Annotated in this window: 45 protein-coding genes and 1 pseudogene (1 of these 46 running past the window's edge); 21 read left to right on the plus strand and 25 right to left on the minus strand. The window is 63.8% G+C overall.

All coding sequences use genetic code 11. The features are described 5' to 3' along the window. On the minus strand, positions 1-1,435 hold a 1,435-nt coding region (locus NFX52_RS06220; RefSeq protein WP_238385564.1), incomplete at its 3' end, for a PAS domain-containing protein. A gap of 165 nt (positions 1,436-1,600) precedes the next feature. On the opposite strand from NFX52_RS06220, the gene NFX52_RS06225 reads away from it, so the two are divergent. Both NFX52_RS06225 and NFX52_RS06230 read left to right on the plus strand, forming a co-directional pair. Continuing rightward, positions 1,601-1,765 carry a hypothetical protein gene (locus NFX52_RS06225; RefSeq protein ID WP_156358693.1) on the plus strand — a complete coding sequence of 55 codons (165 nt, stop codon included), beginning with the start codon at positions 1,601-1,603 and terminating at the stop codon, positions 1,763-1,765. Positions 1,766-1,915: 150 nt separating this feature from the next. Beyond that, positions 1,916-2,359 carry a hypothetical protein gene (locus tag NFX52_RS06230; RefSeq protein ID WP_055397322.1) on the plus strand — a complete coding sequence of 148 codons (444 nt, stop codon included), beginning with the start codon at positions 1,916-1,918 and terminating at the stop codon, positions 2,357-2,359. Here the strand turns inward: NFX52_RS06230 and NFX52_RS06235 are convergent. The 4 genes from NFX52_RS06235 to mobQ form a co-directional block, all read right to left on the minus strand. Beyond that, positions 2,356-3,498, minus strand: a complete 1,143-nt coding sequence (locus NFX52_RS06235; protein ID WP_162239762.1) for an ArdC family protein — start codon at positions 3,496-3,498, stop codon at positions 2,356-2,358. The two genes, NFX52_RS06230 and NFX52_RS06235, sit on opposite strands and share 4 nt — an antisense overlap. Further along, positions 3,491-3,685, minus strand: coding sequence for a hypothetical protein (locus NFX52_RS06240; protein ID WP_055397326.1), 195 nt, complete (start codon positions 3,683-3,685; stop codon positions 3,491-3,493). Before NFX52_RS06240 ends, NFX52_RS06235 begins: the two co-directional genes overlap by 8 nt. Then, positions 3,682-4,446, minus strand: coding sequence for a hypothetical protein (locus NFX52_RS06245; protein WP_156358694.1), 765 nt, complete (start codon positions 4,444-4,446; stop codon positions 3,682-3,684). Before NFX52_RS06245 ends, NFX52_RS06240 begins: the two co-directional genes overlap by 4 nt. Before the next feature lie 229 nt (positions 4,447-4,675). Continuing rightward, positions 4,676-5,692: a MobQ family relaxase gene (gene mobQ / locus NFX52_RS06250; RefSeq protein ID WP_055397330.1), complete on the minus strand. Its 1,017-nt coding sequence runs from the start codon at positions 5,690-5,692 to the stop codon at positions 4,676-4,678. A 247-nt stretch (positions 5,693-5,939) separates the two neighbouring features. Here mobQ and NFX52_RS06255 point away from each other — a divergent pair, with 247 nt between their 5' ends. Further along, positions 5,940-6,389, plus strand: coding sequence for a conjugal transfer protein TraD (locus NFX52_RS06255; protein WP_082437393.1), 450 nt, complete (start codon positions 5,940-5,942; stop codon positions 6,387-6,389). Between the two features lie 193 nt (positions 6,390-6,582). Here NFX52_RS06255 and repC read toward each other — a convergent pair whose 3' ends face one another. The 8 genes from repC to NFX52_RS06295 form a co-directional block, all read right to left on the minus strand. Next, positions 6,583-7,680, minus strand: a complete 1,098-nt coding sequence (gene repC, locus NFX52_RS06260; protein ID WP_207401921.1) for a replication protein C, IncQ-type — start codon at positions 7,678-7,680, stop codon at positions 6,583-6,585. Between the two features lie 101 nt (positions 7,681-7,781). Continuing rightward, positions 7,782-10,619 carry an ATP-binding protein gene (locus NFX52_RS06265; protein ID WP_055397337.1) on the minus strand — a complete coding sequence of 946 codons (2,838 nt, stop codon included), beginning with the start codon at positions 10,617-10,619 and terminating at the stop codon, positions 7,782-7,784. A gap of 12 nt (positions 10,620-10,631) precedes the next feature. Beyond that, positions 10,632-11,159 carry a hypothetical protein gene (locus NFX52_RS06270; RefSeq protein WP_055397339.1) on the minus strand — a complete coding sequence of 176 codons (528 nt, stop codon included), beginning with the start codon at positions 11,157-11,159 and terminating at the stop codon, positions 10,632-10,634. Continuing rightward, positions 11,156-12,304: an AAA family ATPase gene (locus NFX52_RS06275; protein ID WP_055397341.1), complete on the minus strand. Its 1,149-nt coding sequence runs from the start codon at positions 12,302-12,304 to the stop codon at positions 11,156-11,158. Before NFX52_RS06275 ends, NFX52_RS06270 begins: the two co-directional genes overlap by 4 nt. A 20-nt stretch (positions 12,305-12,324) precedes the next feature. Then, the gene (locus tag NFX52_RS06280; RefSeq protein WP_055397343.1) at positions 12,325-15,273 is read right to left on the minus strand and encodes a DUF1156 domain-containing protein; all 2,949 of its coding nucleotides are present in this window, start codon (positions 15,271-15,273) and stop codon (positions 12,325-12,327) included. Between the two features lie 18 nt (positions 15,274-15,291). Next, positions 15,292-15,882 carry a retron system putative HNH endonuclease gene (locus NFX52_RS06285; RefSeq protein WP_055397345.1) on the minus strand — a complete coding sequence of 197 codons (591 nt, stop codon included), beginning with the start codon at positions 15,880-15,882 and terminating at the stop codon, positions 15,292-15,294. A 2-nt stretch (positions 15,883-15,884) separates the two neighbouring features. Next, positions 15,885-17,312 carry an AAA family ATPase gene (locus NFX52_RS06290; RefSeq protein WP_082437394.1) on the minus strand — a complete coding sequence of 476 codons (1,428 nt, stop codon included), beginning with the start codon at positions 17,310-17,312 and terminating at the stop codon, positions 15,885-15,887. Between the two features lie 159 nt (positions 17,313-17,471). Further along, entirely contained in the window at positions 17,472-21,005 is a 3,534-nt protein-coding gene (locus tag NFX52_RS06295) for a helicase-related protein (RefSeq protein ID WP_055397349.1), read from the minus strand. 263 nt (positions 21,006-21,268) lie between these two features. Here NFX52_RS06295 and NFX52_RS06300 point away from each other — a divergent pair, with 263 nt between their 5' ends. Further along, positions 21,269-21,562 carry a hypothetical protein gene (locus NFX52_RS06300; protein WP_055397350.1) on the plus strand — a complete coding sequence of 98 codons (294 nt, stop codon included), beginning with the start codon at positions 21,269-21,271 and terminating at the stop codon, positions 21,560-21,562. A gap of 11 nt (positions 21,563-21,573) precedes the next feature. Here NFX52_RS06300 and NFX52_RS06305 read toward each other — a convergent pair whose 3' ends face one another. After that, positions 21,574-22,230, minus strand: coding sequence for a hypothetical protein (locus NFX52_RS06305; protein ID WP_055397352.1), 657 nt, complete (start codon positions 22,228-22,230; stop codon positions 21,574-21,576). Further along, entirely contained in the window at positions 22,220-23,749 is a 1,530-nt protein-coding gene (locus NFX52_RS06310; RefSeq protein WP_252635581.1) for a site-specific integrase, read from the minus strand. Before NFX52_RS06310 ends, NFX52_RS06305 begins: the two co-directional genes overlap by 11 nt. Before the next feature lie 162 nt (positions 23,750-23,911). On the opposite strand from NFX52_RS06310, the gene mutS reads away from it, so the two are divergent. Continuing rightward, positions 23,912-26,548 (plus strand): DNA mismatch repair protein MutS, encoded by a 2,637-nt coding sequence (mutS, locus tag NFX52_RS06315; RefSeq protein ID WP_435301289.1) that lies wholly within the window; start codon positions 23,912-23,914, stop codon positions 26,546-26,548. 62 nt (positions 26,549-26,610) lie between these two features. On the opposite strand, the gene NFX52_RS06320 is transcribed toward mutS, so the two are convergent. After that, entirely contained in the window at positions 26,611-27,819 is a 1,209-nt protein-coding gene (locus NFX52_RS06320) for an alpha/beta hydrolase family protein (RefSeq protein WP_238385565.1), read from the minus strand. A gap of 319 nt (positions 27,820-28,138) precedes the next feature. Between NFX52_RS06320 and NFX52_RS06325 the strand changes: the two genes are divergently transcribed. The 8 genes and pseudogenes from NFX52_RS06325 to NFX52_RS06360 all read left to right on the plus strand — a co-directional run bounded on the left by NFX52_RS06325 (position 28,139) and on the right by NFX52_RS06360 (position 37,534). Then, entirely contained in the window at positions 28,139-28,966 is an 828-nt protein-coding gene (locus NFX52_RS06325) for a proteasome-type protease (RefSeq protein WP_010459683.1), read from the plus strand. Between the two features lie 42 nt (positions 28,967-29,008). Next, positions 29,009-29,830 (plus strand): alpha/beta fold hydrolase, encoded by an 822-nt coding sequence (locus NFX52_RS06330; protein WP_055397361.1) that lies wholly within the window; start codon positions 29,009-29,011, stop codon positions 29,828-29,830. Between the two features lie 184 nt (positions 29,831-30,014). After that, entirely contained in the window at positions 30,015-30,836 is an 822-nt protein-coding gene (locus NFX52_RS06335) for a carotenoid biosynthesis protein (protein ID WP_055397363.1), read from the plus strand. Further along, positions 30,833-32,224, plus strand: coding sequence for an oxygenase MpaB family protein (locus NFX52_RS06340; RefSeq protein ID WP_252635583.1), 1,392 nt, complete (start codon positions 30,833-30,835; stop codon positions 32,222-32,224). Before NFX52_RS06335 ends, NFX52_RS06340 begins: the two co-directional genes overlap by 4 nt. 97 nt (positions 32,225-32,321) lie before the next feature. Beyond that, positions 32,322-34,103 (plus strand): diguanylate cyclase, encoded by a 1,782-nt coding sequence (locus NFX52_RS06345; protein ID WP_055397366.1) that lies wholly within the window; start codon positions 32,322-32,324, stop codon positions 34,101-34,103. 125 nt (positions 34,104-34,228) lie between these two features. After that, positions 34,229-34,642, plus strand: a pseudogene (locus tag NFX52_RS06350) (7TMR-DISMED2 domain-containing protein); the annotation flags it as partial. A gap of 290 nt (positions 34,643-34,932) precedes the next feature. Then, positions 34,933-35,931, plus strand: coding sequence for a diguanylate cyclase (locus NFX52_RS06355; RefSeq protein ID WP_238385566.1), 999 nt, complete (start codon positions 34,933-34,935; stop codon positions 35,929-35,931). Between the two features lie 118 nt (positions 35,932-36,049). Then, positions 36,050-37,534, plus strand: a complete 1,485-nt coding sequence (locus NFX52_RS06360; protein ID WP_055397384.1) for an FAD-binding oxidoreductase — start codon at positions 36,050-36,052, stop codon at positions 37,532-37,534. Positions 37,535-37,747: 213 nt separating this feature from the next. Here NFX52_RS06360 and NFX52_RS06365 read toward each other — a convergent pair whose 3' ends face one another. The 7 genes from NFX52_RS06365 to NFX52_RS06395 all read right to left on the minus strand — a co-directional run bounded on the left by NFX52_RS06365 (position 37,748) and on the right by NFX52_RS06395 (position 50,478). Continuing rightward, positions 37,748-39,079: a diguanylate cyclase domain-containing protein gene (locus tag NFX52_RS06365; protein WP_055397368.1), complete on the minus strand. Its 1,332-nt coding sequence runs from the start codon at positions 39,077-39,079 to the stop codon at positions 37,748-37,750. A gap of 465 nt (positions 39,080-39,544) precedes the next feature. Then, positions 39,545-40,390: a MipA/OmpV family protein gene (locus tag NFX52_RS06370; RefSeq protein WP_233573352.1), complete on the minus strand. Its 846-nt coding sequence runs from the start codon at positions 40,388-40,390 to the stop codon at positions 39,545-39,547. A 10-nt stretch (positions 40,391-40,400) separates the two neighbouring features. Next, positions 40,401-41,225: an undecaprenyl-diphosphate phosphatase gene (locus NFX52_RS06375; protein ID WP_055397370.1), complete on the minus strand. Its 825-nt coding sequence runs from the start codon at positions 41,223-41,225 to the stop codon at positions 40,401-40,403. 107 nt (positions 41,226-41,332) lie between these two features. Continuing rightward, positions 41,333-42,769 carry an efflux transporter outer membrane subunit gene (locus tag NFX52_RS06380; protein WP_252635584.1) on the minus strand — a complete coding sequence of 479 codons (1,437 nt, stop codon included), beginning with the start codon at positions 42,767-42,769 and terminating at the stop codon, positions 41,333-41,335. Positions 42,770-42,778: 9 nt separating this feature from the next. Next, entirely contained in the window at positions 42,779-45,961 is a 3,183-nt protein-coding gene (locus NFX52_RS06385) for an efflux RND transporter permease subunit (protein WP_055397372.1), read from the minus strand. Beyond that, the gene (locus tag NFX52_RS06390; protein ID WP_055397374.1) at positions 45,958-49,161 is read right to left on the minus strand and encodes an efflux RND transporter permease subunit; all 3,204 of its coding nucleotides are present in this window, start codon (positions 49,159-49,161) and stop codon (positions 45,958-45,960) included. Before NFX52_RS06390 ends, NFX52_RS06385 begins: the two co-directional genes overlap by 4 nt. A 15-nt stretch (positions 49,162-49,176) precedes the next feature. Further along, the gene (locus NFX52_RS06395) at positions 49,177-50,478 is read right to left on the minus strand and encodes an efflux RND transporter periplasmic adaptor subunit (RefSeq protein WP_055397376.1); all 1,302 of its coding nucleotides are present in this window, start codon (positions 50,476-50,478) and stop codon (positions 49,177-49,179) included. A 308-nt stretch (positions 50,479-50,786) separates the two neighbouring features. On the opposite strand from NFX52_RS06395, the gene NFX52_RS06400 reads away from it, so the two are divergent. From NFX52_RS06400 to NFX52_RS06435, 8 genes are read left to right on the plus strand one after another with little or no spacing between them, the layout of a single operon-like run. Beyond that, positions 50,787-51,197 (plus strand): DUF2306 domain-containing protein, encoded by a 411-nt coding sequence (locus tag NFX52_RS06400; protein WP_055397378.1) that lies wholly within the window; start codon positions 50,787-50,789, stop codon positions 51,195-51,197. A 46-nt stretch (positions 51,198-51,243) separates the two neighbouring features. Continuing rightward, a complete protein-coding gene (locus NFX52_RS06405; protein ID WP_055397380.1) occupies positions 51,244-51,816 on the plus strand; it encodes a DUF6622 family protein in 573 nt (190 codons plus the stop codon). A gap of 58 nt (positions 51,817-51,874) precedes the next feature. Continuing rightward, positions 51,875-52,165 (plus strand): 2TM domain-containing protein, encoded by a 291-nt coding sequence (locus NFX52_RS06410; protein ID WP_055397382.1) that lies wholly within the window; start codon positions 51,875-51,877, stop codon positions 52,163-52,165. Positions 52,166-52,208: 43 nt separating this feature from the next. Next, positions 52,209-53,273, plus strand: coding sequence for an alpha/beta hydrolase family protein (locus NFX52_RS06415; protein WP_055397391.1), 1,065 nt, complete (start codon positions 52,209-52,211; stop codon positions 53,271-53,273). A gap of 26 nt (positions 53,274-53,299) precedes the next feature. Next, positions 53,300-54,343: an alpha/beta hydrolase gene (locus NFX52_RS06420; RefSeq protein ID WP_082437396.1), complete on the plus strand. Its 1,044-nt coding sequence runs from the start codon at positions 53,300-53,302 to the stop codon at positions 54,341-54,343. 55 nt (positions 54,344-54,398) lie between these two features. Further along, entirely contained in the window at positions 54,399-54,716 is a 318-nt protein-coding gene (locus tag NFX52_RS06425; RefSeq protein WP_121419361.1) for a 2TM domain-containing protein, read from the plus strand. Continuing rightward, on the plus strand, positions 54,713-55,801 hold the full coding sequence (locus tag NFX52_RS06430; protein WP_055396283.1) for a sensor histidine kinase: 1,089 nt from the start codon (positions 54,713-54,715) through the stop codon (positions 55,799-55,801). The genes NFX52_RS06425 and NFX52_RS06430 overlap by 4 nt, the downstream gene beginning before the upstream one ends. Further along, on the plus strand, positions 55,798-56,625 hold the full coding sequence (locus tag NFX52_RS06435; RefSeq protein WP_252635585.1) for a LytR/AlgR family response regulator transcription factor: 828 nt from the start codon (positions 55,798-55,800) through the stop codon (positions 56,623-56,625). The genes NFX52_RS06430 and NFX52_RS06435 overlap by 4 nt, the downstream gene beginning before the upstream one ends. 8 nt (positions 56,626-56,633) lie before the next feature. On the opposite strand, the gene NFX52_RS06440 is transcribed toward NFX52_RS06435, so the two are convergent. Both NFX52_RS06440 and NFX52_RS06445 read right to left on the minus strand, forming a co-directional pair. Next, positions 56,634-57,275 carry a LysE family translocator gene (locus tag NFX52_RS06440; protein ID WP_055396280.1) on the minus strand — a complete coding sequence of 214 codons (642 nt, stop codon included), beginning with the start codon at positions 57,273-57,275 and terminating at the stop codon, positions 56,634-56,636. Positions 57,276-57,372: 97 nt separating this feature from the next. Continuing rightward, on the minus strand, positions 57,373-57,671 hold the end of the coding sequence (locus tag NFX52_RS06445; protein WP_055396278.1) for an ABC transporter ATP-binding protein. Its footprint extends 328 nt past the window's final position; only the last 299 of its 627 coding nucleotides appear in the window; its start codon lies off the right edge, out of view; the stop codon is at positions 57,373-57,375.

Consider the following 57,671-nt stretch of genomic DNA (forward strand, 5'->3'; position numbering starts at 1 on the left):
CGACCTGGGACAGGAGCTGGTCGCCCATGTCGTGGCCCAGGGTGTCGTTGAGGTCTTTGAAGTTATCGAGGTCGATGAACAGCAGGGCGCCGAGGTTCTTGGTGCGCTGGCAGGCGGCGATGGAGCGTTGCAGGCGGTCCAGCAGCAGGCGGCGGTTGGGCAGGCCTGTGAGGGCGTCGAAGAAGGCCAGGCGCTCGATTTCTTGTTCTGCGCGCTTGCGGTCCGTGATGTCCATGGTGAAGCCATGGGACACCACCGAGCCATCGGGCTCGCGGTGCGGAATGGCATTGGTCATGTGCCAGCGCACGCTGCCGTCGGGCATGCGCACACGGTACTCACACTGCCAGGGCACCAGCCTGCGCACCGACGTGATCGCCGAGCGCTGCACCTGAGGCAGGTCTTCGGGCAACACCCGGAGCATGAGCACGCCGTGGTCGGCGGTCACCTGGCTCGGCTCCACGCCCATGAAGTCACGCACTGCATCGCTGATGTACTGCACGCTGGTGCCGCCATCCGCATGCAGTCGGTACTCGTAGATAAAGCCCGGGATGCGGCTGGCAATGCGCTGGATGAACAGCAGCTGCTCGCGCAGCTGTTCGGCCGCGCGGTGTTCGTCCGTCACGTCCTGCACCACGCCCATCACCACCTGCACCCCGTCGCGTGGCAACGTGCGCTGCACGCGCGACCGCATCCACCGCACTTCGCCATCGGGCCGGCGCCAGCGGTATTCCACATCCAGGCCGGCACCTGGCATGCGGGCCTTGTCGAACACATGGCGGTCCTCGGGCAGGATGCCGCTCACGGCGCGCTCGGGGTCCACCCATTCCTGCTGTTCGAAGCCAGCGATGTCGCACAGGCCGGGCGACCACAGCAGCACCGTTTCGCCCGGGTCTTCGATGCGGCGCCAATGGCCCGTGCGGGCCAGGCTCTCCATGGTGTTGAAGACCTCGGTCTGTTCGCGCAGTTCGCGGCGCACTTCTTCCAGGGCACGTTCGGACGCTGCCAGCGCGGCACGCAGGGTTTCGGCCTCGGTGGCATCGCGCACAGTGACCACGATGCAGTCGCTGGTCACACGGCGGGCTGACAGATCCCAGGCCAGCAGCAGCCGACCGGGCTCGCGCACCACCTGGCGGCATTCGAGCGGCGCACCCACGCGGGCCACGCCTTGCAGTTGGTCCATTAGGGGGGTGCCCGCCAGCAGGTCAAACACCTCGCAGGCATCCGCTCCGGGGTTGCGCACCGCCCCCAGGCCGGGCATGCGGCGTGCGGCAGCGTTGGCAGCCAGCAGCAGCAGACGGCCGTGCTGCAACCGGAACTCCATCAAGGCCACCGGAACGGCATCGACCAGCGCCTGCAGACGCGCCTGCGCCATCGGCTCTATGTGGCCCTCGCCAACGGGGGCAAGGAGATCGGTCAACAGTTCGGACGAGATCACGGTCGCTCTGAAACCTTTGAAGCCTGCGGTGGGTAGGAATCCCGCCTGCGCAAGGCGGGGCCGAGGGTCACAGCCAATGTGCCAGCATACAGGCAAGAGTATGTCAAAACGTAACGGACATTAAAAACCTGTGGCATTTGCCCAAGGGAAAACCCGGAGCCCTTCGTGCAGCACGGCGATGACCGTATCCGCCTGGGCCAACGGGCTCCGCCCTCAGCCGCATGCAGTGCAGGCCCGTGGAGCGAACTGCTACAGTCCACGCCTCATTTCTCGGCCCCCAGCATGTCCGACACGCTCGAACACCACACCCCCATGATGCAGCAGTATTGAAAAAATTGAATTTTTCCCTGTGAAACGGGAGATTTTTGAGTTTTCTTGCTACATCCTGGCTACACAGGAATTCCGGTCCTTTCCGTTTCTTCACTTTTAGGACCCGCAGGTCAAAACTTCATCCTGTCATTAACTTGAAAGGATGAAAACATGACAAACAAAAAAGCTCTTGCGACTCTTGCCGCTCAACCGTGGAAGATCAGTGACATGCGCAATCCAAGCGCTGAGATGGAGGCGTGTGCACTGCGCCGTATTCCATGCATGGTGTACAGGAACCGACAGTGGAAAATCGACCCAGAGTACGTGTGCCCAGGGATTACTGTCTGGTCAAAGACATTCAGAGACCCAGACGTGACCAAGAACCCAGACATGACGGACCAGGAGCTGCTGAATAGCATTGCAGACTGGATGCCTTTCGGTGCACTCGCTTTCATGCCACCTTCTCACATCCACAGCACGGTGAGAGCAGCCCTGCGGACATCCGACTTTGAGGCAGCCAAATTGACTGCCACCAAGCTGGGCATGCTGTATTGGGGCGTCGATTTAGCGCTAACCTATACCTTTCCGAAGGTGGACTACAACCCATTGCCTTAATGTTGTGTGCCCCCTGTACTGGGCCCTGGTGCAGCATGCTCCGCTAGCGCCTCGGACACGGGCACAAAACCATGTCGCCGTACGGCGGTACCACGTCGTGCGGCCTTCCGGGCACTCAATAGCAGGCCTTCCACTCCCGAAGCCACCGCTTTTGGACAAAGGTTTGCTGAAAGCATGGCGGGTGCTGAATCAGATGCAGGCGCTGCTATCACTGGGGCACCGCCCCGCCCCATTACGAAATCCACCATCCGACGCGCATCTTTGGCGGCCCGGAACACCTCATACTTGTCCTCCCGGAGCTTTTTCAGCCAGGCGCCTACATGCGCCGCGTGATTGTCCATCGGAGTGGCGACGCCAAGCTCGGCACAGAGGCAAGCGCTAAAAATCTCGGCCCTCAGCTCCTCCTGCATATAGGCTTCTGTACCCCACACGCCGAACTTGCGATTGAGACGGTGCTCAGCACCCGTCCAGTGCCCCAGTTCATGGGCTAACGTCCCAGCAAACTCCTCCGCACTGGCAAACGCCCCTTCTGGCGGCAGCTGGATGAAGTCTCGGCCTGGGCCTGGCGCGTAAAAGGCCCGATTGCCACCATAGCGAATGTCCGGCTGCAAGCGTTCAACCAGCTGCTGCACGGCTTGCAGCGGGGTCCACGGGCGCTCTGGCTGAGGCAAAGGCGCCAAACCCTCCAATTGAGTCGCATGGAACACACGGTATTCCGTCAGGAATGGAATCTGCCGAGGGGAATCGGTGGTGCCCCCCTGCCCCTCTCGGGGCGCAGTGCCATCACCCGGCACTTCACGCCCCTTGGCATCCAGCATCTTGAAGAAGTACACGGGGGTGGACTTGCTTCCCTTCCTGACCTTGGCGCCCATCGCGTTGGCTTGCTTGAACGTGAACCAACGGTTGTCAGAATAGCCTTCCGCTTGCGCAGTCATCATCAAAAGCAGGGCGTTGACCCCGTTGTACGGGCGCGAACTGCTGCCGTTCATGGGTACGCCCGCCGCTGCCACGTCTTGCCAGGGGCGTTGCCACGGTGCAGTGCCCGCCTCAATGGCAGCTATCAGCTTGTCCGTGACCTCCTGGTACAGGTCCCTCCTCACCGTGGGCTTGGAACGTCGAGAAGATTTGGCGTCACTCATGGTACGGCCCTCCTTCCTCCACAACATCCTCTGGCCCCGACAAGTGCACTCCGACTTGCAGGCCGGAATCGGTCCACAGCTCTGCATGGAAATAGCTGGCCTCACCATCCAGCACGGCCTGCATCTCTTCTATGAGTGCTCGCGCCAGGTCAGGGGTCAGCGAGATAAATTGGGGTCTGCTATTCATAGGACACCTCCCGCACTGTCACCGCCCAGCGAGTCCAGGAACCGCATCAAAGCATCGTCGTCATTCACGCGCATGCGCAACCCCAGCGTCCGACTGCCAATGGAAACCTCCATCGCGGCGGTCTGCGGCAAACTGCGCGGCGTCAAAAGGTCTGCAAGACCGAGGGGCGCTGCTGGTGCGCTGCCCATTGCGGCCCCCTCACTGAGACAGAAATATTCCTGCGTAGCAGGACTCAACCGCTCGTAGCGGATAGGGCGCTGATCCATGGGGCACAGCACTGCCGCGTTCGGGGCCAATGAAAAGTCGCGCCCACATGTGACGGCTTCGGTGGCTGCCTCGATATGGGTTTCGCGCAGACCAAGACCTGCAATAAGCAGCACCGATGGGTCGATATCGAAAACGAGTGCACACGCTTTCTCGGCGCGATTTCGCAGCACAACAAAACACCACCACCGCTGTCCACCAGAACTGCACACCAAAAAGTACTCTGGCGGCACGGCTTCCAAGAACGGGATGGCCAACACGGTTTCGCTCGGAAACCAGTGCAGTAGGTCGAGTGCCAGGTAGGCGACTTCCATCCCAAAGCAATTGCCAAGGGGCGGCGACTGCGTGGCGACCGTAGGCGACAAGCGTTCAAGCCAAGCAAAACTGGCTGGATCGTGCACGCGATGAAAGTAATGCGCAGGCATCCAGACCTTGGGTGCCGCAGGCAGTACCACAGCAGCTTGGGGCTGCTCTCTTGTTGGAGAAAGTGTGCTCATTACTTGCATGTCCACTCTCCTTCCACTTCCGGGGTCACCGGAGCGGGTGCACGCACCCAATCCCGACGGGTCGGAGCACGCGACACAGGCCGTGGAGGAATCGGAATGCCAAAGTGCCTGCGCTCCAACGTACGGACAGCATCACGGGCGTGAGGGCTCCATTGCCCCGCTTGAATGCCTGGCGGTCGGGTTACAAAAATTGCGGCGATGAGCTGGAACAGAAGTGATATCAGCATGGTTTGTCTCCTTGAATAAAGCCGTCCGAGACATGCGAGACCTCGGGCTGCGGGGTTGAACGGTGGATGGGACTCGTGGGTCCGCAGGCGCCGGATGAGCGCCGGGCGATGACTCCCGCGACTGAAAAATCCCGTGTCAGCACATCGCTGGCGGGCGTCCAGATACGGGGTGTGATGGGGGTGGCAGGTGCCGTGGGCACGATGGTGGCGCTGGACGCACTACCCGCCCGTTTGGCATCGCGCTCTGCCAAGGCTTCGGTAATGGTGCTGGTCAAGTCCACAATCTGGGACTGCACCCGCGCCACATCGGCGCGAACCTTGGTCAGTTCGACCTGGGTCTGCACCCAAGCGTTGTATTCCGCGCGCGCATTCCAAGCTTCTGCGTTGGCATGGGTCCGACGCCCCTGGTGCACCGTGGCGGGGAGGTCAATGCCTCGGCCCAGATTGCTGCGATGGTCTATGCGCTCAACGCGCCCAGCACTCTCCAAGGCCGCATTGCAGGCATTGGCCCAGGCTTCGCGCCATCGAGTCACCAAGGCGGGACTGTTCCAGTCCCGACGCTTGCCACCAAAGCCTTCTGCCTCTACGTCGCGCAGCGTCAGCATGATGTGGGCATGGGGGTTGCCGGTCTTTGCGTGCAGCGCAATGTCCGCGACCATGCCCAAACTCACAAAGTGCTCGTTCACGTACCCGTGAAGGAGCGCAATGTGCTGCGCATGGGTAAGTTCGATGGGGAGTGCAACCTCGACCTCGCGGGCCAACTGACTGTTGGCCCTTGTCTCTATGGCTTCGACCTGATTCCACAGCTGTGGGCGGTCAAAAACCCAAGCGGCGGCACCCTGCGGTGCAAGGATTGCGCGGTATGCCACTTCGCGTTTGCGGGTGCTGTTGAACACAAGCCCCGTGCGGGCACAACTGAACCGCATACCTGCCCGATAGGCCGCTGCGGCGACCGCGTTACCGCCGTCGCTGCGCGTGATGACCTGTGCTGCAAAATGAAATATCGCCATCGCCCCTCCTTTGCCGACGATCGGGCAAAGGTGGTGGCGATGGCGCTGCGTGTGTCCGCGATTGGCGGCACAGGCTCTTGCAGCGGCTGTTTTCAAGGCCCCGCCGGGCGCACACAAACGGAGTTTGTATAAGTGCGCTTGTGGGGCTTGCCTTCCCTGTAATGCTTGACTGTCTCCATCTCAAACTGCCAGATTGAATTGCCCTCTGCAATAAGAAGGAGGGCAGAACAATCACAGGGAGACAAACATGACCGTTCAACATCAAAAAACAACCGCTCAGCCAAGCGCCCCGCACTCACTGGCGCGGTTGCGTGTGCGTGAAGCAGCACTCCGGCATCAAGCTGCGCAATTGCAGGCTCGGGCTGAGCATCTGGACCGCGTGGGGCGAGCACATGCGCGGCACTTACAACGGCGCATCGACGCTCACGAAAAAATCGTTCTCGGTGCCTTGGTCAAGAAAGCAGGGCTCGACATCCCGCATTCCGAAGCCCATCAACCACCAAACGACGACGATTCGACGCCGTTGCGTGGTGGACTCGCCGCCCAATCGACGGCATACGACCGCGCCCTGATCCTCGGAGCGCTGTTGTGGCTGGAATCAACGCTGAATCAACCAGAGAACGACGTCGTTTCAGTGCCGAATCGGCAGCGTCTGCGCGACGACGGGCTGCAAGCGCTGAAAAAGACCAAGCGCTGACAACCTTCGCCGGTTGAAGTGCCAATGCTCCGCAGGCGACCAGGTGGTATCAAAGTGATATCACCTCTATTCCTTGGCTCGTACGACACACCCAAAATCACAAGGCGTGTAACCCCCGGGCGATGCACCGGAGCATAGGTGCGACGGGGCTTCGCCCCACACCATGGAAAGTCTTGAACTTTCCTGATGGTTCTTAGAGCGCGAACTCCATACCCTCCAACTCCGCACTGGGCGCCGGTTCCTGCCGATTGGCGGTGGGCGTGGCAACGACATTGGTGGGCGTGGTAGCGACTGGGGGGGTGGTGCCAGCGGGCGCGGTGGGGGTTGCAGCGGTGTGCGCACCGCTCACACTCTGAGCATCTTGCTCGGCTTGCGCAAGGGTGCCCGCGAACCGGGGCTTGCGAACCAGCAGTTGCTTGCCGTCCGCAGACAGGTCACAAGACCATCCCCGCAACTCGCCAACTTCCTTGATAGCCTGACGCAAGGTGCGCATCCGGTCTTTTCGGGCATCTGCATGGGCTGGTGGGCCTCCCCACACATTGACCAGCAGTTTATCGAGACCGATGGACTTACGCTCCACGGGCGACGCCCACGCACAAAGCCAAGCATGCAGCCGCTTGGCCGGTTTGCTCTTCAATGAGCGATGCTCTCGCATGTTGACCCAGGCAACGCCCTGGCGCCGCACGGCGAACCAAGCTGCTTCAACGCTTATCGCTATCCGCACATGGGTGTCTGAACATGTGAACGCCAGGAACCGACTAGCCCCCTCCCCCGTATGGCTGGGGCCATGCATCTGTCGATGCACGGTGAGCTGGGAAAGCCTATTGAGAGATGCGAGCACGCTCCGCGCATTGGTGCCGGTGCGCGTCAAGCCTATGCCGTGCGCAACGTCAGACAGTTTGACCACCACCAACGAAATGCCTTGGTCGCTCCACAGCCCCGAAGCGCCAAGCGCTGCGCAGTACACGGGGTATCTCTCATGGTCAGGCGCCAGGTGCACCCGATTACCAGCAGCCATCAACTGGCACAGGTGCAGAAACACCGCCTGGTCAACGATGTTCAAGGCCTCTGGACTGCGGAAGACGTACTCCACCCGCTGCTTTTGGATGGTCGTCTCGTACTCGATTTCCAGTGGGACAACCGGCGCCCCATTTTGGGTTGGCCGAAACAGCCCCTGCGCGAAGATGACTGCGGGCCACACGGGGGCGTGGTCCATGTAATCGACCACGTAGCGGCTGGCGTCGCTCGGACAACGCGGCTGGGGCGATGTGGTTTTTTTTAGTTTGCTCATGCTTGCTCCTTTGTGCTGATCCAAAGTAGCAAGCAGATTTAGGTTCACGCAAACATTCCGCCCCAACGCATCGTCATCGCCCCCCCGCCAGTGACCGCAAGCTATTCCTGCTCGAAGTTGGCGGAGCGGAATTTCAGCACCCCGCAGTTCTCCTTGATGGTCCGCTGCAAGCCTGCCTCAAAACCATCGCGCGTGCGGGCCTCAATTTCGACGGTGACGGTGACATCCACCCCACTCTGAGCCGCAAAGTGCTGAATCACCTCGTTCACGATGGTCGAAAAGTCCATGGTTGCCGTCGTGGCATCCACCTCCACCAGTCCAAAGAACCGGTTGGGCAGTGCCACCGCAGCCGTAGCCGCAGTGGTTCCCTCGGACTTGGAGGCCACCGGACGCTGGCCGGGCAATGGCGTGCCAGGCACACCGCTGCCGACATTGGCAGGCACCGCTTGCTGTGCTACACGCTCGCGCTGCTCCGCATCCAGCTTCTGTTGGTACTCGATGGCCGCCGCCTGGCTAATGAGCACGGTGTCGGCATCCATGGTGACCAACGCAGAGTGGCCGAAGGAAAACCCCAGCCAACGGTCACCATCCTTGCCTGCCGCGTAGCCAAACCCGTCACGGCTGGCGCAGCCTGCCGTCACTGCCTGCACAAACACATCAGAGTTCAGCAGGCGTGGCAGGTACAGGTACTGGCAACTGTCTTGCCACACCTTCAAAGCCGAGACCTCGGTGACGCCCTCTTTGAAGTACCACTGGTTCAACACCCGGTTCAGGTGGACGGGCGACCACGCACTCACCAGCCATTCTTCCTCTTTGAGCTTGCTTTCAATCGCATCGACCACGCTCGGTGCAGACGCCGACAAGGCCACGGCCTCCCAGCGCAAAGCCAGCTTGCCCCGCACCATCTCTTCGGTGGGCACCATCAGCCAGCGATAGGTCTCGCGCACCATCTGCTTGACGCCATCCTCAGCACCGTCCATGGCGCGCTTGGCCTGATCGGCCTGGTAGGTGCCCAGGTCGATACGGCGGTTTTGCACGTCTTCCACGATGGACTTCCATGCCAGATAGGTTCGCACCGCATCGCGCAGGCGCTGCACGGCGTCACCATCGGGCGCCAGGAATATCAGGCGGTTGCGTTTCAGCCGTGGCGCATCGCCCCGCTTTTCCAGCACCTCGGTGGCAGCCAACAAGGCCAACGATTCATCTTGCTTGCGGTAACCCGCATTGGGCGGCAACACCACCAGACGCGGCCCCAAGCCAAAGTCATCTGGCACGTCGGCAGACGGCGTAAACACATGGATGGCCGCAAAGTGGTTGCCCTTGGAAAACACCCTGCCCACGCGGTCGCGCAGCAGCGGCATCACGTCGTCAGCGTCTTTCAGGTTGGCCTTGCGGCTTTCCATCTCGCGGCGCAGGTTGGGGCGCGTGTCAAACCAGTAGCTGTCCTTTTCACCGTAGAGGTAATGCAGCCGATCACGCAGGCGCTTGATGACGTCCTCATACGTGCCCACAGCCTGCCCCGGCTGCACGGCACCCAGCAAGATGCCATCCACCCGAATGCCTCGTACCGCCTGCGCAGCGTTCGATGGCGCACTGCCCAAGAAGATGGTGCGCGCCACGCGCCGCGCGGCTTGCAAGCTGCCAAATCGGGTGTCGTGCCCATCAATGTCCGCCGCTGCTGAACGCGGGCCATCCATTTCGCGCTCAATCACCGGCTCCCAGCCATTAGGCAGGTAGTGGATGCTCTTGTTGCGCACCAGCGCATCGTCCAGCGGTAACGAGCCCGGCATGATGAGCGGGTCTTTGTCACGGCTGTCCCACAGCCTGTGGATGACGATAGCCATGTACTGCAACACACCACGCGTGCGCTGAAACTTGTCCAGCGTGGACCAGTCCTCGTACAACCGGTCAAACACCTCCGGGTGAATCGGGTAGGCGTGCGCAATGCGCTCCTCGTAGCGCGCCTCCTGCGTCTCGCCAGGAAACTTGGTCGGGTTCTGTCGGTACAGCTCGCCAAAAGCCCGTGCCGTGGCGTTCACCTGCGCTGGGTCGCCCACGGTGTCAAACAGCCGCCTGCGCACAATCTCGAAGGCCTCTTCCGCCGCCACCGGCTTCCAGACCGATTCGACGCGGCCAAAGTATTTTTCCAGCACATCCAGCGCGCGCTGCCCCTGCGTGCCTGCCGCCTCGGTTTCTGACTGGGGAAGCGATGCCAACAAGATGGCGTTGGGCACGCTCTTCATCGCCTCGGTCAGCGCCTGGATGAAGGTGATGTTGCTGTCAAACGTGCCGCCGGGGTAGCTCTTGCCCGGCTCCAACTGGCGCACATAGGCCACCAGCTCGTCCAGCAGCACTACACACGGCGCCGCGCGTTGCAGCAGCGTCGTCAGCACGTCCTTACCGGGGGACGTACCCGCCTGATCGGCCTCGGCCAGCAACGCATAGCCCTCGGTCCCCAACAGCTGCACCGCCAAATCGCCCCACAGCGTGTTCACCGTGGTGCCCGCATGCGAACGCGGCAGGCTGGGCGAGAACTTGATGCCATCAATCACCGCCACCCGTGCCTGCGGCAGCGACGTCACGCCTGCGGCATCCAGAATGGGCGGGATGCCTGCCAGCTTCTCGGTCGGGCACTGGCGGCTGCCCAGGTGGTACACCGCCAGCAGCGTATGGGTCTTACCTCCACCAAAGGCCGTTTGCAGCTGAATCACCGGGTCGCCGCCCCGGCCCGACAGCCGCTCGGCCACACTTTGCAGCAGCAGGCGCATGCCCTCGGTGATGAAGGTGCGGGCAAAAAACTTCTCGGCGTCCTGGTACTCAGGCTCCGCCGTGCCTGCATGCACCTGCGAGATGTCAGCCGCGAATTCGCTTTGCTTGAAGGTGCCTTCCAGCACGTCCTTGTGGGGGTGGGCGACTTCGCGCCAGGGCTTGATTGTCATGAGGTGCGTATTTCAAATGGCAACCGTATTCCACGGCAGCATGTTGTTGTGTTGTCCCAAGCTACCAACGGCACAAACCGGTGCCGCGTCCACTTGCTTGACCGCTCTACGCAATTGGAGACCCGCATCGGCGGGCTCTACCACTTGCGGAAACAGCCGGTGGGGCCGCGCTGATTGGGCCAATTGCAGCGCCACACGAATTTCCCTGGACCCCAGCGCCTGCTGCGCCAACGCGCGCTCCTGCTGCGCCTGCGCACTGACGCGCGCAACCGCCAAACCTGCCAAGGTATCGCGTGCCTTGCCCGCCACTTCGGCAAATACGGAGCTGGGTTTTCGCCGCTTGTTCTGCCGGTAGTCTTTGAGCTCGATCAGCCACAAGGTTTGTGCAGCAGGGTCGAGCGCGATGGCATCCATGGCCTTGACGCCACCCGCAAAGTTCTGGAACTGCGTCTGGTGAAAGTCGGAGTCGTCGTACTTCCACACCCACCACCCCGCCGGCATGGTCAGGCGCATGCCATCCACATCTGCCGTCTGATTCATGGGTTCGCCTCCATGTACCTGTCGCTCTGCTGCAAGCTCTCGTCCAACAGAACCAAAGGCTCGATATCGGCGATGTCCGTGCTTTGGGTCACGGAAACCGGGCCGTCTTTCTTCTGGCGACCCAAGCCAAAGTATTTGTTGGGAACCTGGTTAACAGGTCCTTGCGCTGACTTCATCTGCAAAATCTCGAACTCGCGCAGTAAGAAGAGACTGTGCGTAGCCACAACCACCTGAACCCCAGCGCTACCCAGTGCATACAAGGCTTCGGCCAGCAGCTTCAACGCAGCGGGGTTGAGGTTGGCCTCTGGCTCGTCCCAGAACAAGGTAGAGCCACGCTCCACCACACCATAGCGCAGCAGATAAATCAGCATGGCCAGCTTGCGATAGCCCTCTGCCATCAGAGAAATGTCCATCTGCGATCCGTCAGCGCGCTCGAAGACCAACTCTCCCTTTTCCAGCTTCAAGTCTCCGCCCAACAGGCTCTGCATGCGCTGGGCCACATCCGACATCAAAGGCGGTCTGTCGCGTGGCTCCAATGTGGACATGGCGACGGCCAAATCGCGGTAGCTGATGTCCAACGGGAAGTCACGGTACTTGTCGAACAGTCCAATCAACCCCTTAAACAGGGAAACCATCTCCTTACTGGGCACCAGCACCTGCTGCGGCAAAAAAGCATTCCGCGCTGCGGCGTCTGGCACTTCGTCTGGCAGCACCGTGGCTTTGAGCAGGCCAGCCTGGTCCTTTCGTTGAATCTGCACCTTCCACGGCATAGCCTCCGGCAACCCTGGTGAGGTGAACTCAGGCTCATCTGCCATGCGAATCTGCACGGTGGGAATGTGACCATCGACCTGTGCTTGCAGCACCGCGCCGCCTTTGGCATTGCGTCGTATCAAGGCCGAAAGATCGGACACTTGAAACAAGTCGGCCAAGCGCTCCGCCAAGTACGCCTGCGCACGCTCCTTGTTCACAGCAAGCCGTTGGGCGGTTAGATCGGGCCACGCACGGGAGAACAGGTAGCCCAGTTTGAGCACATGGGTCTTGCCCGCACCGTTCTCGCCCACGATGACGTTCAAGCCTGGTGAAAACATGAACTCCACGTCGCTACCAAACACCGTGAAATTACTGACTTTGAGTGCTTTGAGCATCTTTGTTCCTTGCTGCGCGTTCAGGCATCAAACCCCAACTGTTCCCCACGCGGCCCCTGCTCGCGGCTGGCTTCCAGCACGGCATGCCAGGCGGTGATGAGTTCGTTGTAGGCCCGCGCGTCCTCGGCCCACTTCTTGCGTTCGCACAAGGTGTAGAGGTGATAGGCAAGTTGGCGAATGGGCTCGGCCTTGTCAGGCATGGCGGCCAGCAGGGCACCGGCTGCGGCTTCGCCCTGGGTGTTGAGCGCGCGAATCAGGTGGTGCGTGGCCTCCCATACGGGGTTGCGGGCATCCAGCTTGGGGTCCCAGCCAGCCTGGTAGTCGGCCCAGCGCAGCAGGCGAACCTTGCCTGCACCGCTGTCGGCAATGCCTGCTTGCGCCACACCCTGCACGCTGGTGCCTTTGCCACGGGCCAGCACATCGGCCTCGCCAAACGGCCCCTCGGCCCAGCCGTATTGCTCGAACCAGCTGTTGCAAAACAGCGTATCAGCATCAAAGCTGCCCGCGTCGGGCGTCAGGTACTCAGTGATTTCGCGGTTGATGAGCACCAGCGCGTCGTGCACGCGCATCGGCGTGCCATCCTGGTTGAGCACGCCCGCGTACTGGCTGTAAATCGCCATGCCGGGGCCAATGGCGGCCTGCGCCAAGTCCACGGGAGCAATCGGGCTTTGGCCGCTGGTGCCGCCAATCATGGTTTCCAGCGCTTCGGGCAAGTGCTCGCGCAACTGGCGTTGAAACTCGCGGCGGCTAATGGTCTCGGCGCTGGCATCGCGCTGGCGGCACACCAGAACGATGCTGGATGCCAGAGCATTTGTGCCCGATCCAATCATCCGATTGCCCAATTCAGTGCGCATGGGCCAAGTGCCGGTCAGCGTAAATCCTGCACGCAACACAGCCTCCAAGAATGTCTCCCAGCCGGTGCTATGGGTGCTACTGCCTTCGTCCTTGGTGTCGCTTTGCTTGAAAGCGTAGTAGATGGTGACGGGAAACGCCGAGTGCGCCTGTGCTGCCAGGTTGTGCATGGCTGCGGTCATGCCATCCAGGAAAAAAATCTCTGCCTTCTCTTTACTGCCGTGGCGATATGGCGTAGCAATCAGCTCTTCGGCCTTGGGCACGGCCAGTGTGGCATAGAGATTCGGGAAGATGGGCCGCAGACTGCGGCGCAGCCAAACATAGAAAAAATCGGACAAGTCGGCATAACCGATGTTGTCGTAATACGGTGGGTCGGTGGAGATGACTTTGTTCGCGCTAACCGTTTGGGATTGAGCGTCAGATTGGATGGCCAAACCATCACCAACTGCTGGCAACTCCAAAAGCGCACGAACCATGTTGCCAAGGCTCACACCGTAATCCCCCGCTGCCTCCGCAAAAACGTTGTTTTCCGCGAAGTCCCACATCATCGGAATGGATTGCCTGCCGAACAAATTTCGTACCTGGGTTTTGCTGCTTTCCCAACGGCACAGCGCATTGCAGATATCGGTCAAACGACTCAACGCAATCCCCAGATAAACCCCAACCGCCTGGGCATATGCAGTAGCTCCGTTGCCCCCAGCATCCAGCCCTCGTCCATCATCGGGAATGCCTGTGGCCAGGGCGTCGGCGCGGATACGAGTGATGGCTTCGGGCACAAGATCGGAAAATGTGTTCAGCGCCATCAATTGGCGGGGCGTGAACAGGTCGCCATAGGTTGTCAAGCCGTAGGCTGGCGTCCAAAAGTTGCGCGGGTCATCGGGCAAAGTGGTTTCAGGCTTCCACCCCCTCTGTGCCTGCTGAGCAGCGGATTCATGTTCTGGTGTGGGTGCGAGATATACGCGGTTACGTGCACCCTCAGCCACGATCGCCATAAGCTTGATGCCAATGCGACCGGCAGTTCCTTCGGCCTTGATGTAAGCGGGTTCAATCGGCGTGTTTGACATGAGGCAGCGAAAATTTGCGCCGCGCCCCAGCTTGGTGCCGTCTTGTGCGCTCTCTGGTGGCAGCCCCGTACGCACCTCAAAGCGGTAGCGGTCGCCTTCCATGACCGGATGCACATAAGCCTCCTTACCCGCTTTGCTGCTCAAAATAAAGCTGCTGGCCAAGGGCACATCCACATGACTGAACGCAGGGTTCGGACTTTTGACGGTGCGCGCCCACAGCCAGGCAATCACTGTCAGCTCCTGCCCCGGCTGCAAGCCAGCCAAGCCACCGTTCTTCAATTCTTTTTGGCCGTCAGCGCCTTCCTCAAAAGCGTTAGCAGCTATCAATTCAGGAGTTATGCGAATCGTAGGATATAGGTGGCCGATGCGCTGCTGGGCTTGCTCGCGCATCCACGCGCCATAGCGACGCACATCTTCGGCCAAGCCACGGGCACCGCTCCAATCCTCGAAGGCATTGCGCGTTCCCTTCTTGGTGCCGCGTTCGGCCTCAATCTCCGGCCCCACCGGGGCACGGCCCGCGAATTTGGGCGGTATCTCGATCATGGCCTTGTTGATGGTGACGGCCACAGGGTTCAGGTCGCTGGCGTAGCTTTGCAGCCCCAGGCGCTGCGCTTCCAGCGGCAGTGCACCGCCACCAGCAAAGGGGTCGTGGAAGGCGGGCAGCACTTCGGGGTCAAAGCCGGGCTTGCCAGGGTTGAGCGCACAGGTTTCGCGCCAGCTCTTGGCAATGGCGGCGCGGGCGCGGCCCAGCACCTCTTCGTTGTTGGTGTTCTCCCACAGCACCAGGTCGCGCATGATCTGGAACAGCTCTTCGCGCTCAGCATCGGCCTGGGCCTTGGTCTTGCCAGCGTAGTAGCCCCGCTCGCCACCGGGGTCGTTCACCATCTGCGCAAAGATGACCGCACGCGCGGCGGCCAGCGGGCGGCGCGCCCACCACAGGTGCAGCGTGCTGGGGTGGCCGTGGCGGATGGACTTTTCGCGGGCACTGGCCACGTTGATGTCGTCCAGCGGCAGGGCGACTTCGATGAGTTTCTTGGGGGAGCGGATAGACATGTAGAACGCAGATCGGGCTTACACCACTGTGGCCAGCATGTGGCGGTACGGTGCGGATTGCAAAAAGGTATGGATGTCGCCGGGCGCCTGCTGCAACACAACCAGGGCATTGCGAAGCCAGCGTTGGCGTTCATCGACGAGATTGGAGTCGGCGTTCAGGCCCAGCATATCCCGCGTTTGACGAACGGGATGCAGTTGCTTTCGGGTCAGGCCGACAATGGGCTCGATAGTGCCGTCAGTGGACAGGGTCCACTGGGTATTACAGCCAGGGCCAGGCTCGATGGGGAGCAGACCATTGCCCTTTCTTTGGCCGCAGGTCTTTGGGTTGATGCAACTGTGGGCGTAGTTGGTGTAAGCGAAACACAGGTGCGGGTGGCCATTGCCCCCCGCTTTGGGCTTGATGTGTTCAACCTGCCCGCCTGTTGGTTCCAACGGGCTTTCGCAATAAACACACAGGCCATCCTGATCCTGATTCAGATCGGCTTTGACTGCGCGCTTGACTGGGGCGAATGCCTCACTGTCGAAGTCGGCGACAGCAGCGCCTGGGTGGGCGGCGACAAAAGCAGTAAGCGCAGGCGTGGGAATTGCGCGGTGTTGCAGCTCCACCATGGTCAATTCGCTCCGCCTGCTTTTCGTGCAGCTAGAAAGCGCCAGGTGGTGAGGTCGCTTTCATGGAATTGGTAGCCCGCTGCGTCCAACGCCGCTCGGAGGGTTTGGCCCTCTTCGGTCTGCTCTTGGCCAACACGCACCAATTGCTCGTAGCGCCGAATTTCCTCTTGCAACGGCAAGGGTGGCTCCCGATGGGTGCCCATGATTTTGGCCAAGGCGTCACCCGATTCATGGGCCAGCGGACTGAAATCCGGTGTGCGCACGCGCATGAGCCCGTTTTCGTCCTGATCAAGAACGCGGATGTTTTCACGCGGTACGGTGGTCAGCACCTGTGGGCTGTGCGTGGTGACGATGAACTGCGTCAACGGAAAGGTACGCATCAAATCGCCCAACACGCGCTGTTGCCAGGTAGGGTGAAGGTGCAGGTCGATTTCGTCCACCAGCATGATGGCGGGAGCACTCATGGCCAAAGCATGCTGGAAGGGCTCGAAGATGCCAGGGTCTTGCCCCTCCAATACGGAAACCACCTGCATGAGCAATTGCTGGCTTGCAAACTGATTGCCATATTCAAGATGGGGGTTGGCAATGGCAAGCCGTCGCGCAAAGTCCATCGCCAGTGCCAGCATGCTTTGGTAGCCCTGGCTGAGTTGGTTCACCAGCAGCTCGGCACCATCGCTGGAACGCTCCAACATGAACTTATGCCGTGCGTTGAAATGTGGGTTCCGGTAGGCTTCCCCTAGCAGGGAAACAACAGTGGCCCGCAACGCTTCCAACGACTCCAAGGGGGTGTAGTCCTCACTGGTGACACCCTTGTTTTTCCGAAGCTCGGCGGATTCTTCCTGATCAAACCACGCAAGCATCTCCCGGAAATCGCTCCGTGGGTTGAAGCAATCCACCAGTGCGGCCGTGGGGTGCTCGTAATTGTGCTTCGCGGAACGCAGGCGTTCAGGAACCTCGATATGACCTCGGCTCGCACCATAGTAGGCAAAGACGGGTGTGAGTGCCGGTGCGTCCGTCTTGTAGCTGGCCGTGATGGCGTGCAGATGCTCTTTGAGCGCCGTCTCGCCCCATGTCTCGGCAGGCTTCTTGCCTTTGCCACCGCCAGAGGGACGCCAGTAGTCCCATTGGAGGTCACCCCAGGTAGTGGACATGATTTGCGCGAAGTCAGCAGTGCTCCACTGCTCTCGCCCTCGCACTCCCGTCGAAGACTGAATACGAAAATCTGCGTCCTTGATGCCGCGACCCGTTAAGCGCTGATCGGCAGAAGACAGGTGGGTGAGGACCGGGGTCAAGCCACTGGCAATACCATCTAGCACTGCCGTTTTACCCGCCCCGTTTTCACCCACAATCACTGTGAGGCGTGGGTGCAGATCCAGCGTGATTGATTCAAAGCAACGGAAATTTTTCAGTGTGACGGTCTTCAATCGCATGGCGCAGCCCTCAGTTCAAGCAAAGTTGCGGCCCCCGGATTGCCTTTGGCCTATTAGAATTTGCATAGCCTCATACTCTAACCCCACCGGAGATAGCATCTCCGGTCCGATGCCCCAGCAGCGCAAGCTCTGGGGCATCTCTCTTTGTGGCGCCCTTGCTTACCCATGGAACACCTTGGGCTCCAAGGCTCTGCCCAGCAGCAACCCAAGGTCAAGGTTCTTGCTCGCCTCGGCCCAATCTGGCTCCTGGGTGAATGGCATGGGGACGTAGTTCACCGATTCGGCAGTGTCGCCGTCCACCACCACCACAGCCAGCACAAACTTGTCCTTCTGGTTCAGCCCGTGGCGAATCTCGTTGCTGGTGACGGTGATGGTGTCCTGCCCCTTGGCGCGGCCTTTGACTTCAATGTGGTGCTCCAACGCCAGCCCCTCGGGCTGCTCGACGTAGGTGGTGATGTCCCAACCGCACTTTTCGGCAGATACGTCTTTGGTGCGGTGGCCCAGCGCGTGTTCGGCGTCAAACACGGCTTGCATGGCAATGCGCTCGATGCGGGCACGGGCTGCTGCGTCCACACTGAAATTGGGCACGCCACTGCGCTGCGCCAACAGCCCTGCGGGGATGACGAGCGCCCCGCCGATCACGTTGGGTGTGCCAGACGCCACGCTGCGCATGGCTTGGAGTTCAGCGGTGCGCTGTTTGAGGCGCGCGCTCAACTCCTCGGCACGGCGGCGGGCGTTCTCGGGTTGCAGGCGGGGTTGCTTGCCTGCGCGCACGTCCATGTCCAGCCGGATGGCACGGTCTGACCAGTATTGGATTTCTTTGACCAGGCGCTCGCGCACGGCGGCCAGTTGCTTGTCGGCCTGGCGTTCGCGGCGGCTGGCAACTTCTTGCGTGTGCTCGGGCACCAGGTGTTCCACGGCATAGGCCAGGGCACGGGCTTCGATGTGGTGCGTCACCCAATCGGCCTGCAACACGTCGGCCACCTGGGCGGCCTGGGCGGTGGTGATGGGTACCAGGTCAAGGTGGCGGGCAAAAGGCGCGGGGGTGGCATCGCCGTCCGACGTCATTTCCACAAACTGCAATCGGCGGGAGACATCGCGTGGAGTGCTGCCGTTGGGTGCGGCGGTTTCGCGCACGCTGTGGTCCAGCATGAACAGCACGCGCGGCTCGGTGCTGTCGTCGTGCGGGTCCACCAAAATGGCGCCGCGTTTGAGCAGGCTGCGGTGGCTGGACAGCACCAGGTCGGTCACGGCGGCCATGAGGGGGTGGCCTGGGTGCACCAGGTCGGCGGTGGGTTTGCCGTAGATGGTGCGGTGCTCGCGGTCGAAGCAAATGCGCTCGTACTTTTTCAGCACGGGGGTGCGGGTGTGGCCGATTACGCGGTCGCGTTCCATGACGTCGGCAGGAACGTGGCGCACCTCGTAGCGGCCCGCCTCGCGGTCGCGCAGCTCGCCCCCCACCACCCGGAATGCTTCGCGGAAGAATGCGCTGATGAAATGCGGTTGGAGCTTGCGGGCCTCGGCCTTGTCCATCTCCTCGCGGATGGCATAGAGGTCGTCCAGGCTCATGTGGTTTTCGACCAGGGCATTGCGGGCCATCAGGTCTTTCAGGTGCTGGGTGTCCAGCGCCTGGCCGATAACCTGCTCCATCCGGGCGCGGGTTTCGGGCTTTTCGCCGTAGCGAATGGCGTCGATGAGCAGGTCTTTGAGCGAGATGTTGTCGAAAGCCTCGCCCAGCACGTTGAACACCCGCCCGCCCAAGGCCTCGCGCTCCACGGCCAGCTTTTCAAGCAGGCAGTTGAACACCTCGCCCTCACGGGTCTGGGCCGCCACCAGATTCCACAGGTGGCACACCTCACGCTGGCCAATGCGGTGGATGCGGCCAAAGCGCTGCTCCATGCGGTTGGGGTTCCAGGGCAAGTCGTAGTTGACCATGAGGTTGGCGTTTTGCAGGTTGACGCCCTCCCCTGCCGCATCGGTGGCCAGCAGCACCAGCACGTCGGGGTCGTTGCGGAACGCCTCTTGCACCTTGCGCCGGTCGTCGCGGTTGATGCCGCCGTGGATGGTGACCACAGCCTGTTCGCTGCCCAGCGTGTCGCGGATGCGCAGCAGCAGGTAATTGAGCGTGTCGCGGTGCTCGGTGAACACGATGATTTTGCGGCGGCGGCCATCGGCGGTGCGCATTTCGGGCTCGTCTTGCAGCAGGCGCGAAAACTCTTCCCACTTGCGGTCGCTGCGCGATTGCACGACGGATGCGGCGGCACTTTCCAGCTCCCGCAGGATCAGGATTTCGGCTTGCAGCTCAGGAATGGTCTCGGCAGCAGTGGCCTGGTCCACCACCTGGTCGGCCACTGCTTCGTATTCCTCGGCGCTGAGTTCGTCGGCGGCGTCATCAAGGTCTTCGGGCAAGTCCAGTTGTCGCTTGACGACGTATTCACCCAGGTTCTCGCGCAGCACGTCAGCGCGGGCTTTGAGTTGCAGCTCGTCAAGACGTGCTTCGAGCTTTTTACGGCGGCGCGAGAGCGATGTGTAAATGGCCTGCGGGCTGGATGCCAGTCGGCGCTGCAACTGGGTCAGGGCAAAGCCGACGGTGCCCTTTCGCTTGCCGTCCAGCCGGTCCGCGCGGTCCATTTCGTTGCGGACGTAGTCGGTGACCTGGTCGTACAGCAGCACCTCGGCATCTGACAGCGTGTAGTTGACCGTGTACGCGCAGCGCTCCGGGAACAGCGGCTTGCCGTCAAAGCGCAGCAGCTCTTCCTTGACCATACGACGCATCATGTCGGTGATGTCCACCTTGTGGGCACCCTCGCGGAACTTGCCGTAGAAGCGGTCGCCGTCCAGCAGCGACATGAAGAGCTGGAAGTCTTCTTCCTTGCCGTTGTGGGGTGTAGCCGTCATCAGCAAGTAGTGGCGGGTAAGGCCGCCCAGGAACTTGCCCAGCTTGAATCGGCCTGTCTCGTTGACCTTGTTGCCGAAGTAGTTGGCCGACATCTTGTGGGCCTCGTCCACCACGATCAGGTCCCACTCGGTCTGCGCCAGCAGCTGCTGGTATTCCTCGTTGCGCGAAAGTTGGTCCAAGCGGGCAATCAGGCGGTCTTGTTCGGCAAAGTAGTTGCGGCTGTGGCACTGCTCCTGCTTTTCGCGGCTGAAAAGCTCGAAGTCCAGCCCGAATTTCTCACGCAGTTCGTCTTGCCACTGCTCCGTCAGGGAGCCGGGCGAGACGATGAGCACGCGCCGGGCGTCGGCACGCAGGGTCATTTCTCGAATCAGCAGGCCCGCCATCACGGTCTTGCCTGCTCCGGGGTCGTCGGCCAGCACGAAGCGCAAGGGCTGACGCGGCAGCATGGTTTCGTAAACAGCGGAAATCTGGTGCGGCAGGGGCTCGACGTTGGAGGTGTGCACCGCCATCAGGGGGTCAAACAGGTGGGCCAGGCTGATGCGATACGCCTCCAACGCCAGCTTGAAGGCAGCGGGGGCCGCATCGAAAGCCCATGCCTTGCCTGCTACGGCCAGAGACAAACGATGCTCGTCGTGACGGAAGATGGTCTGCTCATCAAGCTTGCCTTGGGCGTTGCGGTAGGCCACAAGGCGGGCACTGGGGCCTATCTCTTCGACGTTGACAACCTTGACGACTTCATCAGGGACCAGCCCGGTGATTTGCGCGTCCTTAGCGATTTCTTCGAGTTTGAGCATGCGCGCCTGAGTGCGTTGAACGGTGGTTACATCAGGCACTGACTCCTGGGTCGGGACGAACAAGGCACAAACCCAATGCACTCCCCCAAGCGCCTGATCGGCGGGTCAGTCTAGCAGGCAGAACGCGCCATTCGGGCGTGCCAGGATGCACTCCGCCAGCGAGCCTCCAACTCACGACAAAAACAGGTTGGCCATGTTCGTGGTTCTGTGGCATCGGAATCCGCCGAGAATGGACGCACAACGACTTTTCAACCGCAACTAACATGTCAAGCAGCGCACCCTCCCCCCGAATTCGCCATGACTACCTGCTGCTGCACAAGCCTCTGATTTCAGCGCGCACCGCGCTGGAAGCGTTTGCGACCCCAGAGGGTGTTGAGGCGTATCGCAGGTTTCCGAACCTCGTTTCCAAAGCTCAGACACTGTTGCCGGACTTGCAGCAACTCATCGAGACAATGCTTCCGGAATTGGTGGCTGCCAGGGTTCGCATGGCACTGGACGGGGTGCCACTTATTGCACCGGTAGACCACGACATACCCGCTGGCCTCATGGGGGATTGAGGAGCAACCTGTCAGAGAGCCAGGAGCTTTGCACGCCTGGACTCGTCCACGCGTTGACACAGGCCAGGAGACTCTTCCTCGGCAACCGTCAACCAGTGGCCTCGCGCGGCTTCATCGACCCAAACGCCTGCGAGAGCGGCCACCCAATCCATCCAAACCACTTCAATGCGGTCATCCATGAACATTTCCGCAGTGGTTTGGACGTTTTCCCAGCAAGGTGCAATGACCAACCCTTGCTGCTCCACAAAGAACGGCCAGACAGCATCGTCATCAGCGACTTCCGTCACGGAGCCGAACTTCATTAGATGGCGCCTGATACCGAGGATGCCCAGGCCGTTTTTGCGTGAGGCAGCTGCGTTCTTGGCAATCGGCAGGTGCTCCATGGACGGGTACGGATTGGGTTGGCTGATCGGCTCTCCCGCGATGTACTCCACCAGGGTGCTCGCCAGGTACTTCACCTCTTCGCCCTTTTTACCGCCAGCCCAGTTGGGTGCTGGTGGCGGCGGCTTCGACTGCTTGCGCCTCTTTTCAAGCGTGCTCACAGACATATCGAGCATCAGCGCGGCTTTTGCGGCTGAGAGCAACTTGACCCGCCGCACTTCCGGCGAAAGCGCCATAACCTCGGCCAACAGAGCGTTTTGCCCCGCATCCAATTCCTCAATGCTCACTGACTGCCTCCCCGTCAAGTCTCGGCAGCACTGTGGCATGCCGGAGTATGTCGTCTTCTAGCTTCTGCATGTATCGGCGCAGGGTGTCCTGACTGGGCTTACCGTATCGCGCGGTCACGTTGCCCATTTGCCCGTGATTCATGAGCTGCTGGACAACAGCATAAGGCATGCCCTCGATATTCACGGCGACGGTGCAAAAGGTCCGTCTGAGATCGTGCATGGTGAACACCCACTGGGGTCGGTATCTCCGCTCAAACTCCTCTTGGGCTTCTACTGACGCGGCAATCTCCGCACCCCGGCTTGCGGCGTAGTCACTCCAAGCCACCTGCATGCTCTTTTTTTCTAGCGTTGACCGAAGGGATGCGACGAACTCACGAGGGCTGTTGTAGTGGGCAGACTCGGTTTTCGGGTTTTTGGACGACGCGGGGAAAACGTAGAGCTGGTTCGGCTGCTCTTGCTGGCGCAATCTCATCAGCCAAGTGGCAAAACGTCCAAGGGGAACACTGTGGGTGGTGCCAGACTTCGTTCCCCTGAGAGTAACTTGGCCGCATTCCACCCCCTCGGGTAGGGACAGCACGCTGAATTCCGTCTCGTCCATGCCCTCCGCCAAAAGCTGATCACGCCAAACCAGCTTGGCCGTTTCACTCTTGCGTGCACCCAGTAACAACGTCAGCAGCATGTAGTCCACCGCATCGCGGTTGCGCTGGCGCTTTGCCCAGAGCGCATCAAGCCATGTTCCGAGCTTCTCGGGAGTGTTTTCCAGGGGGTTGCGGACTTTCCGGTCTTCGTACTCAGCTTCTAACTCTGCGCGCGTGCGCATGTGTCTGCGGGCAATGTTGAACGGGTTGACCAACAGCTCGCCATCGAAGGATGCCCGGTTTCGGTTAGCCTGCTGGTCTTCGATGTGCACGTTAAACGCAGCGCGGCACCACATCAAGGTCTGTTCTGCTGCGGTGCGATGTCCCCGCTCCTTGGCAATGCGTTGCCAGATTTCTTGAACAGACTTCACGCCGATCGTGCGCAGTGACTTTCCAAGCCACGGTTTCAGTCGCCGGATGGCCGCCTCTATGGCTTTCACGGAATTGGGCCGGGGGTCTTTCCCCTTCTTGTACTGCTCCAAATAATTCGCCATGACGTGGCCCAGGGTGGTGGCCACAATTCCCCGCTCTTCGGCACGGAGTTCCTGAATGTCTTCACCCCGCTTCATCGAGAAACGCACATCCCCAGCAATCTGTCGGACATCAGTGAGGGGGTCGTCGGTGTTCACATTCAGCCGGGGATAGTCACCCAAGGCCACCTTCGTGACCCTCCCCCCCACGCGGACTTGGAGGTAGAAGGTCTTGCGCTTCGTCCCCACATACAAGCACAGGCCTGGCGGCGTGTTGGGCGCACTGTCGGAGACAATGTAAGCCTTGGGCTCGTCAACGTCAGTTAGGCCGACCATCCTGCCGTTTTCCACCACAGGGCGCACGGACGGGGCCAGCTTTTTGAGGTTGTCGCGTGTGAAGATGAAGCGCATATACCCACCCTAAATTGCGTGATGCGGGTCTCTATTTTGCTACATTCTTGCTACGCAAAAATGGCGGTTCTGTGTGGTTCTATGCGATTCATGGCAAGACAAGAAAGCTGAGTAGTGACAAAAAATATAGAAAATTCAACAGCTTACGTACAAACACAAGCCATGGAGAATGACTCCCCAAATCACACCCCCATGATGCAGCAATACCTGGCCCTCAAGGCCGGGTATCCCGAGACGCTTCTGTTCTACCGCATGGGCGACTTCTACGAGGTCTTCTGGCAAGACGCCGAGAAGGCCGCGCGGTTGCTCGACATCACGCTCACGCAGCGCGGCCAGTCGGGCGGCCAGCCGGTGGTGATGGCCGGTGTGCCCTTCCATGCACTGGAGAACTACCTGGCGCGCCTCATCAAGATGGGCGAGTCGGTAGCCATTGCCGAGCAGGTGGGCGAGGTGGGCGCCAGCAAGGGCCCGGTGGAGCGCAAGGTGGTGCGCGTGGTCACGCCCGGCACGCTGACCGACACGGAGCTGCTGTCCGACAAATCCGAATCGCTGCTGATGGCCGTGCACCAGGCGCCGCGTGCGCGCTGTGGATTGGCCTGGCTCAGCGTGACGCAGGGCCGCGTCTTCCTGGCCGAGTGTGCGCAGGACGAACTGGGCGCCTGGCTGGCGCGCGTGGCGCCCAGCGAGCTGATCTACAGCGCGGGCGTGACAGAGCGCTTCGAGCAACAACTGCAGATGCTGCGCCAGGGCGGCGCCTTCACCTGCCCCATGAGCCCCCGCCCCGACTGGCAATTCGACAGCGCCTTGGGCGAACGCAAGCTGCTTGAAAATCTGGGCGCCGCCAGCCTGCAGGCCTGGGGCGCGCAAGACCTGGGCGAGGCCCACGCCGCCGCCGCCGGGCTGCTCACGTATGCCGAACACACACAGGGCCGCACGCTCACCCACGTGCACAGCGTGCAGGTGCAGCGCAACGACGACCTCATCGACCTGCCCGCCACCACGCGCCGCAACCTGGAACTCGTCAAAACCCTGCGCGGCGACGATGCGCCCACGCTGTTTTCGCTGCTGGACACCTGCATGACCGGCATGGGCAGCCGCCTGCTCAAGACCTGGCTGTTGGAGCCGCGCCGCGACCGCGCCGAGGCGCGCCAGCGCCTTTCGGCCACCACCGCGCTGCGCGGTGCGGGCGGCGCCGGTGGCGGCAGCGGCCCCTGGGCCTTGCTGCGCGGCGAACTCAAAGGGGTGAGCGATGTGGAGCGCATCACCGCCCGCATCGCCTTGCGCCAGGTGCGCCCGCGCGAATTGGTGGGCCTGGGCAAAACGCTGCAAAAAGCAGAGCTGCTCGCGCTGAATGGACAAGCGCTAGAGCCCTATTTGATTCAAATCTTCGGCCATCTGCAGCCGCCCGAGGGCTGCACCGGCCTGCTGCAGGCCGCCATCGCCGAAGAGCCCGCCGCCCTGGTGCGCGACGGTGGCGTGATCGCCAACGGCTTCGACACCGAGCTGGACGAGCTGCGCGCCATCCAGACCAACTGCGACGCCTTTCTGCTGGACCTGGAAACCCGCGAGAAAGCCCGCACCGGCATCCCCAACCTGCGTGTGCAGTTCAACAAGGTGCACGGCTTCTATATTGAAGTGACCGGCAGCCACCTCGACCGCGTGCCCGACGACTACCGCCGCCGCCAGACGCTGAAAAACGCCGAGCGTTTCATCACGCCCGAGCTGAAAACCTTCGAGGACAAGGCCCTGTCGGCGAACGAGCGTGCGCTGGCCCGCGAGAAGTGGCTGTACGAGCAAATCCTGGACCAGCTGCAGCCCCACGTGCCCGCCCTCACCCGCCTGGCCCAGGCGCTGGCCACGCTGGACGTTTTGTGCACACTCGCCGAACGCTCGCTCACGCTGAACTGGTGCGCGCCGCAGTTTGTGCCCGAACCCTGCATCGAGATCGAAGGCGGCCGCCACCCCGTGGTCGAAGCCCGTCTGGCCGAGACCTCCAGCGGCAGCTTCATCGCCAACCACACGCGCCTGAACGCCAACACGCGCCTGAACGCCAACACGCGCATGCAGGTCATCACCGGCCCCAACATGGGCGGTAAATCGACCTACATGCGCCAGGTCGCGCTCATCGTGCTGCTGGCCAGCATGGGCAGCCACGTGCCCGCCGCGAGCTGCCGCCTGGGCCCCATCGACGCCATCCACACCCGCATCGGTGCGGCGGACGACCTGGCCAACGCGCAATCGACCTTCATGCTGGAGATGACCGAGGCCGCGCAGATATTGCACGCCGCCACGCCCCACAGCCTGGTGCTGATGGACGAGATCGGCCGGGGCACCAGCACGTTCGACGGCCTGGCGCTGGCCAGCGGCATTGCCACGCACCTGCACGACAAGACCCGTGCCTTCACGCTGTTTGCCACGCACTATTTCGAGCTGACCGAGCTGCCCGCCAAGGCGCGCCATGCCATCAACATGCATGTGAGCGCCACCGAGAGCGGCACCGACATCGTGTTCCTGCACGAGATCCAGCCCGGCCCGGCCAGCCGCAGTTACGGCATTCAGGTGGCCAAGCTGGCGGGCATGCCCTCGCCCGTGCTGCACCATGCAAGGCATGCGCTGGCGGCGCTGGAAGAGCGGGCGGGCGAAGATGAATTGCAGGTGGACCTGTTCGCTGCGCCCGAGGTGCCTGAGAGTGCGGGCGCCAGCCCGCTGGAAGCTGCGCTGGCAGGCATCAACCCCGATGCGCTGAGCCCGCGCGAGGCGCTGGATGCGCTGTACCAGCTCAAGAAGATGGCGGGCTGACGCAGTCACGCAACCCAGCGGGTAGCACTCCCCACCAAGGCGAGCCCCGCCACCTGCCCGGCTTAAAGATCCTGCGCCACCGGCGCCAGCTGCCCCAGCATGAAGGTGATGAACGGCGGCACACAGGGCAGGTGCCCGGCCACCGGTTGTGCGCGGCATTCAGTCAGGCTGACCAGATCGCCCGCGCCGCGACTTTGCATCGCGCGCACGGTGCTGACCGAGCTGGCGTAGGGCACGGTGCGGTCATCGCGGCCGTGGTACAGGCGCATTGGCACATTGGGTTTCCAGTCGTAGACGTTGCTGGCGCTGGCCACGGCCAACACGTCGTCGGCCAGGAAGTGGTCGATGAAACGTGTGTCGTAGGCCACATCGGCATCGCCCGGGATCAGCGCGCGCAGCAGCAGGCGGCGCACCTCACGCTGCACGCTGCCGCCCAGGTAACGCAGGAAGCCCGGGTTGATGAGCGCGCCGATCACCGGCTGTTCTTGCCGCACCAGGTCCACCAGGCCATCCATGGTGGTCTGCACGTTGTAAGGCCCCGCGCCCGGCACCACCATGCGCAGCTGTTGCAGGTGGGGCGAAGCGCTTGCTTGCAGCGCGCGGTGTGTTGCCATGGTGACGTAGCCGCCTTCGGAATAGCCGGTCAGAAAGAGCTGCCCGTTGTCCGCCACGTTGGCCTGGCTGCGCCAGGTGCGGGTGGCGGTCAGAAAATCCACCGTGGCGGCTGCGGACGGCGCCGCCAGCAGGTAGGGATGGGGCGTGCCCTTGGAAGCGCCAAAGCCCACGTAGTCGGGCGCCAGCACGATATAGCCCAGTGACGCGAGCACCACCGCCACCTCGGACGCCACCGCGTTGTTGCTGGGCGCCTCGGCATCGCGAAAGAGGGTGCCATGCTGGTAACTGAGCACCGGGCTTTTGGCGCCCGCTGGCTTTTGCGGAACGCTGACCAGCCCCGAGGCGCGCACCTCTTTGCCGTCGGCATCGGTGGTGAGGTACTCGATCCGGTAAGCAGTGACGCTGTAGCGCGGCACCACGTCCTGGGCCAGCGACTCCTTGGCGGCCAGCGCTGCAGCGATATCAGCGGCCGGCACGGTGCCAAGCAAGGCGGCGGATTCAAGCTGGCCGGAACGCGCCGGTGCGGGAGGTGGCTCCGGAGTGTTGCCGCCATCGCCGGGGTCTTGCGCGCTGCCCCCGCCACAGGCCGCCAGCAATGCCGCCAAGGCCAGCGCGCAGGCGCGGCGGGTTACAGACAAAATCAGTGGGTTCAACACGGCAAGGCCCCTCCAGGTGAAGCGGCGGATGATAGGAGCGACGGGCACACACTGCCTGGCCCGTAAGCAATAGCCCTTTACCCCCGGGGCGGCAGTTGCCTTGGCTGCCGCCGGAACTTCGGGTGAACGCAAAAGGGCGGGACCTTCCAATTCTTGAGTAAAAATGGCCTCCAGCGCTTATCCACCAAGCGTTGGTTGCTATCAATACAGGATACCGACTACGGCACACGCGATTACTGGCCCGCACTCTGCCCAAGGGTGCCTTCCCACGCCGGACTAAACTCGCGGGTTCCCCTCTTACAACGACCCCACTTCTTCCATGACGTATTGCGTCGCCATCAAACTCAACGCCGGGCTGGTTTTCCTGTCCGATTCGCGCACCAATGCCGGCCTGGACCAGATCAGCTCTTTCCGCAAGATGATGGTCTACGAGAAGGCGGGCGACCGCTTCATGGTGCTGCTGTCGGCAGGCAACCTGTCCATTTCACAGTCGGTGCGCGAAATCCTGCAGACCGAGCAGCTCAAGGACGGTGACTCGGGCGAGACGATCTCGATCTGGAACGCCAAGAGCATGTTCGACGCGGCCCGCGTGCTCGGTGCTGCGGTGCGCCATGTGCACGAACGCGACGGCGCAGCGCTCAAGCGCTCGGGCGTGGACTTCAATGTGTCCATGGTGTTCGGCGGCCAGATCAAGGGTGAAGGCATGCGCCTGTTCCAGGTGTATTCGGCCGGCAACTTCATCGAGGCCACGTCCGAGACACCGTACTTCCAGGTCGGCGAATCCAAATACGGCAAGCCCGTGCTCGACCGGGTGCTCACCCCCGAAACCCCGCTGGACGAAGCCGCCAAGTGCGCGCTGGTGTCCATGGACAGCACGCTCAAGTCCAACCTGTCGGTGGGCCTGCCGCTGGACCTGGTGGTGTACGAGGCCGACAGCTTCTCGACCTCCAAGGTGGTCTGCATCGACGAGAACAACCCCTACTTCCGCATGCTGCACGACAGCTGGGGCCAGAAGCTGCGCCAGGTGTTCGACAGCATCGAAGACCCGGCCTGGGGGGGTGGCGCCACCACCGTGCCCATCATGGTGAACCCGGCCCGCAGCAAGCCGCTCAAGAAGATCACCAACCACACCGACAAGCTCATCTGATTTCTCTGACGGCGGGGTTCGCCCTGCCCCGCCGGTATCCCCATGCTCCCCATCGTTTTCTCGCACGCCAACAGCTTCCCGGCCAGCACGTACCGCGTGCTCTTCCAGCACCTCAAGGCCCGGGGGATTGAGGTCAGCGCGGTGGAACGCTACGGCCACGACCCCAAGTACCCGGTGACCAACAACTGGCCCCATCTGGTGCAGCAGCTGGCAGACTTCGCCACGCCGCAGGTGGAGCGCCTGGGCCAGCCTGTATTTCTGGTGGGGCATTCGCTGGGCGGTTTTCTGAGCGTGATGGCCGCCGCCCGCCACCCCCACCTGGTGCGCGGTGTGCTGTTGATCGATTCGCCCCTGCTGGGCGGATGGAAGGCCAACGCGGTCGATGTGGCCAAGCGCACGCAGGTCGTGGGCTCCATCTCGCCGGGCAAGGTCAGCCGACAACGGCGCTTCAGCTGGGCCAGCAACGAAGAGGCGCTGGAACACTTTCGCAAGAAAAAGGCCTTTGCGCACTGGGACCCCGAAGTGCTGGGCGACTACATCACCCACGGCCTGGTGGACCACGATGGCAAGCGCGTGCTGGGCTTTGACCGCGCGGTGGAAACCGCCATCTACAACACGCTGCCGCACAACCTGGGACGGCTGCTCAGCACCCACCCCCTGCAGTGCCCGGCCGCCTTCATCGGCGGGCGCGATTCGGACGAGATGCGGCAGGTGGGCATGGCCATGACACTGCGCATCACCAAAGGCCGCACCATGATGCTGGACGGCAGCCATCTGTTTCCGATGGAGCAGCCCGTGGCCACGGCGGCGGCCATTGAGGCGGCGCTGCTCAATCTGGCGGCGCTGAACCCGGTCAAGCACTGACGACCCACCCGCAGTGTTGGGGGGCTGCGGGGTTTGGGGCGGCATAGCACCCAATACCTCCTGCAATGCCCCGAATAGCGCCGAAAAGCCCCGCCAAGACGGCCTTCGATCAGGGCAAACAAGGTTCGCCCGGAGTGGAGCAATCCCCTACACTGGGGGAGTTGTTACAGTGTGATACACCCCCATGCCCACCCTGCCTCACTTTGCCTCGCGATTGCCTGTGCTCAGCTATGTGCTGCTGGCCGTCTATCTGGTCATCCTCGCAGTCCGCACCCACAACGACACCACCATTGCCCTGGTGATTGCCTCGGTCGTGATGTTTGCCTGCTGCTGGGCCAGTGCCACCCATTTGCTGGGCGCGCGGCCAGCGCTGCAGTTTGTGCTGATTGCCGTGAGTTTTGGCTGGTTTGCCGAGCAGATGGGCTCCTCGCGCGGCTGGTTCTTTGGCCAGTACACCTACACCGACGTGCTGGGTCCCCGTCTGGGGGACGTGCCCCTGGTCATCCCGCTGATGTGGTTTTCGCTGACCTATGCGGGGTATGTGATCTGCAACCTCATCGTCTGGCAAAGCGCGGTGGACGGCGCGCGGGGCCTGGGCAATGCCGCCATGCTGTCATTTCTGGCAGCGATGATCGTCACGGCGTTTGATCTGGGCGCCGACCCTTACATGGTGTACACCCTCAAGGCCTGGATCATGACCAAGACCGATGGCGCATGGTTTGGGGAGACGGTGCAGGGGTTTTTTGGCTGGGTGTTCGTGTCCTTCGTCATCATCTTCGGTTTCCGCATGTCGGTTCGCAAACAGGCCCTGCAGCCATCCAGCCCGTTCTTGCGCCACCATGCCCTGGTTCCGCTGGCACTGTATGGGAGCAATATGGTGTTTCAGATGATCCTGGGCAATCCGGTGGAAATCCGCTCCATTGCGCCGTTTGCGATGGGCATCCCCTTGTTGTGCGCGCTGGCCGGGTACCAGCGCTGGGCAGCCCCCGCAAAGGCCAGCGTATGAACCAGAACACGTCACACTCCAACACCATCTCGGACGCCGAACTGGCGGGTATGCAGCACCACGCCGACCCCCTGGCCGACCAGACCATCGCCGACATCCTGGGCGACTGGCCCGCAGGGGACGTCGCGGTGGATGCGCCGCAATGGGCGCGCATCGACACCGTGAACCGCCTGTTCGGCGAGTGGACGGACAACCAGAGTCTGGTGGGCTGGACCGCCCAGGGCGACGGGGTGGACGCTGCCATGGCCCGGGCGCTGAACCACTACGTGCAGACCGCGCAAGCGCTGCCGTCCTGGGCCGATGCGAAAAAGATCGAGCGTGCCGAGAAGCTGTTCATGGAGCATGGGGCGCTGTCGTGCATCCTGCTGTTTTGCGCCAGCCTGCCCGAGTGTTATGTGATCCCCGACCTCTCCAGCGTGCTGCACACCTCGGGCCAGCTGGAGCAGAACGCCGAGTACCGCATCCGGTCCACGGCCGCGATGATCTTCCCCGTGATGCTGCACGGTGGCCTCAGCCAGCGCGGCGCGGGCGTGGCGCAGGTGCTCAAGGTGCGGCTGATCCACGCCACCATCCGCAACCTGATCCTGCACGGCAGCCCGCAAAGTGCCGTCAAACAGCTGCTGGCCGGGGGCAGCGGGCAGGTGGCACCACAAGCCCTGCCCAGCGGGGGCGGGCGTCAGGCCATGTTCCAGACGCTGTACGCCCGCGGCTGGAACCTGAAAGGCGATGGACTGCCCTGCAACCAGGAAGAGCTGGCCTACACCTTGCTAACGTTTGGCTATGTGTTTTTGCGCAGCTTGCGCCGCTTGGGGCTGAGGTTGCGCACGGCCGACGAAGAGGCCTACCTGCACGCCTGGAACGTGGTGGGCCACATCCTGGGCATCGACCGGGCCTTGATGGTGGACACCATGGACCAGGGCCAGGCCCTGATGGCGCGCATGCAGGCCCGGGGCCGCGCCGAACCCGTCACACCGGACCCCCGCCCTGCCCTGGGCCGGGCCTTGATGCAGACCATGGAGAACTCGCTGCCCTGGAACATTGTGAAACCCTTTCCCGAACTCATGACCCGCTACCTGTGCGGGCGCGACACGGCCAGCGACCTGGGCCTGACCCAGCCTGTGCCGTGGCCATCGGCGCTGCTGTTCTGGGGGGTGTTGCTGCTCGCCCGTGCCATCGACACCGTGCTGCGCCTGGTGCTGCCCCGGTTCTCGATCGTGAGGACACTCACGCGCATCCTGGGCTACCACTTCATGAGCCGCGTGCTGATGAGCCAGACCCGCCCCTCCAACTGCCCACCGAGTTGCTCAACCAGGTGGACGAGGTGGTGCACAGCTGGAGCGATGACCCCCACGCGCCGGGCTGGATCAACCGGATCGAAGACCGGCTGACGACGCACGGCAGCTGGAGCGCGGGCCTGGCCGCCCAGGCCCCTGCCGCACACCCCGCCCAGGCGCAGCAACCCACATAGCCGTTGTTCCCACGCCAATGTCCCCGCTGGTCTGCGCCCTCCTGACGATCACCCGGCTTGGTCGTGCGCGCTGCGGCGTGGCGTCCAGCCTGCTTTGGCTGTTCGTCATCATGGCTCTGCCTGCGGGCGTGCAGGCGAACGCGCCTCTGATGCTGACGCAGGATCGGCCACAGATGAATGCCTGGGAAGCCATCACGCTCAAGGCCGATCCCACGTACCAGCTTTCGGTGCAGGACATGCTGGAACGCCTGGATGAGTTCGAGGCGCCTGCCCGGCGCGGTGGCTCGCTGGGTGTGCACAAGGCAGCCATGTGGCTGCACATTCCCATCGTCGCGCCCAAGACACCGCGCGCCCCCTGGATGGTGGATATCGGCTACAGCTCGCTGCAGGCCGAGATTTACCTGGTCCGTGGCGGCCGGGTGCTCCAGCAGATTCGTACCAGCCAGCGTGATCAGATGCAGCTATCCAGCCGCACGCCAGCGATGGCATTCGACCTGCAGGCCGGACAGGCTTACGACCTGCTGATACGGGTGCAAGCCACCGGACCACTGATCCTGCCCATCACGGTCGGCGAAATGCCCTACCAGATGCACCAGGCCCTGCGCGAGCAGATGTTGCAGGGTCTGCTCAACGGGCTGGCGTTGTGCCTGCTGGCGTACAGCCTGATCCAGTGGTTCACGCAGCGCGAGCACTTGTTCGGCTTTTATGCACTGGTGGTGCTGGGCAGCGCGGGTTTTTCGCTGCAGTTCTTCGGCATTGGCGACCAGTTTTTATGGCCGGGCAATCTGTGGATGAGCCGGTATGCAGGACTGGCCGCAGGGCTGATTGCCCTGGCAGGCTCGTTCCTGTTCCTGAGTGCCGCACTGGCAGACAACCCGCAAAGCCGGTACGCACGCGCCATGCGCGCAGGTGCAGCGATCACAGCAGTGGTCTGCGTTGCCGTCACGCTGGGCTGGCTGAGCATCGCCATCGCCATCGCCTTCATGAGTCTGGTAGGCCCCCTGCCTTCTCTCATCAGCGTGCCTGCTGCCATCACGCGGGTGCGGCAAAAAGACCCCATCGGCACCACCCTGCTGGCGGCCTGGATTGCCTACGGTGTGGCTGCCGCACTCATGGTGTGCCTGGTGCAGGGCTGGGTGCCCGCGAACTTCTGGACGCTGCACTCATTCCAGTTCGGCGCCACGCTGGACATGCTGCTGTTCTTGCGCGTCATGGGGCTGCGTGCCAAAGCCATGCGGATGAAAGCACAGGAGGCGCTGCGCGAGCGCGACATCATGCATTCGCTGGCGCACAGCGACCCACTGACAGGTCTGAGCAACCGGCGTGGGCTGCAGCATGCGCTGCAACTTGCGCTGTCTTCCAGCTCACCAAGCCATCTGGTCGCGGTGTATCTGATCGATCTGGACGGGTTCAAGCCCATCAATGACTCACATGGCCACGATGTGGGCGACGACCTGCTGGTGGCTGTGGGCAAGCGGCTGCAAGCCAGTGTCCGCCAGCAGACCGACCTGGTAGCAAGGCTGGGCGGGGATGAATTCATCGTCATGGCCTGCCATCTCGAAAGTCCGCACCATGCCGAAGAGCTGGGCCGATCCCTGCTGCACGCTTTCGATGCGCCGTTCTCCCTGGGCGACCTGAACCTGAAGGTGGGACTGACCATCGGCTATGCCCTGGCCCCCCTGGACGGCAACGACTCCCATGGGTTGATCCGTCTTGCAGATGCAGCCATGTATGCCGGCAAGCAAGGGGGCAAAAGCTCCATCCTGCGCAACAGTGGCGAACTGGCGCTTGCGCCATGAAACAGGCCTCTTGCACCGTGGCGCCTTGCCTATACTGAACCAGCCCGACCATGCCCCGCCGTCACCCCATGCCGAACCGGCCCCGGCCCCACCACCTCCCTTGGCTGGCTTTGCTCTGGGTGTTGATGGTGTGCCCCTGGGCGTGGGCAGGTAGCTCACCCTTGCTGCTGAACGACGAGCGGGGAGCCACCGATGCATGGCCCGCCGTCACGCTACTGAGCGATCCCAGCCTTCAGCTTTCAGTGGAAGATGTACTGGCGCAGTCCGACAAGTTCACCCCGCCCCCCAGCGTGGGCGCCACGTTGGGGGTGAGGCCCGATGCAGTCTGGCTGCGCATCCCGTTCGAAGTGGCCTCGACGTCTGACGCCCAGTGGATCCTGGATGTCAACCACTCCGACCTGAACCACATCGGCGTCTACCTCACGACCAGCGGCTATGTGGTCCAGCAAGCAACCCTGGGCAGCCTGCACCCTTACGCACACCGTCCATTGCAAAGCCGATCCCACGCGCTCACGCTGAATCTGAGGCCCGGGTTGCAGTACGAACTGTTGGTGCGCATCCAGACCCGGGGAGCGATGATCCTGCCAATCTCGCTCTACAAGCCTGCAGCCATGCTCAGCAAGGCGGTCAACGAGCAAATGCTGCAGGGCGTATTGACCGGGCTGGCCCTGTGCCTGCTTGTGTACAGCGTGGGCCAGTGGCTGAGCCTGCGCGAGCCCCTGTTCATCTACTACGCATTGCTCACATCCGGCAGCCTGCTGTTTTCGATGACCTGTTCGGCGTGGGTCGGCAGTTCCTCTGGAGCGACAGCCTCTGGCATGAAGTCCACATGGGAGGGCTCTCTGCCTTGCTCGCCACCTGTGGTTCGTTCCTCTTCATCGGACAGGCCCTGTCGGAGCCCGACTCCAACAAACGCTTTCTGCGCTTCATGCGCTGTGGAGCGGCACTGTGTGTGCTCCTTGCACTGGCATACGGACTGGATGCCATCTCCACCCGCGCCATTGCAGCCATTGTGAGCATCCTGGGCCTTGTACCCGCCCTGATGGGCATCCCCGGTGCGGCACGCCGTGCGATCCGGGGTGATGGGGTCGGCACCAGCCTGCTGCTGGCCTGGTTGGTCTACTTCATTGCGACCGCGATCGTCATCGGCGTCATCAACGGCTGGGTGCCGGTGAATTTCTGGACTTTGCATTCCTTCCAATTTGGTGCAACGCTGGACATGCTGCTCTTCATGCGCGTGCTGGGCCTGCGCACCAAGGCATTGCGGCTGGAGGCGCTGGATGCCAACCGCGAGCGCGACGCGATGCACTCGCTGGCCCATACCGACCCCTTGACCGGCTTGCCCAATCGGCGTGGCCTGAGCATTGCCCTGGCCTCCGCCCTGCCCCACAGTGGCCCCAACAGCCTGCTGGCCGTGTACGTGATGGACCTCGATGGTTTCAAGCCCGTCAACGACCGGCACGGCCACGATGTGGGCGATGAACTGCTGATCGCCGTGACCCGGCGGCTGCAAGGCCATGTGCGCCAAAGTGACGTGGTAGCGCGCCTGGGCGGCGATGAATTTGTGGTGATGGCGGGCCACCTTGGCAGCAGCCAGCAAGCCCAGGAGCTGGGGCTCAAACTGCTGGAAGCTTTTCGCACCCCTTTCTCTCTGGGCGATCTACAGGTGGAAGTGGGATTGACCATCGGCTACGCGATTGCACCAGACGACAGCAACGACGCACTGGGCCTGCTGAAGCTGGCGGATGCGGCAATGTACAGCGGCAAGCAAGGAGGGAAATTCTGCCTTCGCCGCAACACCGGGGACCTGGCGCTGTCGTCGGTCTGAGCGCTACCAGTGCACACCGCACCCTGCGGCTGAGCTCCAAGGGCCATTCCGAACTGGTCAAACGGCCTGGCTTCCGTTAAACACGGGGCTTCGCGTTACCACCCAAGGATTGTTCACCATGGCCCATCGCAAAAGTCCCGCCCGCATTGCCAAAGACGCCCGCATTGCGCATTTTCAGTCGCTGGCTACACGCCAGGCCGCACCAAACGCACCGGGCGCAACCCTGACCTGGGACGCCGTGGCTGCGCTGGAGGCCAAGCTGGTGGGCCGCATCGTGCTGCCGTCCAGCCCTGACTACAACGCTGCGCGGCAAGAGTCCAACCCCGCGTTTCAGGCTTATCCCGAGATCATCGTCTACTGCGCCTGCGAACACGATGTGCTCGAATGCCTTGCCGTGGCCCGCACCTACAACCTGTGGGTGGCCGTGCGCTGCGGCGGGCATAGCACGGCAGGCTACTCCGTCAACAGCGGCATGGTGGTGGACCTGAGCGACCTGAAAGGCGTGGTGCTGGACCCACCCCGCGAGCGCGTGCATGTGCTGCCGGGCACCGATTTCGACCATTTCAACGGCGCGATGAACCACACCGGCTGGCATGTGCCCACGGGAGCGTGCGGCAGCGTGTGCGTGGGGGGCTTCGTGCAGGGTGGCGGCTACGGCTATACGTCGCGGGCCTTCGGCATCCAGAGCGATCTGGTGGAATCGTTCCGGGTGGCGCTTGCCAACGGCAGCATCGTCACGGCCAGCGCGCAGGAGAACCCGGGGCTCTACTGGGCCATGCGCGGTGGCACGGGCGGCAACTTTGGTGTGTTGCTGCAGGTCACCTACCGCATGCACCGGCTGGACCAGGTGTGGGCCTGGGCCATCAGCTGGGACGCCGCGCATGCCGCCGAAGTCCTGACGACGATGCAAGCCCACTACATGAAAACCGGCGCACCCGATGCCCTGGGCTACATGATGAACCTGGGCTACCAGAACAGTACGCCGGTCTACATGGTGCAAGGCATGTTCTGCGGCACGCGCGATGAGGGCATGAAGGCCATTGCACGCCTCATGGCGATACCGAGCGCACAGCTGCTGGTGGACAAGACGGGCACCTACCCCGACATGAACATCTGGCTGGAAGACCACCCCTACACCTTGCCAGACAACCTGCCCGACGGCGTGGCGGAAACCAAGGCCTGCGGCTACATCAGCACGCCGCTGTCAACAGCCGACTGGCAACGCATCATCGATTACTTCAAGACCTCGCCCAACCCCTGGTCGCTGGCTTATCTGGAACCCTATGGCGGCGCCATCAACCGCTATCCGGTGGCCGACAGCGCTTTCATCCACCGCCATGTGGATGCCGACCTCGTGGTGGACGTGTTCTGGACCAATGACACCGAGCGGGCCCAGATGGAAGCCTGGCTCGATGGGTTCATGAACCTGGTCAAACCCTTCCTGAACGGCCACGTGTACCAGAATTATCCCGACGCAAGCCTGCAGGACTTTGCCCAGGCCTATTGGGGCCCTGCATACCCGCAACTTCAGCAGGTCAAGGCGCAGTACGACCCCGGGAACTTCTTCCACTTTCAGCAGAGCGTCCGGCTGCCACAGAAATAAGGAATGCAGGTCCTGAGAGAAGCCCTCTGGGACAAGAGCCCCAGGGATGTCCTGCCTCACCCTCGCGAGTCAGTGGTAGTGCGGATCGGGAAGGGCCGCAAGGCGTCTTTTTGCAGCCAATAGCCCCGCTATTGGCAAGAAAAGCAACGCAGCGGACCGCCCGAGCCCGCGCTATCACCGACCGCAGGGAGTTATGCAGGCCATCCCCTGCGCTCAGGAAGAGGCCGTTTCAGCGTAATGGAGCCGGCCTTTGCCCGCGCGTTTGGCCGAGTACATCGCCTGGTCGGCGCGGTTCATCAGGGCGTCGATATCCCCCTCCAGCGGGGGATACACGGCCACGCCAATGCTGGCGCCGATGAAAAGGTCACGCCCTTCCACAACCATGGGCTGGTGCAATGCCTCGATGATGCGGTGGCCGATGGTGTCGGTCACGTCGCGGGTGACATCGCGGTCGAGCATGACCAGGAATTCGTCGCCACCCAGGCGTGCCATGGTGTCGCCCGCACGCACCGTGCTGGCAATGCGTTGGGCCACAATGCGCAGCACTTCATCACCGGCGCGATGGCCTTCGGCGTCGTTCACCCCCTTGAACCCATCGAGGTCGATGAACAGCAAGGCCACAGACCCGGCATTGCATCGCGCCTGCGTCAGGGACTGTTCCAGACGGCTCTGAAAAGCCGCCCGATTGAGCAGGCCCGTGAGTGAATCGTGGTTGGCCAAATAGTGCTGCTGGCGGGCGATCTGGATCTTGGCCGAGACATCCTGGACCAGCGCCATGATCGATGTGACCTGCCCCTGGGCGTCGGTCAGTGCGGAGTTGAACCACTCGCAATGCACTTCGCTACCGTCCTCCCGCACAAAGCAGGTCTCCGCGCGGTTCTGGGACTCCTGCCCCGACTGCAGGCGCTGTAGCGCACTCTGAAGCCCATCGTCCTGAAGTGAGGGATCCACAAGTTCCGTCAGCAACCGCCCCTCCAGCCCCGCCACCTGCAGCCAGCCCATGAGCTGCACAGCGCGCTGCGAACAGTGCAGGAGCCTGAGGTTATGGTCCATCTCCAGCACCGCAAGCGGGCTGTTTTCCATGTGCGAGGAAAGCCGCTGGTTGGCAGCGCGCAGCGCATTCATGGTGACCTGCAGTTCATGAACGTCGAGCGCCGTGGTGATGAAGCCGTCCACCAGCCCCTGCCGGTTGTGCCAGGGGGTCAGGCAGATGGTGCGCCATTCATCAATGCCATACGGTGTGCGCAGAAGGCGCTGGTACTGCACCCGCTCGCCCTGCAGCACACGCTCGACGAAGGGCATGAATCGGGCGCAGTCGCTCTCGCCATACACCTCGACCAGGGTTTTCCCCACCAACTGCTGGGGCACGGCGCCGAACCAGCGGGCGTATTCCTCGTTGACATAGATCATGACCAGACTGCGGTCGATCACGGCCATGGTGGCACCCGCGCTGCGGGTGATCAGATCCAGCAATTCAGCCTTGGACCAAGAATCCTGATGGAAGGCTGTGGGGGGCTGCGACAACTCAGGCTCGTCTTGCATCATGCGGCGATAGCCCCGGCGGGGAGATGGTCATCGACAGAGGGGGCGATCCAACGCTGCACCTCCTTCACGGTGGCCGCTTTGCATCGCCCTGCTACAGGTAACAGTGTGTCAGCACCAGCTTATCACTTTCGGCCGATATGAGCCCCTGTGCAGGCAACCCGGGCCTTTCGCAAAGGCCAGCCCTCGCGCGGTGTTGCACGCTAGTCCACTGAAACCGAGAAATCGGCTGTGCGCCGAGGTGGCAGCGGGTGCAGCGCAAGGCGCGGGCTTTGCCAAGGCTGGACGCCTTGGCAAAGCCGCAACGCCACGATGCGCCTGCTGCCACCCCGGCCCGAAGGGTGAGGGCCTGGCAGGGCCGCCCTCGTCGTTGCAGTGCTCGCCGGGTATGCAACCCGCCTGCGCCCGCCGCCTAGAGGGCGGCCCTGCCAGACCCTCACGCACAGCCGATTTCTCGGTTTCAGTGGACTAACGGCAGCAGCGGTATGCCAGGCCGACGGACACGGAATACCCTGTGGGCTCGACGGTGAGCGGGCTGCGGCGGGCGTCGCCCTTGAGCTGCGATACACGCGCCGCACCCAGAATCACCCAGTGGCGATTGATGGCCGACATGACTTCCACCCCGGCATCCACGCTGTACAGGCCTGCGCCCGGATCAAAGGCAGGCAAGGCCCCGGAACCACCCGCAGGCACACCAAAATGACCGCGCAGATAGGTGCGATCCCCAAAGCTCGCGCCTGCGCCGAAAGTGACTTTGGTCTGCTCGGTCACGGGCCAGGTATAGCCCACGCTGGTGGACAACTGCGCGCCGCCGTCGCGCCCCAGAATGTCCTGCGAAAGCCCGGCGCCCACAGACCACCGTGGCGTCAGCGCATACCCAGCGCTCACCCGCGCGCGCAGCGTGGACCGGACCGAGGGCAACCCCACCAGGATCGGTGCGTCCGAACCGTCACGGCCTTTGTCGATGCGCAGCGAGGCGCTCAGGTTGAATTGATCTCCCTGCGCCAGCGTGGCACTGGCACCCGATTCGCGCGGACCCAGCCCATGCCCCATGAAGGCGCTGCCACGCGAGGTACTGAGCCTGAAGCGTCCATATTCGATGGCCCATGCGGGCCGCAAGCTGTTCTTGCGCCCATCACCGCCCGCGTAGTCCGGGCTGGAGCCCACGATGGCGCCCAGCGCGTAGTTGAACAACGGTTTGGGCGGCTCTTCGGCTGCAGGCGCATCCGCTGCGTGCGCCGCCGGCCAGGAGCACAGGCAGGCCAGCAACGAAGCACAAGAAACCAGGGGTGCAATGGGGGCAAAACGGCTCATGGGTGGATTATCAGTCCGCCCACTGCACCCATCCAGTCCATGCTGTCACCAGAACAACGATGCCAAACACGATGCGGTAGTACGCAAACGGTACAAAGCTATGGGTACTGATGTAGCGCAACAACCAGCGCACACACAGCCAGGCGCTCAGGAAAGAAAAGACCAGCCCGGTGATGAACATGGGCAGATCGGCCACCGACAGCAGCGCGCGCTCCTTGTACAGGCTGTACCCCCCCGCGCCAATGAGCGTGGGAATGGCCAGAAAGAACGAAAAATCGGTGGCTGCCTTGCGCGACAGGCCCAGCAGCATGCCCCCGATGATGGTGGAGCCGCTGCGGCTGGTGCCCGGCACCATGGCGAGACACTGCACCAGGCCCACCTTGAGGGCGTCCAGCGGCGTCATGTCATCCACCGACTGGATGCGGGTGGCCGCAGGAGATCGGCGCTCTGCCCACAAAATGATGAAGCCCCCAATGATGAAGGTGCTGGCCACCACCACAGGGGTAAACAGATGGGCCTTGATGGCTTTGCCAAACAACAGGCCCAGCACCACAGCGGGCAAAAACCCGATGAGCACATTGAGTACAAACCGCTGCGCTTGCCGCTGCGTGGGCAAGGCCACCAGCGTGGCGCGGATCTTCTGCCAATACACCAGGATCACCGCAAAGATGGCACCGGTCTGGATGGCAATGTCAAACACCTTGGCCTTGGCATCATCAAATCCCAGCAGAGAGCCCGCCAGGATCAGGTGCCCGGTGGAAGAAATGGGCAGGAACTCCGTCAGGCCTTCGACCACGCCCATGATGGCGGCCTTGACCAGCAATACAACGTCCACGCACACTCCTTGAGATAAATTTGAATCAAATTAGGCTCTACCGCTTATCTATCAAGCGCTAGCAGCTATCAAAACAGGAGTATATGCCGAGCAGCCCCGCGCAGCCTTCAGGCGGGGGGCTGCCACGGCGCCTGCCACCCGCCCCCCAGCGCCTGCACCAGCGCCACCACGGCCAGCTGGCGGTTGACCTGCAGCTGCAGCAGGGCGCGCTGGGCAGACAGCGCTGACACTTGCGCGGTCACCACCTCGGTGTAGCCCACCTGGCCTTCGCGATAGCGGTTGAGCAGCTGCTGCGCCGTGCGTTCGGCGGCCGATACGGCCTCGCGCCGCAGGGGCTCCTGTTCTCGCAGGGTGCGCAGCACGGTGAGCTGGTCTTCCACGCTCTGGAAGGCCGTCAGCACGGTCTGGCGGTAGACGGCCACACGGGCATCGCGTGCAGCCTGCGCCTCCTCCACGCGGGCAGCGGTGGCACCTGCATCAAACACAGTCTGTGCAATGGACAGCCCCAGCGACCACACAGTGCCCGACGCCTTGAACAGATCCGCCACGCTGCTGCCACCGCTGCCGAGGGTGGCGCCCAGGCTCAGGCTGGGAAAGTACGCCGCGCGCTGGATGCCGATCTGCGCGTTGGCAGCGGCCACGGCCCGCTCTGCCGACGCGATGTCGGGGCGGCGCTGCAGCAGGGTTGAGGGGACGCCTGGTGGCACCTGGGGCACTTGGGCCACCCACGGCGCACTGGGCACGACAAAGTCGGAGGGCGCCTGCCCCGTCAGCACCGCCAGCGCGTGCTCGAACCGCGCCCGGTTCTGGCGCGCGGTGGCCAGGTCGGCCCGCGCGTTTGCCAGTTGGGTCTGCGCCTGCAGCACATCGGTCTGGGCCACCACTCCGGCGGAATAACGATTCCTGGCGATCTGCAGGCTGCGCTCGTAGCCCTCCACCGTGGCCTGCAGCAGCCCGATTTCCGCATCGGCCTCGCGCAACTGGAAATAGGCAGAGGCCAGGCTGCCCACGGCGGACAGGCGGGCAGATGCAAGGTCGGCCTCGCTGGCTTGCGCACTGGCCTGGGCATTGTTGACGCCGCTTTCGAGCCGCCCCCACAGGTCCGGGGCCCAGTCCACCCCCAACGAGGCTTGGGTCGTGGTGCCGGACCGGCTGGCGCCCTCGCCACCCGAACGCGTGGCACCGCCCGACAGGCTGACGGAAGGCAGCAGCCCCGCGCGCTGCTGCCGCACCACTGCCTGCGCCTGGGCATAGGCAGCCACTGCTGCGGCAATGTTCTGGTTGGATAGCTGCACCTGCTCCGCCAGCCGGTTCAGCTCGGCGTCTCCGAACAGCTCCCACCAGGGTCCACGGTCCAGCGCGTCGGCAGGCGCGGCTGGCGCCCAGGTGGCGCCCGCCTCCTTGAACGTGGCCGGCACTGGCATCTCGGGGCGCTGGTACGGCGGAGTGACGGAGCAGGCAGACAGCAGCGTCAGCGCGAGCCCGAGGCTGGCCCAACGTGCGGCGCGTACACCCGGTGCGAGGGGGATGATGGAACGGGTCATGGTGCGCAATCAGACAGCGGCACCGGGGGCTCCGGCGCGGCTCAGTTGTTGTTCGTTGGGTGCGGGCTTGCGCAGCTTGTCGAGCAGCACATAGACCACCGGCGTCGTCAGCAAGGTGAGCAACTGGCTCGCAATGAGCCCGCCGATGATCGCCACGCCCAGCGGCTGGCGCAGCTCCGAGCCCTGCCCGAAGCCGATGGCCAGCGGCAGTGCGCCCAGTGCAGCAGCCATCGTGGTCATCAGGATGGGGCGAAACCGCAGCAGGCAGGCTTCGCGCACGGCCTCCAGGGCCGTGAGCCCGCGCGCGCGCTCGGCGTCCAGCGCAAAGTCGATGATCATGATCGCGTTCTTCTTGACGATGCCGATCAGCAGGAACACGCCGATGAGCGCAATGATGGTGAACTGCATGTTGAACAGCAGCAGCGCCAGCACGGCGCCCACCCCCGCCGACGGCAGCGTGGTCAGCACCGTGATCGGGTGGATCAGGCTTTCATACAGAACACCCAGCACGATGTAGATCACCACGATGGCGGTGAGGATCAGGAACAGCTGTTGCCCCTGCGACTGCTGGGCGCTGAGCGCCGTGCCCTGGAAGCTGCCGCGCACGTTGGTGGGCATGGCAATGTCGGCCTCGGCCTGCTCGATGACCTGGCGCGCCTGCGCCAGCGAGGTTCCGGGGTCGATGTTGAACGAGATGGTAGTGGCCAGCTCGCCATCCTGGTGGCTGATGGACGTGGGTGACGCCCGCTCCACCACGCGCGCCACGGCGCTCAGCGGCACCATGGTCGATGCCGCAGTGCTGATGACATTGCCCGTGGACGCACCGCGCTGGCCCGGGTTGGCGGCCGTCCCCGTGGCACCGGTCGGGTTGCTGGCCACGTAGATATCTTTCAGGGCCGGCGGGCCCCGGGTGTACTCCGGCGCCCACTCCATGATGACGGCGTACTGGTTGAGTTCGCCATAGATCGTAGCCACCGAACGCTGGCCGAACGCGTTGTACAGCGCGTTGTCGATGGCCGAGGCGCTCACGCCCAGGCGCGAAGCGCTGTCGCGGTCCACCTCCACATAGGTCTCCACGCCGTTTTCCGCCTGGTCGGTGTCCACGTCCTTGAGCAGGCTTTCGTCCTTGAGCCGGTCGGCCAGCTTGCCCGCCCATTGCTTGAGGTCCGCCATGTTGTCGCTCTTGAGCGTGTACTGGTAGGTGGAGTTGCTGGAGCGACCGCCCATGCGCAGGTCCTGCACGGGGTTCAGAAACACCCTGAGGCCGGTGATCTGGTTGAGCTGCGGCCGCAGCCGCGCAATGACGGCCGGTGTGCTGTCCGTGCGCTGCTTCAAAGGCTTGAGGTTCACAAACATGAACCCACCCCCGGCCCGGCTGCCACCCGAGAAGCCGACGACGGTGTCCACCGCTGGGTCCTTGCGGATGATCTCCACGGCCTGGCGCAGCTTGCGCGCCAGGGCTTCGGACGAAATGCTCTGGTCGGCCCTGAGGCCCGCGTTGAGCTGGCCGTTGTCCTGCTCGGGGAAGTACCCTTTAGGGATCTTCGCGAACAAGTACACGTTGAGCCCGATCACCGCCAGCAGGATGAGCACCACCAGGCCTTTGCTGGCCAGGGCCCAGTCCAGGCTGTGTCCATACCCGCGCAGCACGCCCTGGTAGCCGCGCTCTGCCCACCGCGCCAGGCGCGACGGGGGCTTGTCGCTGGCCGGGTCGTGCGCCCGCAGCAGCCACGCACACATCATGGGCGTGGTGGTGAGCGAGATCACCAGCGAAATCATCACTGCCGCTGACAACGTGATGGCGAATTCGCGGAACAGCCGCCCCACCTGGCCGTCCATGAACAGCAGCGGAATGAACACCGCCACCAGCGACAGGCTGATGGACAGCACGGTGAAGCCCACCTCCCGCGCACCCTGCAGCGCGGCCTGCATGCGGTCCATGCCGGCCTCGATGTGGCGCATGGTGTTTTCCAGCACCACGATGGCATCGTCCACCACAAAACCTGTGGCCACGGTCAGCGCCATCAGGCTCAGGTTGTTGAGGCTGAAGCCCAGGAAGTACATCACGCCGAAGGTTCCCAGCAGCGACACCACAGTGGCCACCGCCGGGATCACCGTGGCCCGCGCCTTGCGCAGGAAGAGGCCCACCACCAGCACCACGAGGGCGATGGAGACCATCAGGGTCAGCTCGATTTCATGCAGGGAGGAGCGGATGGAGTTGGTGCTGTCCGACGCCACGGCCACCTGGATGTCCTGCGGCAGCTGGGCCTGCAGGTCGGGCAACAGCGCGCGCACGGCATCCACCGTTTCGATGATGTTGGCACCCGGCTGGCGCGTGACCAGCACGATGATGGCGGGGTCACCGTTGAACAGCCCCACGGTGCGGCGGTTTTCCACCCCGTCCACCACGCGCGCCACATCCCCCAGCCGCACCGCGGCGTTGTTGCGCCAGGCGACGATGAGCGATTCGTACTCTGCCGCCTTGCGCGCGGGCGATGGCGTGTAGATCTGCAGGCGACGCCCGTCGCCCTCGATGGCGCCCTTGGGCCGGTTGGCGTTGGAGGCCTGGATGGCAGCGCGCACGTCTTCGGTGCTGATGCCGTAGCGGTTGAGCGCAAAGGGCAGCAGCTCCACGCGCACGGCGGGCAGCGAGCCGCCGCCAATCTCCACCTCGCCCACACCGTCCACCTGCGACAGGCGCTGGCTCACCACGTTGGAGACGGCATCGTAGATCTCACCCGGCGTGCGCGTCTTGGAGGTCAGCGCCAGAATGATGACGGGTGATGCCGCCGAGTTGCGCTTGCGGTACGTGGGGTTGCTGCGCAGCGTGGCGGGCAGGTCGGCCCGCGCCGCGTTGATGGCGGCCTGCACCTCGCGCGCGGCCGCGTCGATATTGCGGTTCAGGTCGAACTGCAGGCTCACACGCGCCGATCCGTTGGAGCTGGTCGAGGTCATTTCGTTGACCCCGGCAATCACCCCCAGCCGCCGCTCCAGAGGGGTGGCCACGCTGGTGGCCATGGTTTCGGGGCTGGCGCCCGCCAGGCTGGCCGAGACCGAAATGGCCGGATAGTCCACCTGCGGCAAAGGCGATACGGGCAGCACAAAAAATGCGGCGATCCCCGCCAGGGCCACGCCAATGGTCAGCAGCACGGTGGCGACCGGCCTCTCGACGAAGGGGCGCGAGAGATTCACGACACCTCCCCGGCCTGGACCGCCGCCGCCGCCGTGCCCCGGCCCGTCCAGCGGCGGCCCAGCCGGTCAAACGCCAGGTAGATCACCGGCGTGGTGAAAAGGGTGAGCATCTGGCTCAGGATCAGGCCGCCAAAAATCGCCAGCCCCAGGGGGCGGCGCAGTTCTGCCCCCTCGCCCCATCCCAGCATCAGCGGCAGCGCGGCAAACAGCGCCGCCAGCGTGGTCATGAGAATGGGGCGAAAGCGCAGCAATGCAGCCTGGTGGATAGCTTGCTGCGGCCCCATGCCCTGGTGACGCTCCGCTTCGATGGCGAAGTCGATCATCATGATCGCGTTCTTTTTGACGATGCCGATCAGCAGGATGATGCCGATGATGCCGATCACCCCCAGGTCATTCCCCGACACCATGAGCGCCAGCAGCGCCCCCACCCCGGCGGAAGGCAGCGTGGAGAGGATCGTGACCGGGTGGATATAGCTCTCGTACAGCACGCCGAGCACGATGTACACGCACACCATCGCCGCCAGGATGAGCCACAGCTGGCTCGACAACGATTTTTCGTAAGCCCCGGCAGCCCCCAGGAACTCCATCGACAAGCCCTGCGGCATCCCGATTTCCTTCGCGGCAGCGCGGATGGCGTCCACCGCGCTACCCAAGGAAACACCCTCGGCCTTGTCAAACCCCAACGTTGCCGCCGGGTACTGGGCCACGCGCGTGATCTGCAGCGGCGCCAGTTGCTCGCGGATGGTGGCCACAGCCGCCAGCGGCGTGGGCGTGCCGGAGCCTGTGCGCAGCTGCAAGGTGCCCAGAGCCTCAGGCGTGTTCATGCCTTCCTGCTGGGCTTCCAGGATCACGCGGTACTGGTTGGTCTCGGTGAAAATGGTGGACACGATGCGCTGGCCAAACGCGCTGTAGAGCGTGTCGTCCACGCTGCTGGCCGTGACCGACAGGCGGGATGCCGTGTTGCGGTCAATGTCCACAAAGGCCGACAGGCCCTGCGCGCCCGCATCGGTCGTGGCGTTGCGCACCTTGGGCTCGCGCTGCAGTTGCTCGGCGAGCTTGCGGGTCCAGTCGTTGACCTGCGCGGCATCCACACCGCCAATCGACACGCGGTACTCGGTGGGGCCGGTTTCCGCATCGATCGTCAGATCCTGCGTGGGCTGCAGGTACAGCGTGACACCCGCCACCGACCGCACACGCTCGCGCAGCCGCTGCATGATGGCTTCCTGCCCGTCGCGGTCAGGCTTGAGATTGATCAGCATGCGCCCGGCATTGAGCATGGTGTTGTTGGCCGCATCCACACCCACAAACGAGCTGAGCGACAACACGTCGGGGTCTTGCAAGATGGCGCGTACGGCGGCTTGCTGGAGTTCACTCATGCGGGCGTACGAGACATCCTGCGACGCCTCGACGCGCGCCTGCAGTTGCCCGGTGTCCTGCGTGGGAAAAAGCCCCTTCGGGATGACCACATACAAGAGCGCCGTGAGGGCCAGCGTCATCACCGCCACCACCAGCGTGGCGCCCTGGTGGCGCAGCACCCACTGCAGCCAGCGGTCATAGCCGCCAATCACCCGCTCGAAACCCCGGTTGATACGGCCCGCCACGCCCTTCGGGCCCCCAGCGGGCTCGGCGCGCAGCCAGCGCGCAGCCATCATGGGCACGAGGGTGAGCGACACCACGCCCGAGATGAGAATGGTGATGGCCAGCGTGACCGCGAACTCGCGAAAGAGCCGGCCGACCACATCGCTCATGAAGAGCAGCGGGATCAGCACCGCGATCAGCGACACCGTGAGCGAGATGATGGTGAAGCCAATCTGCGTCGCGCCCTTGAGCGCCGCCTGGAACGGCGGCTCGCCCTCCTCCAGATAGCGCGCGATGTTCTCGATCATCACGATGGCATCGTCCACCACAAAGCCGGTGGCAATCGTCAGCGCCATCAGGCTCAGGTTGTTGAGGCTGTAGCCCAGCAGGTACATCACGCCGCAGGTGCCAATGAGCGAAATGGGCACGGCCAGGCTGGCAATCACCGTGGCGCGCAGGCTGTGCAGAAAGAAGAAGATCACCAGCACCACCATGAGCACGGCCAGCACCAGTTCCAGCTCCACATGGTGGACCGAGCCCCGGATGCCCGTGGTGCGGTCCGACAGCACCTGCACCTTGAGCGATGCGGGCAGGCCCGCCTGCAGCTCGGGCAGCAGCTTCTTGATGTTGTCCACCGTGGCGATCACGTTGGCGCCCGGCTGGCGCTGCACGTTGAGGATGATCGCTGGAGTGATGGAAGCCCCCACGCTCCCCACTTCGTGTGGTTCGCTGCCCCCCGGGGGGGCGCTCGCTTGCTTGGGGCGGCCCGGCGCCGCGCTCTGGAGGTCGTTGACCCCCGCCCACGCGCCCAGCCGGTTGTTCTCCGCACTCTCCACCACACGCGCCACCTCCAGCATGCGCACCGGCGCACCGTTGCGCCACGACACGATGAGGTTCTTGTAGTCGTCCACCGTCAGCAACTGGTCGTTGGCATTGATGGTGTACGAGCGCTGCGGGCCGTCAAAACTGCCCTTGGCACTGTTGGCGTTGGCCGACGTGATGGCCGTGCGCAGGGTATCGAGGCCAATGCCGTACGACGCCAGCGCCTTGGTGTCGGCCTGGATGCGCACGGCAGGCCGCTGCCCACCCGCCAGCGACACCAGCCCCACACCGGAAACCTGGCTGATCTTCTGCGCCAGGCGCGTGTTCACCAGGTTCTGCACTTCGGTGAGCGGCAGCGTGTCAGAGCTGATGGCCAGCGTGAGCACCGGCGCGTCGGCAGGGTTCACCTTGGCGTACACCGGCGGTGCGGGCAGGTCTGCGGGCAGCAGCGAATTGCCCGCGTTGATGGCTGCCTGCACCTCCTGCTCGGCCACATCCAGCGCCAGCCCCAGGCCAAACTGCAGCGTGATGATGGACACCCCCGAGGCGCTGGTGGACGCCATGCGCGTGAGCCCGGGCATCTGGCCAAACTGGCGCTCCAGCGGCGCACTCACCGTGCGGCTCATGACCTCGGGGCTGGCCCCCGGGTACAGGGTCTGCACCTGGATGGTGGGGTAATCCACCTCGGGCAAGGCCGACAGCGGCAGAAAGCGGAAACCCACCAGCCCTGCCAGCACGATGGCAATCATCAGCAGCGCAGTGGCTACGGGCCTTTCAATGAATGGACGTGAAGGACTCATGTTGTCGTTTCGCGCTCAGGGATTCTGAGGAGGACGCTGGCGGCGCTGGCCACCTTCTCCACGCTCCCCTCGCGGCCCGCTGGCCCCCGCACGCGGTGCACGGGCGGCCTGCGCACCCGGCAGCTGCACGGCCATGCCATCCTGCAAGCGGTCCCCGCCCTCGGTCACCACACGTTCGCCTTCCTTCAGGCCTTCGGTGATCGCCATCAGCCCCACCGTGGCCTGACCGCGCTTGACCTTGCGCAGCGACACCGTGCGGTCTTCGTTGATGACATAGACGTAGTCGCCATTGGCGCCAGTGCGCACGGCAGTCACCGGCACCACCAGCGCGGGCACGTTGCGCAGCAGCAGCTGCACGTTCACAAACTGGTTGGGAAACAGCGCACCCGCCGCGTTCTCGAACCGCGCCTTGGCCTTGACGGTGCCGGTGGTGGTGTCCACCTGGTTGTCCAGCGTCGAAAACCGGCCCTTGTCTAGTTCGGCCTTGCGCGTGCGGTCCAGCGCCGTCACGGCCAGGGCGTCCGCTGCGCCCTGCGCTGCCTGGATGTCGGCCACGCGGTCCTGCGGCACGGAGAACTGCACGTCGATGGGCGCCACCTGCGTGATGGTGGCCAGGCCCGCCGTGTCGCCCGAGGTCACGTAGTTGCCCGCATCCACGGTGCGAAGACCGATGCGCCCCGACGCGGGCGCGGTGATGCGTGTGTAGTCCAGGTTCAGGCGCGCCGTGCCCTCTTGGGCCTTGTCGGTCATCACCGTGCCTTCGAGCTGCTTGACCAGCGCGGCCTGCGTGTCCACGTCCTGGCGGGCGATGGAGTCTTGCGACAGCAAGGTGCGGTAGCGCTCCAACGTGAGGCGCGCGTTCTCCAGCTGCGCCTCGTCGCGCTGGCGGGTGCCCTGGGCCTGCATCAGCGCCTGCTCGAAGGGGCGGGGGTCGATCTGCGCCAGCAACTGCCCTTTTTTGACCATCTGCCCCTCGGTGAACAGCACCTGGGTCAGCATGCCCGACACCTGGGGCCGCAGCGTGACCGTGGTGGCGGGGATCACGGTGCCCAGCGCATCGATGATCACCGGCAGTTCAGCCTTGCGCACCACGGCATCCCCCACCGTTACCATGGGGCGCCCGCCCCCCGGAAAGCCCGGACCGCCGCTGGATTCACCATTGGCCCGCTGGATGAGATACCACGCCGCCCCTCCTACCAGCCCCACCAACAACAGCGCCAGCAGGCTTCCTACCCATCGGGATCGGCGTGGCGGTTTGCCGGGGGGAGCGGGAGGAATGGCCGATGGCGGGGGCGCGTTGACTTCTTGGGGGTTCATGGCGGTCTTGATTCGTGTTCTCGGGGTGCCTGCTGGGCGGGTGTCAGCACGGTCAACCGTACCGGATCGTAGAGGCTCAGTTCACGCGTTGCTTTGAACGCTGTGCGAAGAAAAGTAAACCTTGGGGTCAAAGCAATTCGTAGGGAAGGCGCATCCACCAACGGGCAGCCCACCAAAAATGCCCCGCAAGTCACGCCGCGCTCCTGCATTTCGCGGCGGCCCTGGCGCATTTCGTCGCAAGCCGCTGGCAGCGACGGGGCGGTATCGGCACAGTCCGCTCCATTGAAGAACGAGCCCGGAGCCACACCATGCAACTCACCCCCGTCATCGCCATCCACCTCGCCGCAGCGCTCGCCGCGACCGCCATCGGCTCCATCGCCCTGTGGGCCCGCAAGGGTGCCACCCAACGCCCGCGCCTGCACCGCGCCGCCGGGTATGCCTGGGTAACCCTGATGGTGGCCACAGCCGTGTCGGCCATTTTCATCAGTGGGGGTCCGGGCCCGCGCTGGGGCAGCTTCGGGCTGATCCACCTGCTGATACCGGTCACGCTGGGGATGCTGGTGCTGTCTTTTGTCTTCCTGGCCCGGCGCAACATCGACGGGCATCGCAAAACCATGCAGCGCGTCTACATCGGCGCCTGCGTGGTGGCCGGTGGCTTCACTCTGCTGCCTGATCGCTTTCTCGGCCATTCGCTCTGGTCGGCACTGGGCGTGATCTGACCCTGCCGTTCCCTCTCCATCTGCCCTTTCCACTCAGGAGATCCCCATGCTGCTCAATTTCATTGTTCACCAACCCCAAGCAATGCTCCAGGTCATCAGTCACACCCCCTACTGGGTTTGGGGCATGCTGGCCGGCCTGGTGGGGCTGGGCGCCAGCCAGCTGCGCGACCGCAGCGCCAGCCTGCTGCGAACCCAGCTCATGCCGCTGGGCATGGCCGCCTTTTCGGTGGCAGGCCTGCTGTCGGCATTCGGCGGTTCGGCCTCCTCCGGCGTACAGGCAGTGGGTCTCTGGCTGGCAGCCGCCACGGCGACCACGGCGCTGGCCCTGTGGTTCCAGCCCACGGCGCCCACCGGCACGCTCTACAGCGCCTCTTCGCGCAGTTTTTACATTCCGGGCAGCGCCATGCCGCTCGCGCTGATCGTTGGCATCTTCCTGACCAAGTATTTCGTCGGGGTCGAGTTGGCCATGCAACCCACCCTGGCACGGGACGGCACCTTCGCGCTGCAGATCTCGGCCCTTTATGGGGTGTTCAACGGCCTGTTCGCCGCCCGGGCCCTGCGGATGTGGCGCCTGGCGCAGCAAAGCGTGGTCTACGGCGCGTCCCCCGTGGGCGCCTGAGCCCCGCCAGAACCCTGCCCTCCCATCGAACTGACTCACCTTGTCTGGAGACATCACCATGCACTACGTCCACCCCACCGAAGACCCCATCGAACGCCTGGCCCGCAAACGCGCCGGGGCCAAACTCGGCTGGTACATGCACGCCGGCGTCTATCTGCTGGTCAACCTGTTGCTGATCACCCTGTCGGCCGCCAGCGGGCGGCACTGGGCGGTGTACCCCGCGCTGGGATGGGGCATCGGCCTGGTGGTGCATGGGGCGGTGGTGTTCCTGATTGCTGGCGGCGGGCTGCATGAGCGCATGGTGCAGGCCGAACGCGACCGTCTGGCGCAGCAGGGGCCACGCCATTGAACCCGTCTACACCCGCCTTCCGCACGAAAGAAATCCCATGAAGATGCTCCGACGACTGACCCTGGCCCTGCTGACACTCGCGACATGGGGTGCGGCCACCGCCTCCCAGGCGGGCACGGGGCTGATGGAATTGCCCGGCTTGCTGGGGGATGGCCCCGTCACGGTGTTCTACCCCAGCAGCAGTGCCGACGAACCCGTGCAGCGCGGCCCCTTCCAGCTGCAGCTGGCCTGGCAGGGCAGCCCCGTGCGGGGAAACGGCCGCCTGATGGTCATCACACACGGTTCGGGCGGCAATCCGTGGGTCCACACCGATCTGGCACGTGCAATGGTGGCCGCAGGTTTTGTCGTGGCATTGCCCGAACATGCGGGAGACAACTCCAAAGACCCGTCCACCCCCGGCCCCGAGAGCTGGAAGCGCCGCCCCGCAGAGGTCTCCCGCGCCATCGACGCCGTGGCCCAGGACACCCGCCTGGCCCCGTTGCTCACCCTGGACAAGGTGGGGGTCTTCGGTGGTTCCGCCGGTGGCCACACGGCGTTGACGCTGGCGGGCGGCGCGTGGTCGCCCGCTCGCTTTCGTCAGCACTGCGAGGCCCACATTGCCGATGATTTTTCCTCCTGTGTCGGGTTCATCACCCGTTTGCACGGCAACCTGCTGGATGGCCTGAAGAAGTGGTTTGCACTGACCGTGATACGGCACCGCTTTGGCGATGAAACCGCCTACACACACCAAGACCCCCGTATACAAGCCGCCGTGGCCAGCGTGCCCTTTGCGGCCGACTTTGACATGACCACCCTTGCCACCCCAAGCATCGCGCTGGGGCTGGTGACTGCGGGCATGGATGTGAACCAGGTACCGCGCTTTCACAGTGACGCCGTGCTCACGGCCTGCCAGGACCGCTGCACCCACGTAGCCCACCTGCCGGACGCCAGCCACGGCGCCATGCTGTCGCCCATGCCACCGCTGCACCTGCTGAGCGACGTGCAGACCGCGCTGCTGGGCGACCCGCCCGGCTTTGACCGCAAGGTGCTGCCCGAGGTGGATGCACGCATCGTGGCGTTCTTCGCCCAGCACCTGCAACCCTTGCACCCCTTTCAACCAGTGCCCTAACGCGGCCATCCTGCGTCACACGCCCCATGCTCCTCATCTCTGCCGCCACCCTTGGCCTGCTCGCCACCATGACGCAAACCTCCAGATTGCGGCCCCGCAGCCGGTACCCCTTGTTCATCGCTGCCGCCTTGCTGACCCTGGGGCTTGCCGGACTTGCTGCCGCCATCGCCTGGGGCGGCCCCCACGACATCCCGCCACTGTCCAGCATCAACAATCCGTTCAAGGGCGTGGACTACGGCGGTGTTCCACCAGTCCAGCGCTACACAGCGCGCGACGGTACTTCACTGGCGTGGCATGGCTACAGCCCCAGTCCGGCAACAGCAGCCACACCACAGCGCCGGGTGGTATTGGTGCATGGGTCTTCCGCACGCGGGCAGTCCAACCACGTGCTGGCACAGGCGCTGGCGGCTGAGGGCTATGCCGTGGCATCCCTGGACATGCGGGGGCACGGCGCGTCCGGCCCCAGGGGCCAGGCCGCGTACATCGGCCAGATGGAAGACGACATCGAGGACTTTCTGCGCGCCGTGCCGCACGCTGGCCCGCAAACGCTGATGGGGTTTTCGGCAGGCGGCGGGTTTGCGCTGCGTTTTGCGGGCAGCGCGCGGCAGGACCTGTTCGACCGCTATGTGCTGCTTTCGCCTTTTTTGCACCACAACGCCCCCACATCGCGGCCTGACAGCGGCGGCTGGGTGTCGGTGGGCCTGCCCCGCATGGTCGCCATCACGCTGCTCAATCAGATCGGCATCACCCGGTGGAACCACCTGCCCGTGCTGAGCTTTGCCCTCAACGACGTAGCCCGCGAGCTGCTCACGCCCCGCTATTCGTACACGGTGGCCACCAACTTTCGACCCCACGACGACTACCAGGCCGACATCCGCAATGCCCGGGGCACGGTCTGCATCGTGGCCGGGCAGGACGATGAGCTTTTTTACGCCGACCGCTTTGCCGACCTGTTTGCCCAGGCGGGCAAGCCTGTGCTCGTGACCCTGGTGCCCGGCGTGAACCACATGGGGCTGACGCTGGACGCCCAGGCTGTGGCCACGGTGGCGCGCCACGCCTGCCCGGCGTAGCCCGCCCCTAGAATCCCTGCAGCGCCCCGAGCTTTTCACCCCCGACCGCCCCGCCATGACCTCCCCTCTTAGCCCCGAAGAAATCGAAACGCTGGCCCGCCGGCGCGCCAGCGCCAAGCTGGGTTGGTACGTGCACGCTGCGGCGTTCGTGCTGGTGAACGCGCTGCTCTTTGCCATGTCGCGCTACGCATTCGGTACGCGCCCCTGGTCGATCTATCCACTGCTGGGCTGGGGCCTGGGGCTGGTGCTGCATGGGGTGTCGGTGTTCCTGCTGGGCAGCGGCGACGGCCTGCGCGAACGCATGGTGCAGCGCGAGCGCGAAGCCCTGCAGCGCGAACAAGCCCAAAAGCAGCAAGATCAGCACCGGCCATGATGCTGCGACGCCCCTTCAACGGCATCAGCAAGCTGCGGCACTTCCTTCAGGTGCTCGCCTTCACCCTGGTCGTTGCGACTATCCAATATGCCTTCATGCCCGACAAGCCCTACGGGCCGCCGGTGGTGTATTCGATACTGATCGGCACCTTCACCTGGGCCGTGATCGACCTGGGGCGCGAATTGATACCGTCTGCCGCCGAAACGGGCTGGCCGCATGGGTGGCAAGGCATGGCGCTGGTGGCGGGGGGCATCGTTGTGGGGTACGTGGCAGGCACGGCGCTGGCCAACGCCTTGTGCGTGTACTACTTTCACTTCTACCCACCGGGCACGTCCACTACCGGGTCTGACCAGCGCACATCCATTCTCATCACGGCCATTGCCGGGCTGGTGGGCAGCTACTACTTCTACGCCATCCACAAATCGGCGTATCTGGAAGACAAGATGGCCGAGGCGCGCATGCACGCGAGCGAGGCGCGCCTGAAGCTGCTGGAAACCCAGCTCGAACCGCACATGCTGTTCAACACGCTGGCCAACCTGCGCGTGCTGATCGGCACAGACCCCGCGCGTGCGCAGGAGATGCTGGACCGCATGATTGCCTACCTGCGCGCCACGCTCACCGCGTCGCGCAGCACCCAGCACCCGCTGTCCAACGAGTTTGACCGCCTGCGCGACTACCTGGAGCTGATGGCGGTGCGCATGGGCCCACGCATGGCCTACACGCTGGACCTGCCCGAGGCACTGCGGGATGTGCCCGTACCGCCACTGCTGCTGCAGCCCCTGGTGGAAAACGCCATACGCCACGGCCTGGAGCCCCAGGTGGAAGGCGGCCACATCACCGTGCGTGCCAGCACGCGCCCGGGCGCCAATGGCCCGCTGCTGGTGATCGAGGTCAACGACACCGGCGTGGGCCTGCCCGGCACCCTGCCCACGCCGGGCCCCGGTCAAAGCTTTGGTCTGACCCAGGTGCGCGAACGCCTGGCCACCTTGCACGGCGCATCAGGCACTCTTGATTTGATAGCTGCTAGCGCAGGTGGGACAAGCGCTAGCGTCGTTTTTCCTTTGAAATCCGCTCCAAGCCCATGAACCAACCCGCCCCCCGCGCCCTGATTGCCGAGGATGAACACCTGCTGGCTGCCGCACTGCAGCAGGAGCTGGCCCGCGCCTGGCCCGCGCTGCAGATCGCCGCGACCGTGGGCGACGGCCTGTCGGCCGTCAGGCAGGCGCTGGCCCTGCTCCCCGACGTGCTCTTCTTTGACATCCGCATGCCGGGCCAGAGCGGGCTGGATGCCGCCGTGGAACTGGCCGACGCCTGGCCCGACGACAAACCGTTTCCCGCACTCGTATTCGTGACGGCCTACGACCAGTACGCCGTGCAAGCGTTTGAAGCCCAGGCTGTGGACTACCTGCTCAAGCCCGTGCAGGCGGCCCGGCTGCAAAAAACAGTGCAAAAACTGCAACTAGCGCTTATGAATAAAGCGCAACTAGCTATCAATTTAGAAGCAACCATGGAGCAGCTGCGCCACCTGCTGGCAGCGCCCGGCATTGCCTCGCCATCCGCTGCAGCGGCACCAAGCAGCACCGCCCCCCTCACCCTCATCCAGGCCAGCAGCGGCAGCCAGATCCACATGGTGCCGGTGGCCGACGTGCTGTACTTTGAAGCGGCCGACAAATACGTGCGGGTGCTGACTGCGGCGCGCGAGTACCTGATCCGCACGCCCCTCAAGGAGCTGACGAGCCAGCTTGATACGCAGGTGTTCTGGCAGATACATCGCAGCACCCTGGTGCGCGCCAGCGCCATCACCACGGTGACGCGCGACGAGGCGGGCAAGCTGCATCTGGAGCTGGCGGGCCGGACCGAGAAGCTGCCCGTGAGCCGCCTTTACGCGCACCTTTTCAAGGCGATGTAGTCCCCGAGTTACCGATTGGTGGCCAGCAGCAGGCCACCCGCCCCCATGAAGAACCCGCCGGTGGCCTTGTTGAGACGCACCACACCCCGTGAGGTGCGGATAAACCGGCGGATCTGCCGGCCCCCCGCCGCATACACCGCCGTGGAGACAAACTCAGCCCCCAGGTACACCGCCCCCAGCACCACAAACTGGCGCAGGGCCGGCTGGCCGGGGTCGATGAACTGCGGAAAGACCGCTGCAAACAGGATGATGGCCTTGGGATTGGTGATGCCCAGCAAGAACTCCTGCGCGATGAGCGACTGCAGGCGCACCGGTGCACCGCCCGCTTTGACCGCACCTCCGTCTGCGCCATCCACCACATCCAGCCCGCTGAACTCGCGGCTGCGCCACGCGCGCCAGCCCAGCCAGAACAGGTAGCAGGCCCCTACCCACTTCACGGCCGTGAAGGCCGCCTCGGACGCCAGCAGCATGGCCCCCAAGCCCACCGCAGACACCGTCAGGAAAATCGCGAACGCAGCCACCCGCCCCAGCGTCGCCACCATGGCCGCACCAATCCCCGCGCGAATGCCGTTGTTGAGGCCACAGAAATTGTTGGGGCCGGGCGTGAGCGCAATGGCAACCGCCACCGGGGCAAAAAGAAGCGCGTCCATGGAACAGTCCTTCAGAGAACGGGAAAACACCCGATAGCGGCCCAGTCTAAAACAAGCGGGGGCGGAAGGCGCAGGCGCTCGGTGCCCCGGACACCAATCAACTGTTCAGTTCCACCACCGTGCCCCAGGGCACGCCTGGCAAAGCCTCGTAGTGCGCCACGACCACCACGCGCCCGGGCTGGCCCGCCACCTGCGCCAGGGCGCGGCCCAGGTAGGTGGCCGACGGCTTGTCCAGCCCGCCCACAGGCTCGTCGATCAAGGTCAGCGGCGCGCCCGAGGCCAGCGCCCCGGCCATGAGCACCTTGCGCTTGCTGCCGGTGGACAGCGCATAGAACGGCTTGTCCAGATGCTCGTGCAGCGTGAAGCCTTCAATGTGCGTGGCCAGCGCTGCCGCAT

Origin of the sequence: Acidovorax facilis, from assembly GCF_023913775.1 — a bacterium.
GTDB lineage: Bacteria > Pseudomonadota > Gammaproteobacteria > Burkholderiales > Burkholderiaceae_C > Acidovorax > Acidovorax facilis.

Excerpts from the sequence above, each read along its gene's own strand:
- NFX52_RS06230 (WP_055397322.1), top strand. The coding sequence starts at position 1,916 with ATGACAAACAAAAAAGCTCTTGCGACTCTTGCCGCTCAACCGTGGAAG.
- NFX52_RS06235 (WP_162239762.1), bottom strand. The coding sequence starts at position 3,498 with ATGAGTGACGCCAAATCTTCTCGACGTTCCAAGCCCACGGTGAGGAGG.
- NFX52_RS06240 (WP_055397326.1), bottom strand. The coding sequence starts at position 3,685 with ATGAATAGCAGACCCCAATTTATCTCGCTGACCCCTGACCTGGCGCGA.
- NFX52_RS06245 (WP_156358694.1), bottom strand. The coding sequence starts at position 4,446 with ATGAGCACACTTTCTCCAACAAGAGAGCAGCCCCAAGCTGCTGTGGTA.
- mobQ (WP_055397330.1), bottom strand. The coding sequence starts at position 5,692 with ATGGCGATATTTCATTTTGCAGCACAGGTCATCACGCGCAGCGACGGC.
- NFX52_RS06255 (WP_082437393.1), top strand. The coding sequence starts at position 5,940 with ATGACCGTTCAACATCAAAAAACAACCGCTCAGCCAAGCGCCCCGCAC.
- repC (WP_207401921.1), bottom strand. The coding sequence starts at position 7,680 with ATGAGCAAACTAAAAAAAACCACATCGCCCCAGCCGCGTTGTCCGAGC.
- NFX52_RS06265 (WP_055397337.1), bottom strand. The coding sequence starts at position 10,619 with ATGACAATCAAGCCCTGGCGCGAAGTCGCCCACCCCCACAAGGACGTG.
- NFX52_RS06270 (WP_055397339.1), bottom strand. The coding sequence starts at position 11,159 with ATGAATCAGACGGCAGATGTGGATGGCATGCGCCTGACCATGCCGGCG.
- NFX52_RS06275 (WP_055397341.1), bottom strand. The coding sequence starts at position 12,304 with ATGCTCAAAGCACTCAAAGTCAGTAATTTCACGGTGTTTGGTAGCGAC.
- NFX52_RS06280 (WP_055397343.1), bottom strand. The coding sequence starts at position 15,273 with ATGTCTATCCGCTCCCCCAAGAAACTCATCGAAGTCGCCCTGCCGCTG.
- NFX52_RS06285 (WP_055397345.1), bottom strand. The coding sequence starts at position 15,882 with ATGGTGGAGCTGCAACACCGCGCAATTCCCACGCCTGCGCTTACTGCT.
- NFX52_RS06290 (WP_082437394.1), bottom strand. The coding sequence starts at position 17,312 with ATGCGATTGAAGACCGTCACACTGAAAAATTTCCGTTGCTTTGAATCA.
- NFX52_RS06295 (WP_055397349.1), bottom strand. The coding sequence starts at position 21,005 with ATGCTCAAACTCGAAGAAATCGCTAAGGACGCGCAAATCACCGGGCTG.
- NFX52_RS06300 (WP_055397350.1), top strand. The coding sequence starts at position 21,269 with ATGTCAAGCAGCGCACCCTCCCCCCGAATTCGCCATGACTACCTGCTG.
- NFX52_RS06310 (WP_252635581.1), bottom strand. The coding sequence starts at position 23,749 with ATGCGCTTCATCTTCACACGCGACAACCTCAAAAAGCTGGCCCCGTCC.
- mutS (WP_435301289.1), top strand. The coding sequence starts at position 23,912 with ATGGAGAATGACTCCCCAAATCACACCCCCATGATGCAGCAATACCTG.
- NFX52_RS06325 (WP_010459683.1), top strand. The coding sequence starts at position 28,139 with ATGACGTATTGCGTCGCCATCAAACTCAACGCCGGGCTGGTTTTCCTG.
- NFX52_RS06330 (WP_055397361.1), top strand. The coding sequence starts at position 29,009 with ATGCTCCCCATCGTTTTCTCGCACGCCAACAGCTTCCCGGCCAGCACG.
- NFX52_RS06335 (WP_055397363.1), top strand. The coding sequence starts at position 30,015 with ATGCCCACCCTGCCTCACTTTGCCTCGCGATTGCCTGTGCTCAGCTAT.
- NFX52_RS06340 (WP_252635583.1), top strand. The coding sequence starts at position 30,833 with ATGAACCAGAACACGTCACACTCCAACACCATCTCGGACGCCGAACTG.
- NFX52_RS06345 (WP_055397366.1), top strand. The coding sequence starts at position 32,322 with ATGTCCCCGCTGGTCTGCGCCCTCCTGACGATCACCCGGCTTGGTCGT.
- NFX52_RS06355 (WP_238385566.1), top strand. The coding sequence starts at position 34,933 with ATGGGAGGGCTCTCTGCCTTGCTCGCCACCTGTGGTTCGTTCCTCTTC.
- NFX52_RS06360 (WP_055397384.1), top strand. The coding sequence starts at position 36,050 with ATGGCCCATCGCAAAAGTCCCGCCCGCATTGCCAAAGACGCCCGCATT.
- NFX52_RS06365 (WP_055397368.1), bottom strand. The coding sequence starts at position 39,079 with ATGATGCAAGACGAGCCTGAGTTGTCGCAGCCCCCCACAGCCTTCCAT.
- NFX52_RS06370 (WP_233573352.1), bottom strand. The coding sequence starts at position 40,390 with ATGAGCCGTTTTGCCCCCATTGCACCCCTGGTTTCTTGTGCTTCGTTG.
- NFX52_RS06380 (WP_252635584.1), bottom strand. The coding sequence starts at position 42,769 with ATGACCCGTTCCATCATCCCCCTCGCACCGGGTGTACGCGCCGCACGT.
- NFX52_RS06390 (WP_055397374.1), bottom strand. The coding sequence starts at position 49,161 with ATGAGTCCTTCACGTCCATTCATTGAAAGGCCCGTAGCCACTGCGCTG.
- NFX52_RS06395 (WP_055397376.1), bottom strand. The coding sequence starts at position 50,478 with ATGAACCCCCAAGAAGTCAACGCGCCCCCGCCATCGGCCATTCCTCCC.
- NFX52_RS06400 (WP_055397378.1), top strand. The coding sequence starts at position 50,787 with ATGCAACTCACCCCCGTCATCGCCATCCACCTCGCCGCAGCGCTCGCC.
- NFX52_RS06405 (WP_055397380.1), top strand. The coding sequence starts at position 51,244 with ATGCTGCTCAATTTCATTGTTCACCAACCCCAAGCAATGCTCCAGGTC.
- NFX52_RS06410 (WP_055397382.1), top strand. The coding sequence starts at position 51,875 with ATGCACTACGTCCACCCCACCGAAGACCCCATCGAACGCCTGGCCCGC.
- NFX52_RS06415 (WP_055397391.1), top strand. The coding sequence starts at position 52,209 with ATGCTCCGACGACTGACCCTGGCCCTGCTGACACTCGCGACATGGGGT.
- NFX52_RS06420 (WP_082437396.1), top strand. The coding sequence starts at position 53,300 with ATGCTCCTCATCTCTGCCGCCACCCTTGGCCTGCTCGCCACCATGACG.
- NFX52_RS06425 (WP_121419361.1), top strand. The coding sequence starts at position 54,399 with ATGACCTCCCCTCTTAGCCCCGAAGAAATCGAAACGCTGGCCCGCCGG.
- NFX52_RS06430 (WP_055396283.1), top strand. The coding sequence starts at position 54,713 with ATGATGCTGCGACGCCCCTTCAACGGCATCAGCAAGCTGCGGCACTTC.
- NFX52_RS06435 (WP_252635585.1), top strand. The coding sequence starts at position 55,798 with ATGAACCAACCCGCCCCCCGCGCCCTGATTGCCGAGGATGAACACCTG.
- NFX52_RS06440 (WP_055396280.1), bottom strand. The coding sequence starts at position 57,275 with ATGGACGCGCTTCTTTTTGCCCCGGTGGCGGTTGCCATTGCGCTCACG.